The sequence below is a fragment of the Pseudomonas sp. SWRI18 genome (assembly GCF_014268345.1).
GTDB lineage: Bacteria > Pseudomonadota > Gammaproteobacteria > Pseudomonadales > Pseudomonadaceae > Aquipseudomonas > Aquipseudomonas cedrina.
The window spans coordinates 1-57,671 of record NZ_JACCQQ010000024.1 but is presented as its reverse complement, the minus strand read 5'-3'; the positions used below and the strand labels follow the sequence as shown (position 1 = coordinate 57,671).

Genomic DNA, 57,671 nt, shown 5'->3' with positions numbered 1-57,671 from the left:
GGTCTGGTGAATTTCCGCAGGCAGGCGCGCATCGTAGAAGGCATACAAGGTTTCTTCGTCCGCCAGGATGTCGCGGCGGCGCGCCTTGGCTTCCAGCTCGTCGAGCTGTTCCAGCAGTTGCTGGTTGGCCGTGAGGCACTTGGCGCGGGACTGGATCTCGCCACGCACCAGGCCTTCGCGAATAAACAGCTCGCGCGACACCACCGGGTCAATCGGCCCGTAATGCACCGGCCGCCGCCCGACCACGATCAGGCCGAACAGGGTGATCTGCTCAAACGCCACGACCTGGCCGCGCTTCTTCTCCCAGTGCGGCTCGAAGTGGTTTTTCTTGATCAGGTGCCCGGCCAGAGGCTCGATCCAGTCGGCGTCGATCTTGGCCACCATGCGCGCATACAGCTTGGTGGTTTCCACCAGTTCGGCGGTCATCAGCCATTGCGGGCGTTTCTTGCCGATGCCCGACGAGGGGTGAATCCAGAAGCGGCGCTGGCGCGCGCCCAGGTAGTCGCCGTCCTCGGTCTTCTGGCCGATCTGGCTGAGCAAGCCGGACAACACCGCCTTGTGCAATTTCGGGAAGTCCGCAGGCTCCTTGTTGATCGTCAACTGCATGTCGCGGCAGATCAGGCTCAACTGGCGATGGGAGTCGCGCCACTCACGCAGGCGCAGGTAATTGAGGAAGTTCTTGCGGCACCAGTTGCGCAGCGGGCTGGCGGTGAGTGCCTGGCGCTGTTCTTCAAAGCCGCGCCATAGGTTGACCAGCCCGGCGAAGTCCGAATCCGCATCCTTCCACTGCGCGTGGGCCTGGTCAGCGGCCTGCTGACGCTCCGGCGGGCGCTCGCGCGGGTCCTGGATCGACATGGCGCTGGCGACGATCAGCACTTCCTGCAAACTGCCAAGCTTGGCGGCTTCCAGCAGCATGCGGCCCATGCGCGGGTCGACCGGCAGGCGCGCCAGCTGACGGCCCAGCGGGGTGAGCTGACTGTTGCGGTCCACCGCCGAGAGTTCTTGCAACAGATTGAAACCGTCGCTGATGGCCTTGCCATCCGGCGGTTCGATAAACGGGAAATCGGTGATTTCGCCGAGGCGCAGGTGCAGCATCTGCAGGATCACGGCGGCGAGGTTGGTGCGCAGGATCTCCGGGTCGGTAAATTCCGGACGGCCGATAAAGTCTTCTTCGCTGTACAAGCGAATGCAAATACCCGGCTCGACGCGGCCGCAACGGCCTTTACGCTGGTTGGCGCTGGCCTGGGAAATCGCCTCGATCGGCAGGCGCTGCACCTTGGCGCGGTAGCTGTAGCGGCTGATGCGCGCGGTGCCGCTGTCGATCACGTAGCGAATGCCCGGCACGGTCAGCGAGGTTTCCGCGACGTTGGTCGCCAGCACCACACGCCGGCCCGGGTGGGACTGGAAGATGCGCTGCTGTTCGGCCGGCGACAGGCGTGCATACAGCGGCAGGATTTCGGTGTGCTTGAGCTGGGCCTTGCGCAGCATCTCAGCGGCGTCACGAATCTCGCGCTCGCCCGGCAAAAACACCAGCACATCGCCAGGGCTGCGCCGCTCGCTGCGCTCATAGGCGGCGATTTCATCCAGAGTTGCCAGGATCGCCTGGTCGACCGTCAAGTCATCCTCGACGCGGTTGCCCTCCTCGTCCTGCTCCAGGGTCAGCGGGCGGTACCAGGTGTCCACCGGGAAGGTGCGGCCCGAGACTTCGACGATCGGCGCATCGTCGAAGTGCTTGGAGAAGCGCTCCAGGTCGATGGTCGCCGAGGTGATGATGACTTTAAGGTCCGGACGGCGCGGCAGCAGGGTTTTCAGGTAGCCCAGCAGGAAGTCGATGTTCAGGCTGCGTTCGTGGGCCTCGTCGACGATGATCGTGTCGTAGCGTTCCAGGTAGCGATCGTTCTGGGTTTCGGCCAGGAGGATGCCGTCGGTCATCAGCTTGATCAGCGTGTTGGAATCGCTCTGGTCTTCGAAGCGCACTTGATAGCCGACCAGCGCACCCAGCGGCGTGGCCAACTCTTCGGCAACCCGACTGGCGACGCTGCGCGCGGCGATCCGGCGCGGCTGGGTGTGACCGATCAGGCCGTACTGGCCACGGCCGATTTCCAGGCAGATCTTCGGCAACTGAGTGGTTTTACCCGAGCCGGTTTCGCCGGCAATGATCAGCACCTGATGCTTGTTCAGCGCCGCTTTGATCTCATCGCGCTTGGCGGCAATCGGCAGGCTGTCGTCGTAGCGGATCACCGGCAGGCTGGCCCGCCGCGCCACGACCTGCGCGCACGATGCCTGCATGCGCGCCACCCACTGCGCCAATTTGCCCTCGTCGGGCTTCTTGCGCAGCTCGAGCAACTGCCGGCGCAAGCGCTGGCGGTCGGCGAGCATGGCGTGATCGAGGGTTTTGAGCAGTTGGTCGATGGTGGGCGCTTGTTCAGTCATCAGGGCGGCAAAGGTCTTCTGGGTAAGGCAGGTGAGGCCTGCGTTGCGTTAATCGATTGAATGGAAGGGATTGTCGCAGATTTCGCCCCGTCGGGAGACGTTCTGTCACGTGGCGATTGTCTTTATGCCCGTCCCGGCAGCGACTTTTACTACAAGACTATGAGGTCGCTTCGCACTACTAAAAAGTGAAAGTCCGATTTGATGAATGAAATACGCAGGCTTCAATCAGTCTCCAGATATGTCTGGCAGATCAGAACGTACCTTATTGAAAACGGAGCTCCATATGCCAATCGATTCCGTCACGTCGCGCTTGCCGAACTACGAAGAGTCCATGCGGGCCCAACCGCGTTCGGCGGATACGCAGCCACCGCCACGCTATGAGTTTCCTCCGGCCTACACGGAAAGACCGTCGTCAACACCCGCCAACAGCCAAGTCTCGTCGGAGCCGCCAACAAACCTGAGGTTGAATCGAATTTCGAATTATCACCTTACAAGCCAGGCAATAAGAGGAATGAACTTCACGAGCGGTCTTTAGCATCGCGGTCTTTGCGTCGGTACGAAAGCGCATCGATGACCTTACCGGCGCGAATCGCGCCCTGCAGCCCGCCCCCCTGAGCAACCAACTGAGTGGACAGGGCCTGGAACAGGCGGTGAAACATATCAACGTCCTTGAGAAAGAGATTGCCCTGTTGGATAGCCACATCAAGCAACAGCCGCAACCCATCGCTCACGCCGTGGAAGACGCCTTTCTCAGGCAACGCAACGCCATGACCGAGTGTCGCAATGCCTGGGCAATGGGTCGCTTGAAAGGCAGCAGCCAATTCAAATCCACCCTTGGCCTGGTCCCGGAGTGTAAACGCCTGGAGCAGAATCTTGAGCGGCACAACCAATCAGCACCGGTGTAACTGGCACTCCATCGACTGGAACGCACTGTCGAAGCCGGACAGCGCAATGGCCTTGAGGAAAAACTCTCGCCCCAGGCGGTCGATGCCGCGCGGGACGCCCTGGTGAATTTGCGCGATGCCTGGCACAGCGGCAAGCTTGATGGCAGCTCGATAGAGGGCATGAATCCTGTCCTGGTGCTGACCCCGCCGAACAACCGCCGAATCAAACTGGAATTGGAGGTTATCGAGAAGGGTTTTGTACAACTGGACGCAGTGCCCCGAGCGGAACAGGCCGGCAGTGCCGAGGATCGCGCGCAGTTCAAGGCACTGATTCATTCCGCTAACAGCGCGCACGTCAAGCAGGCGGCTATCGGCCAACTTAAAGACAGTAATAAACAACGGGCGCTGGTCGCCGAGCTGAATACCGATTTGCGCACTATCTACACCGACCTGAGAAACAACCTGGCTGTTCATCGCATGACCGCTTCGCATCCATAAGGCGGTCGAGAAGGATTTTTGCTACACAAATCCAGTAACGCGCCTTACACGTTAAAAGCTGAAGTCCGATAGGCCGTATGCGCTGGCAGCGCGTTCAATGAGTCGTCCAGATACCCCTGGCCAACCTAAACACTCCAGCCTGTTACGGAGGCTTTATGCCCATTGATTCCAACCGCTATTCCAACAACAACTCCGGCAATTACTCGGATCGATATGCCAGCAAACATCAGGATGTCGCGCCCTCAAATCCCGCGCCACAAGGCTCCTGGAAACAAAGTTCAAGCAGCACGGGCTCATCCGCGACACTGCTCGATAAACAACCTTACTCCAGCTTTAGCCCTGCCCGGCAAAAAGAGCTCGACCAACTGAAAAAAACCAAGGATGCGCTGGAAAGACTACCCGTCGACTTCCCGACGCCCGCGCTTCCTAAAACCACCTATCAAGCGCCTATCAATCTATTGGAACAGCGCATCAAAAAGCTCGAGGTCAACCCTGAAAGCAAAAACCCGATCACTAAATTCAGCAATTATCGAGAGCATAAAAAAACCGATAAGGCGTTGAACCGGGAGATGGGGGCACTTTATAAACAAGCGCGGGACGTACAGACCAATGGCTCGAACACCACCGACAGGAACCGCGCATCAAACGTCACCGACACGCTGACGATACTGGGCAAGGATCAACCCTGGCTTAAGGAGGTTCGCAAGGAAAATCGCAAGGAAGGTGCCTAAGGCTCTTCGATAACAGGCGCCCACTTCGACTGACTGCGCCCTGCAGTCAGTCACTCTTTCAAGTCCCTAGGCCTTCTTCATCGCGCGGCTCCTTGCGCCGATACGGAAACACGTCAATTACTTTCCCCGCGCGAATGGCCTCTTGCAGCCCTTTCCAGTAATCCGCGTTGTACAGCTCGCCGTGCAGTTCATCGAACAGCTTACGCTGGCCGGCGTCGGCGAACAGGAACGGCGGGAATTCCTCGGGGAATACATCCAGCGGGCCGATCGAGTACCAGGGCTCGGAGGCCATTTCGTCTTCAGGGGTACGCGGTGCCGGGATGTGGCGGAAGTTGGCTTCGGTGAGGTAGCAGATTTCGTCGTAGTCGTAGAACACCACACGGCCGTGACGGGTAACGCCGAAGTTTTTCAGCAGCATGTCGCCGGGGAAGATATTCGCCGCCGCCAGTTGTTTGATCGCCAGGCCATAGTCGTCCAAGGCCTCACGCACCTGGGCCGGGTTGGCGTTCTCGAGGTAGAGGTTGAGCGGGGTCATGCGCCGCTCGGTCCAGCAGTGACGGATCAGCACCGTGTCGCCTTCGACTTCAACGGTGCCGGCGGCGACGTCCAGCAGCTCGGCCAGGCACTCGGGTTCGAACTTGCTCAGGGGAAAACGGAAGTCGGCGAACTCCTGGGTATCGGCCATGCGCCCGACCCGGTCGACGCTTTTGACCAGGCGATACTTCTCGATCACCGTGGCACGGTTGACGTTCTTGGAGGGTGAAAACCGGTCCTTGATGATCTTGAACACGGTATTGAAGCCCGGCAGGGTAAACACACTCATGACCATGCCGCGCACACCGGGCGCCATGATGAATTGATCATCAGTACTGGCCAGGTGGTTGATCAGCGCGCGATAGAACTCCGACTTGCCATGCTTGTAGAAACCAATCGAGGTGTACAACTCGGCGATGTGCTTGCCAGGCAGGATGCGCTTGAGAAAGCCGATGAATTCCGCCGGCACCGGCACATCCACCATGAAGTAGGACCGGGTGAATGAAAAGATGATCGACACGTCGGCTTCGTCCGTGATCAGCGCGTCGATCTGGATGCCCTGCCCCTCGCGGTGCAGCAGCGGGATCGCCAGCGGCCATTGTTCGTCGTGGGTGTAGAGGCGCCCTACCAGGTAGGCCCCTTTATTGCGGTAGAGCACCGAGGAAAACAACTCAACCTCAAGGTCCGGGTCCTTGCACACCCAGTCCGGCAGGTTTTCCCGCAGCTGGGCTTCGAGGCGGTGCAGGTCGGCTGGCAGGTCGGCGTAGGGTTCGTCGAAGCTGTAATCGGCAAAGACCTGCGCCAGCATCTGCGAGAGGTTCCCGGCGGGCGTGTAGGTGCGGGTCTGCGCCGCGCGTGCCCGGCGCAGGCTGGGCCGGGTGGTGTGGATGAACATGCAGCCGTCGCTGATCAGGTCATGACTGAACAGGCCGCAGAAGATCGAGTTGTACCAGGTCTCGGACAGTTCATCGTCCAAGCGCTGGTCGATCAGGGTGATGTAGGCGCTTTTCACCAAGGGCCACGCAGCAATATCGAGTAGTACGACATCATCGAAATGTTCACGCAGACGCACGGTCACCTCACCGACCTTTTCCTCATAGAGGTTGATCCGCGCCGCCGACGCCGCCTGCCCTTGTTGCCACCGGGCCTTTTCGAAACGCTCGCGAGCGCCATCGGTGATCTGGCGGAAGTGCTCACGGTAATCGTCGAAGCCATCGAGGATCATCCGGGCAATAGCGAGGGCGGACTGCGTCATGCGGGAAACCTCGAACGGGCAACGGGAAGCCTTGAGCTTAGCCAGTGCAGGGGGGGAAGGAGAAGGGTCATTTTTTGTGCGGCCCTGTACACTCGCCGCCTTACTGACCTGGGAGTGTTCCGTGAGACCTGTCGACACCCTGTACTTGTTGGGGCTGGCCGCCATCTGGGGCGCGAGCTTTCTGTTCATGCGCATCATCGCGCCGGAGATCGGCGCGCTGCCTACGGCGTTTTTCCGCGTGTCGATTGCCGCCGCCGGGTTGCTGGTGATCCTGGCGATGATGCGGGTAAGCTGGGATTTCCAAGGCAAGTTCAAGACGGTATTGCTGTTGGGAGTGATCAACTCCGGGATTCCGGCGACTATGTATTCGGTGGCCGCCCAAGTGCTGCCGGCCGGCTACTCGGCGATCTTCAACGCGACCACGCCGCTGATGGGCGTACTGATCGGCGGGCTGTTCTTCAGCGAACGCCTCACCCCCTCGAAAATCGCGGGGGTGTGTCTGGGTTTGTTCGGCGTGGTCATACTGACCCGCGCCGGGCCGGTGGCGTTTGACCTGGAATTGTTGATGGGCGCATTGGCCTGCCTGCTGGCCACCACCTGTTATGGCTTTGCCGGCTTTCTCGCGCGGCGCTGGCTGGATCAGCGGGGCGGGCTGGACAGCCGCCTTTCGGCGTTGGGCAGCATGCTCGGTGCTACGTTGTTCCTGCTGCCATTGTTTGCTTACAGCGCCATCAGCCATCCCCCCGCCAGTTGGGGTGGATGGCAGGTGTGGACGTCGCTGCTTGGGTTGGGGTTGGTGTGTACGGCGTTTGCGTATGTTTTGTACTTCCGACTGCTCACCGCGATTGGCCCCGTGAGATCGATGACCACCACCTTTCTGATACCGCCGTTTGGGGTGTTGTGGGGTGCGTTGCTGCTGGATGAGCCGTTGTCGATGGCGCATGTGTATGGAGGGGTATTGATTGCCGGAGCGCTGTGGCTGGTGTTGCGGCCTAAAAAACGCTGAGGCCGCCATCACATCGGTGAATGCTGGCGGGCCGATTGTTGCAAAAATAAGTTAAATAAACCCCCGTTCCGGCCGACAACCCTTGAAAGCCTTGCGGATTGAACAATCATGCGTAATAACCAGCCCGTTACCCAGCGCGAACGTACCTTCCCCGCTCAGCAACGGTTGATCTCCACCACAGATGCCAAGGGCGTGATCACCTACTGCAACGACGCGTTTGTCGAGATCAGCGGGTACACCCGCGACGAACTGGTCCGTGCCCCGCATAACCTGGTGCGTCACCCGGATGTTCCGGCCGCGGTGTTCGCGCATATGTGGTCCACGCTCAAACAAGGCTTGCCATGGATGGGCATTGTCAAGAATCGCTGCAAGACCGGTGATCACTATTGGGTTAACGCCTATGTGACGCCGGTCTTCGAAGGCAACCAGGTGGTCGGCTACGAATCGGTGCGCATCAAGCCCTCCGCCGAGCAGATCCGCCGCGCCGAAGCGCTCTACCAGCGCATCAACCAGGGCAAGTCGGCGATCCCCCAGCGGGACAAGTGGCTGCCGGTGTTGCAGGACTGGCTGCCGTTTATCCTGATCAGCCAGTTGAGTTTCATGATCGGCGCCACGCTGACTTCGCAATGGGGCTTTGCCCTGGCGGCGGGGCTGTCGGTGCCGCTCGGCCTGCTGGGCCTGAGCTGGCAACAGCGCGGCCTCAAGCGCCTGTTGCGTCTGGCCGAGCAGACCACCTCCGACCCGCTGATCGCGCAGATGTACACCGACAGCCGTGGTGCCCAGGCGCGGCTGGAGATGTCGATCCTCAGCCAGGAAGCCCGCCTGAAGACTTGCCTGACGCGCCTGCAGGACACCGCCGAACACCTCAACGACCAGGCTGCGCAATCCAACACCCTGGCGCATAACAGCTCCAGCGGCCTGGAACGCCAGCGCGTGGAAACCGAACAGGTGGCCACCGCGGTCAACCAGATGGCGGCCACCACCCAGGAAGTCGCCAGCCACGTGCAGCGTACCGCCGATGCGACCCAGGAGGCCAACCGCCTGACGGGCCGCGGCCGCGATATCGCCGGGGAAACCCGCGAGGCGATCCAGCGTCTGTCCGTTGCGGTGGGTGAGACCGGCGTGACCGTGACTCAACTGGCCAAGGACAGCGATGAAATCGGCGGTGTGGTCGACGTAATCAAAGGCATTGCCGACCAGACCAACCTGCTGGCGCTCAACGCTGCGATTGAAGCGGCGCGTGCCGGCGAGATGGGCCGCGGCTTTGCCGTGGTCGCTGACGAAGTGCGTCAACTGGCGCAACGCACCGCCGAATCGACCGGGCAGATCCATGCCCTGATCGCCAAGCTGCAGCAGACGGCCGCCGCTGCCGTGCAAACCATGGACGCCGGGCATCGCCAGGCCGAAGAAGGCGTGGCGCGGGTGATGGAAGCGGACCAGGCGCTGGTGGGGATCAGCGAAGCGGTGGCGCACATCACCGACATGACCACCCAGATCGCGGCGGCAACCGAAGAGCAAAGCTCGGTGGCCGAGGAGATCAGCCGCAACATCAGCACCATTGCGCTGTTGGCGGACCAGACGTCGGAACAGGCGATGAACTCGGCGCAGTTGAGTGAAGAGCTCACGCATACCGCCAATACCCAGTATTCGCTGGTGGAGCGGTTTAACCGGTAGACCGCTTTCGCGAGCAAGTCGAATCGTCGCACCGCCGCCCCCACATTTTGACGTGTGAACCCACTCGAATGTGGGAGCTGGCTTGCCTGCGATGGGCATAGGTATCTACACATTTTTGTAGTGAGCGGGCTTGTCGAATCGTCGCACCGCCCGCGCTGGGTGGCGAAGCCGCCCCAATAAAGACACCGCGCAGTTTCAGACAAACTCAATCCGCCTGGTTTGGGGCCGCTTCGCAGCCCAGCGCGGGACAAGCCCGCTCACTACACGGAGATTTGTCAGCCTTTGAAAGTTGTGTAGATACCTATACTGCGATGGCGCCCTAAAGGCTTGCAATAAACCCAGCCACTTTCACCGCCGCCGCTTCAAGATGCTGCTCATGACTGAACCCCGAGGCCTTCAACGGCTTCAAGTCATGATCCCCCGCCACCAGCCACATCACCTCGATGCTCGGCGACAACGCATACGCCTGCACCGTCGCGCGGTTGCCCAGCGCATCACGCTCGCCTTGCACAATCAACGTCGGCGTCTTCAACCCGGCCAGGTGCTCGACCCGTGGTTTTTCCGGTTTGCCCACGGCATAGAACGGATACCCCAGGCACACCAGCGCGTCGGCGTGTAATTCATCGGCCAGCAGACTGGCCATGCGCCCGCCCATGGACTTGCCGCCAATGGCCAATTTTCCCGCGACATGAGGTCGCACCTCGGCATACACCTCGCGCCACGCCTCCAACAGTTTCGGCGCCGGGTTGGGCGGGCGTTTCCCCCCGTCTGCACGGCGTTGGGCCATGTAGGGAAACTCGAAGCGCAACACGTTCACGCCATGCCCGGCAAGGCGTGCAGCCATGTCATTCATGAACCCGGAGTCCATCGGTGCGCCGGCGCCGTGGGCCAGGATCAGCGTGACCGCTTCGCCCGCGCGCTTGCCCAACGCGACATCCCACAGCCACCCATGTTCCCGCACACGCTGCGCCCATTGATCCTCGTCAATACTGGCCTTGTGCTCTTTGCCCATGCTTGCCTCGCTTTTTAGTCTGCCTATAACTCCAGCCCAAGTGCCGCATCTGCTTGGGTTGAACCGTGGATGGGGAACCATGAACACTACTTTAAGTACCGCCTATAACTACAAGGTGGTCCGCCAATTCGCCATTATGACGGTGGTGTGGGGCATCGTCGGCATGGGGCTCGGGGTTTTTCTCGCCGCCCAATTGGTCTGGCCTGCACTCAATTTCGATTTGCCCTGGACCAGCTTCGGGCGCCTGCGCCCGCTGCACACCAACGCGGTGATCTTCGCCTTCGGTGGCTGCGCGCTGTTCGCCAGCTCCTTCTACTCGGTGCAACGCACCTGCCAGACCCAGCTGTTCGCGCCCAAACTGGCGGCGTTCTGCTTCTGGGGCTGGCAGCTGGTGATCCTGCTGGCGGCGATCAGCCTGCCGCTGGGCTACACCAGTTCCAAGGAATACGCGGAACTGGAATGGCCGATCGACATCCTGATCACCATCGTCTGGGTGGCCTATGCCATCGTGTTCTTCGGCACCGTGGCCAAGCGCAACACCAAGCACATCTATGTCGGCAACTGGTTCTTCGGCGGGTTCATCCTTACCGTGGCCATCCTGCATATCGTCAACAACCTGGAAATCCCGGTCAGCCTGACCAAGTCCTACTCCCTCTACGGCGGTGCGACGGATGCCATGGTGCAGTGGTGGTACGGGCACAACGCAGTGGGCTTTTTCCTCACCGCCGGTTTCCTCGGCATGATGTATTACTTCGTGCCGAAACAGGCCGAGCGTCCGGTGTATTCCTATCGCTTGTCCATCGTGCATTTCTGGGCGCTGATCACCCTGTACATCTGGGCAGGCCCGCATCACCTGCATTACACCGCGCTGCCGGACTGGGCGCAGTCCTTGGGCATGGTGATGTCGCTGGTGCTGCTGGCACCGAGCTGGGGCGGCATGATCAACGGCATGATGACGCTGTCGGGCGCCTGGCATAAATTGCGCAGCGACCCGATCCTGCGCTTTCTGGTGGTCTCGCTGGCGTTCTACGGCATGTCGACCTTCGAAGGTCCGATGATGGCGATCAAGACCGTCAACTCGCTGTCCCACTACACCGACTGGACCATCGGCCACGTACACGCCGGCGCCCTCGGTTGGGTGGCGATGATCTCCATCGGCGCGCTGTATCACATGATCCCCAAAGTCTTCGGCCGCGAGCAGATGCACAGCGTCGGCCTGATCAACGCGCACTTCTGGCTGGCCACCATCGGCACCGTGCTCTACATCGCCTCGATGTGGGTCAACGGCATCGCCCAGGGCCTGATGTGGCGTGCGATCAACGAAGACGGCACCCTCACCTACTCGTTCGTCGAAACCCTGGTGGCCAGCCACCCTGGCTTCATCGTGCGGCTGGTGGGCGGTGCGATCTTCCTCAGCGGCATGTTCCTGATGGCTTACAACACCTGGCGTACCGTGCGTTCGGCGCAGCCTGTCGAAGCCGTCCCTGTCGCGCAGCTGGCCTGAGGAGTCTGTGATGAAACACGAAACGATTGAAAAAAACGTCGGCCTGCTGATGCTGCTCATGGTGCTCGCCGTGAGCATCGGCGGCCTGACCCAGATCGTCCCGCTGTTCTTCCAGGACGTGACCAACAAACCGGTCGAAGGCATGAAGCCCTACACCGCGCTGCAACTGGAAGGCCGTGACATTTACATCCGCGAAGGCTGCGTGCAGTGCCACTCGCAGATGATCCGTCCGTTCCGCGCCGAAACCGAGCGCTATGGCCATTACTCGGTCGCCGGTGAAAGCGTGTGGGACCACCCCTTCCTGTGGGGCTCCAAGCGTACCGGGCCGGACCTGGCACGCGTCGGCGCGCGTTACTCGGACGACTGGCACCGCGCGCACTTGTACAACCCGCGCAACGTGGTGCCCGAGTCGAAGATGCCGGCCTACCCCTGGCTGGTCACCGCCGCCGTCGACAGCAGCCACACCGAGACCAAGTTGAAAGTGATGCGCACCCTCGGCGTGCCCTACACCGACGACGACATCACTGCCGCCGTCGCCAGCCTCAAGGGCAAGACCGAGATGGACGCGCTGGTTGCGTACCTGCAAGTACTCGGCACTGCCATCAAGAGCAAGAGGTGAGCCATGGGATTTGAATTCGATGCGGGCACCATCCGCGGCCTCGGCACGCTGGTGGTCGCCATCGCCTTTATCGGCCTGTCGCTGTGGGTATTCAACAACCGGCGCAATGCGGAATTCGAGGAAGCGCGCCTGCTGCCCTTCGCCGACGAACCTGCGCCATCCGACGCTCACCAAGAGCCTGCAACAAGGAGCAATCGGCCATGACCACTTTCTGGAGTACATGGATCTGCGTACTGACCCTCGGCAGCCTCATCGGCCTGACCTGGCTCTTGATCGGCACCCGCAAGGGCGAGACCAAGGGCAGCGTCGACCAGACCATGGGCCACGCCTTCGACGGAATCGAGGAATACGACAACCCGCTGCCCCAGTGGTGGTTCATGCTGTTCGCCGGCACCCTGGTGTTTGCGGTCGGCTACCTGATCCTCTACCCGGGCCTGGGCAACTGGAAGGGCGTGCTGCCGGGCTATGAAGACGGCTGGACCTCGGCCAAGGAGTGGGAGAAGGAGATGGCCAAGGCCGACACCAGGTTCGGGCCGATCTTCGCCAAGTTCTCGGCCATGCCCGTGGAAGAAGTCGCCAAGGACCCACAAGCGTTGAAGATGGGCGGCCGCCTGTTTGCCTCCAACTGCTCGGTGTGCCACGGCTCGGACGCCAAGGGCGCGTTTGGCTTCCCGAACCTGGCGGACAACATCTGGCGCTGGGGCGGTTCGGCCGAAGCGATCAAGACCACCATCCTCAACGGCCGTCACGCGGCAATGCCGGCCTGGGGTGACATGCTCGGCGACGAGGGTGTGAAAAACGTTGCCGCCTATGTGCGTCACGACCTGGCCAAGCTGCCATTGCCGGCCGACAGCAGCGCCGACCTCGCGGCAGGCCAAGCGGCGTTCAACACCACCTGCGTCGCGTGCCATGGCCCCGAAGGCCACGGGATGGAAGCCATGGGTGCGCCCGACTTGACCAAACCGGGCGGTTACATCTACGGCACCAGCCTGGCGCAGTTGCAGCAGACCATCCGGCACGGCCGCCAAGGCCAGATGCCCGCGCAGGAAGTGTTGCAAGGCAATGACAAGGTGCACCTGCTGGCGGCCTACGTTTACAGCCTCTCCCACAACGCTGATGGCGCAACGCCGGAAAGCCAAGCCCAATAACCTCTGACTGCCGCCCCACCCGGGGCGGCAGCTTCCCGCCCCCTTCATGGTTAACGCTCGATTGAGCCGTACCTGCCTGCGCGACCAAGTGTCGCACCCTTCCAAAGCACACCTTTCCCCCCGCGCCATTCGGGTCTACGCTTTCGTGCAAGCGCAGCGGTTGCGGCGTGCGCAACGAGCGCCGTTGCGGCCCGAAAAAATTCCTGTCCACTCGATCAGCTTTCGATTTGGCAATTTGTCCTTACATCAAACATGGAAAGGGCGCAGAATCTGGCTTGGAACGCCTTGACGCAGGTCAGCGTTGCGTTGCATTGGCCTCTCGCTTTCTACATACTTGCGGCCGATTTTTACCTATAAAAAAACTAAACCGTGGAACCTTAGAATGAGCACAGCAATCAGTCCGACTGCTTATAACTATAAGGTAGTCCGCCAGTTCGCCATCATGACGGTGGTCTGGGGGATCCTTGGCATGGGGCTCGGGGTGTTCATCGCCTCGCAGCTGGTTTGGCCGGAATTGAATTTCGGCTTGCCATGGACGACCTTTGGCCGCCTGCGCCCGCTGCACACCAACCTGGTGATCTTTGCCTTCGGCGGATGTGCATTGTTTGCCACCTCCTACTATGTCGTGCAGCGAACCTGCCAGACGCGACTGATCTCCGACGGCCTTGCGGCCTTCACCTTCTGGGGCTGGCAAGCCGTCATCCTCGGCGCCATCGTCACCCTGCCGCTGGGTTACACCACCACCAAGGAATACGCCGAGCTCGAATGGCCCATCGCCATTTTGCTCGCCATTGTCTGGGTGACCTACGCCGTGGTGTTCTTCGGCACCATCGTCAAGCGCAAGACCAAGCACATCTATGTGGGCAACTGGTTCTACGGCGCGTTTATCCTGGTCACGGCGATGCTGCACATCGTCAACCACGCCTCGTTGCCGGTCAGCCTGTTCAAGTCCTACTCGGCCTACGCCGGGGCGACGGACGCGATGATCCAGTGGTGGTACGGGCATAACGCCGTAGGGTTTTTCCTGACCACCGGTTTCCTGGGGATGATGTACTACTTCGTGCCCAAACAGGCCGAACGTCCTATTTACTCGTATCGCCTGTCCATCGTGCACTTCTGGGCGCTGATCACCCTGTACATCTGGGCAGGCCCGCACCACTTGCACTACACCGCGCTGCCGGATTGGGCACAGTCCCTGGGCATGGCGATGTCGATCATCCTGCTGGCGCCAAGCTGGGGCGGCATGATCAACGGCATGATGACGCTGTCGGGCGCCTGGCATAAGCTGCGCACCGACCCGATCCTGCGCTTCCTCGTGGTCTCGCTGGCGTTCTACGGCATGTCGACCTTCGAAGGCCCGATGATGGCGATCAAGACCGTCAACTCCCTGTCCCACTACACCGACTGGACCATCGGCCACGTACACGCCGGCGCGCTCGGCTGGGTCGCCATGATCTCCATCGGCGCGCTGTACCACATGATCCCCAAGCTGTTCGGCCGCGCGCAGATGCACAGCGTCGGGCTGATCAACACGCACTTCTGGCTGGCCACCATCGGCACCGTGCTCTACATCGCCTCGATGTGGGTCAACGGCATCACCCAAGGCCTGATGTGGCGTGCGATCAACGATGACGGCACCCTCACCTACTCCTTCGTCGAAGCACTGCAAGCCAGCCACCCGGGCTTTATCGTCCGCGCCCTGGGCGGTGCGTTCTTTGCCACCGGCATGCTGTTCATGGCCTACAACGTCTGGCGCACCGTGCGTGCGTCCGACCCTGCGCAAGCTGAAGCCGCCGCCAAGATCGCCGTTGTGGGAGCCCACTGATGAAGCATGAAGTCGTCGAGAAGAATATCGGCCTGCTGGCCTTCTTCATGGTCATTGCCGTGAGTATCGGTGGCTTGACCCAGATCGTGCCGCTGTTTTTCCAGGACGTGACCAACAAGCCGGTCGAAGGCATGAAGCCGCGCAGCGCCCTGGAATTGGAAGGGCGCGACGTTTACATCGCCAACGGTTGCGTCGGCTGCCACTCGCAGATGATCCGCCCGTTCCGTGCCGAAACCGAACGCTACGGCCACTATTCGGTCGCCGGTGAAAGCGTCTGGGACCATCCGTTCCTGTGGGGCTCCAAACGCACCGGCCCGGACCTGGCCCGTGTCGGCGGGCGTTACTCCGATGACTGGCAGCGCGCGCATTTGTATAACCCGCGCAACGTGGTGCCTGAATCGAAAATGCCGGCGTACCCGTTCCTCGTGGAAAACAAGCTCGACGGCAAGGACACCGCCAAGAAGATGGAAGTGCTGCGCACCCTGGGCGTGCCCTACACCGACGAAGACATCGCCGGCGCGGCCGCCGCCGTTGAGGGCAAGACCGAAATGGACGCATTGGTGGCCTACCTGCAAGGCCTGGGCACCATCATCAAAAGCAAACGGTGATTCTTCATGGATATCGGGATGATTCGTGGGCTGGGCACCGTTGTGGTGATGGTGGCCTTTATCGGCCTGGCGCTGTGGGTGTTCAGCCCCAAGCGCAAGTCGGAGTTTGAAGACGCGACCTTGCTGCCCTTTGCGGATGATCCCGAAGCCATCAAGCACGTCGAGCAAGCTTCTAGGAGTAACAAAGAATGACTACGTTCTGGAGTCTGTACGTCACAGTCCTCAGCCTGGGCACCATCTTCGCCCTGACCTGGCTGCTGCTGTCGACCCGCAAGGGCCAGCGCGCCGAGCAAACCGACGAGACTGTCGGCCACTCGTTCGACGGCATCGAGGAGTACGACAACCCACTGCCCAAGTGGTGGTTCATGCTGTTTGTCGGCACCATCATTTTCGCCCTCGGCTACCTCGTGCTGTACCCGGGCCTGGGCAACTGGAAGGGCCTGCTGCCAGGCTACAACTACCTCGACAACGATAAGCAAACCCCTTTCGCCAACGGCCAGACCGGCTGGACCGGCGTGCACGAATGGGAGAAGGAAATGGCCAGGTCGGAGGCCAAGTTCGGGCCGATCTTCGCCAAGTTCGCCTCGATGCCGATTGAAGAAGTTGCCAAGGACCCGCAAGCCCTGAAGATGGGTGGCCGCCTGTTCGCCTCCAACTGCTCGGTGTGCCATGGTTCCGACGCCAAGGGCGCCTATGGCTTCCCCAACCTGACCGACGCCGACTGGCGCTGGGGTGGCGAGCCGGCCACTATCAAGGAAACTATCATGAAGGGCCGCCACGCGGTGATGCCGGGCTGGCTGGATATCCTGAAGGAACAGGGCGTCAGCGACGTCGCCGCCTTCGTGCTGACCAACCTCGACGGCCGCAAACTACCGGAAGGCGCAAAGGCTGACGTCGCCAACGGCGAAAAACTCTTCGCCGCCAACTGCGTGGCCTGCCACGGCCCCGCCGGCAAAGGCACCCCGGCCATGGGCGCGCCCGACCTGACTCACCCGGCGGCCTTCATCTACGGTTCGAGCTTCGCGCAACTGCAACAGACCATCCGCTGGGGCCGCCAGGGCCAGATGCCGGCCCAGGAACAGCTGCAGGGCAATGACAAGGTGCACTTGCTCGCGGCGTATGTGTACAGCTTGTCCCATGGGGATAAAAAGGCTGAGGAATAACAAGGCCGTTAAAACAACAAGCCCCGGGCAGCGAAAGCTGGCGGGGCTTTTGTTGTTTATTGCTCCGAAAACCGATAGACATTAAGTTTGAAAGCTCACTTTTTAAGCGGGACTGATGCATGAACGAAGGCAGCGCCATACCCCAGCAAAATAATCAGGAAGAAGTAATCGAAGCGGTCGCTGTAAATATTGTCGACATGCTGCAAATCCCTGATGACAGCATCGAATTCACCCCAGAGCGTGCAACTATCATAACCAGACAGCAGTTCGATCAGTGACTCACTTAGGCGGCTAAGATTCTTAAACACAAAAATCAAATGTGGGAGCGATGGCGCGACGATCCGACTTGCTCGTAAATGCGATGAATCAGTAGCGAATAAGGCGACTGACACTGCGCATTCGCGAGCAAGCCCGCTCCCACATTCGACGTGGTTTTTTCTGAAGACCGAGTTCTCCAGTGCAAGGCTTTAGGGCTTGCCCGCCACAGCGATCACAAAAACCGTCCATACTTGCAAAGTCAATTGATCCAGATCACTTACACCATCAATTGATTTCACCCAACGCGACCAAAGGTCGCACCCCTTGCGTACCTTCGGGGGCGTATCATTGGGCCACTGCAACACCCTTAATTTGACCCCGGTTGGCACGTACTGGCCGAGGCAAATCTCCACCGCCGTGGGATGCAATGATGAGCGACCAGATACCGGTACATAACGTTACCCCGCCTGCCAAAACCGTCGACCTCTACGCTTCGCGAGAGAAAATCTACACCCGCGCCTTCACCGGCCTGTTCCGCAATTTGCGCATGCTCGGTGGCGCCGCACTGTTCCTGCTCTACTTCGGCACCGTGTGGCTGAACTGGGGTGGCCACCAGGCCGTGTGGTGGAACCTGCCGGAGCGTAAGTTCTTCATTTTCGGCGCAACCTTCTGGCCTCAGGACTTCATCCTGCTCTCGGGCATTCTTATCGTTGCGGCCTTTGGCCTATTCTTTATCACCGTGTACGCCGGGCGCGTGTGGTGCGGTTATACCTGCCCGCAAAGCGTGTGGACGTGGATCTTCATGTGGTGCGAAAAAGTCACCGAGGGTGACCGCAACCAACGCATCAAGCTCGACAAGGCGCCGATGAGCGCCAACAAATTCCTGCGCAAATTTGGCAAGCACACGCTGTGGCTGTTGATCGGGTTTGTCACCGGGCTGACCTTTGTCGGCTACTTCTCGCCGATCCGCGAACTGGTGTTCGATTTCTTCACCGGCCAGGCCGACGGCTGGTCGTATTTCTGGGTCGGGTTCTTTACCCTCGCCACCTATGGCAACGCCGGCTGGCTGCGCGAGCAGGTGTGCATCTACATGTGCCCGTACGCGCGTTTCCAGAGCGTGATGTTCGACAAAGACACCCTGATCGTCTCCTACGACCCTCGCCGTGGCGAAGTGCGTGGCCCACGTAAAAAAGGCGTCGACTACAAGGCCCAGGGCCTGGGCGATTGCATCGATTGCACGATGTGCGTGCAGGTGTGCCCGACCGGTATCGACATCCGCGACGGCCTGCAAATCGAGTGCATCGGCTGCGCCGCGTGTATCGATGCCTGCGACACCATCATGGACAAGATGGACTACCCGCGCGGCCTGATCAGCTACACCACTGAACATAACCTCTCGGGGCAGAAAACCCATAAACTGCGCCCGCGCCTGATCGGCTACGCCTTGGTGCTGCTGGCAATGATCGGCCTGTTGGTGGCGGCATTTTTCATGCGCTCGCTGGTGGGTTTCGACGTGAGCAAGGACCGTGTGCTGTACCGCGAAAACGCCGAAGGCCGTATCGAAAACGTCTACAGCCTGAAGATCATGAACAAGGACCAGCGCGACCACACCTACGTGCTCGATGCCGCGGGCCTGCCGGACCTCAAGCTGCAGGGCCGGCGCGAAATCAAAGTGGCCGCCGGCGACATCGTCAGCCTGCCGGTGGAACTCTCGAGTGCGCCGGAGCAATTGCCGTCGAGCACCAACGAGGTGACATTCATCCTCAAGGATGCCGATGACACCAGCGTCCAGATTGAAGCCAAGAGCCGATTCATCGGCCCACACGTTCGTTGAACAGGAACCCGAGCATGTCCGCACCCACCGCCGCAAGCCCTTGGTACAAGCACCTCTGGCCCTGGATCATCATCGGCATCCTGGCCTGCTCGGTGACCTTGACCTTGTCCATGGTGACCATCGCGGTGAATAACCCGGACAACCTGGTCAACGACAACTACTACGAGGCCGGCAAAGGCATCAACCGCGCCCTGGACCGCGAGCGCCTGGCCCAGACCCTGCAACTGCGCGCCAGGCTGCACCTGGATGAGCTGACCGGCGAAGTCGAGCTGAACCTCACCGGCTACAGCAACCCGAATACCCTGGAATTGAACCTGATCTCCCCGACCCAGCCGGAGAAGGACCGCAAGATCAACCTGGCGCGCAGCGACAGTGAACCGGGCCGCTACATCGGCCAGGTCACCGACAAGGTCGAGGGCCGCCGCTTCGTGGAACTGCTGGGCGTGGAAGGCGACAAGACCTGGCGCCTGTTCGAGGAGGAAGAGGTCAGCCACGACAAGGACCTGCTGCTGGGTGATGAGCCGTTGCAGGGCGCCGAAGATCTGAAGAAGTAAAACATTGCGCTTCGCGATGAGGCCCTTCCAGCTGACTATATCCATGACCAGCCCAACCCCCTGCTACCACTGCGCCCTGCCCGTCCCGCCGGGCAGCCGCTTCACCGCGGTGATCCTCGACGAACGCCGGGAACTCTGCTGCCCAGGTTGCCAGGCGGTGGCCGAAGCAATTGTGGCCGGCGGCCTGGAGAGCTACTACCAGCACCGCAGCGAAGCCTCGGCCAACCCTGAAGCGCTGCCGGTGCAACTGGTGGATGAGCTGGCGCTGTACGACCGCGCCGATGTGCAGAAACCCTTTGTGCGCCACGACGGCGAACTCGCCGAAGCCACCTTGCTGATGGAAGGCATCAGTTGCGCCGCCTGTGGCTGGCTGATCGAGAAACACCTGCGCAGCCTGCCCGCCGTGGCCGAGGCGCGGCTCAACCTGTCCAACCATCGTTTGCACGTGCGTTGGGCTGACGGGCAACTGCCGTTGAGCCAAGTGCTGAGTGAGCTGCGCCATATCGGTTACGCCGCCCACCCTTACCAGGCCGACCGTGCCGCCGAGCAACTGACCAGCGAAAATCGCCTGGCCCTGCGTCAATTGGGCGTGGCCGGGCTGCTGTGGTTCCAGGCCATGATGGCAACCATGGCGACCTGGCCGGAATTCAATGTCGACCTGAGCCCGGAACTGCATGTGATCCTACGCTGGGTGGCGATGTTTCTGACAACACCCATCGTGTTCTACAGCTGCGCACCGTTTTTCAAGGGTGCCCTGCGCGACCTGCGCACGCGCCACCTGACCATGGATGTATCGGTTTCACTGGCCATCGGCGGTGCCTATCTGGCGGGGATCTGGACCGCGATCACCGGCACCGGTGAGTTGTACTTCGACGCGGTGGGCATGTTTGCGCTGTTCCTGCTGACCGGGCGTTACCTCGAGCGCCGTGCCCGCGAGCGTACGGTTGCGGCGACCGCGCAACTGGTCAACCTGCTGCCCGCCTCGTGCCTGCGGCTCAAGGCGGATGGCCAGAGCGAACGCATCCTGCTCCCGGAGCTGGCCTTGGGCGATCGCGTGCTGGTGCACCCCGGTGCCGTGCTGCCGGCGGATGGCCTGATCCTCGACGGCCAGTCCAGTATCGATGAGTCGCTGCTCACGGGTGAGTACCTGCCGCAACCCCGACAAGCCGGGGATGCGGTCACGGCGGGCACGCTCAATGTCGAAGGGGCATTGATTGTGGAAGTACGCGCCTTGGGCCATGACACCCGCCTGTCCGCCATCGTGCGCCTGCTGGAAAGGGCCCAGGCCGAGAAACCGCGCCTGGCCCGGATCGCCGATCGCGCCGCGCAGTGGTTCCTGCTGTGCTCGCTGATCGCAGCCGTCCTGATCGGGTTGTTATGGTGGCAGCTGGATTCGTCGCGGGCATTCTGGATTGTGCTGGCGATGTTGGTGGCAACCTGCCCGTGCGCGTTGTCCCTGGCCACGCCCACCGCCCTCACCGCCGCCACCGGCACCTTGCACACACTCGGCCTGCTGCTGACCCGCGGCCATGTGCTGGAAGGGTTGAACCAGATCGATACGGTGATTTTCGACAAGACCGGCACCCTGACCGAAGGACGCCTGGTATTGAGCGCCATCCGGCCACTGGGCAACTTGAGCACGGACCTGTGCCTGAGCCTCGCCGCCGCCCTGGAAAACCGCTCCGAACACCCGATCGCCCGCGCCTTCGGACGCGCGACGCTGGCCGCCGACGAAGTCGTCAGTTCGCCCGGGCTTGGCCTTGAAGGCCGCGTGGGCGCGCGCCAACTGCGCATCGGCCAACCGGGCTTTGTCTGTGAACTCAGTGGTTGCCCGATCCCGGCCGCGCCGCAGGATGGCGGCCAATGGCTGCTGCTGGGCGACCGCGAAGGCGCACTGGCCTGGTTCGTGCTCGACGACCGCCTGCGCAGTGACGCGCCTGCGCTGTTGGCGGCCTGCAAGGCGCGTGGCTGGCGCACGCTGCTGTTGTCCGGGGACAGTTCGCCGATGGTCGCCAGCGTCGCGGCTGAGCTGGGTATCGACGAAGCCCACGGCGGCCTGCGCCCCGATGACAAGCTGCACGTGCTGCAACGGCTGCACCAGGAAGGCCGCAAGGTGTTGATGCTCGGCGACGGCGTCAACGATGTGCCGGTGCTCGCCGCTGCGGATATCAGCGTGGCCATGGGCACTGCCACCGACCTGGCCAAGACCAGCGCCGATGCCGTGTTGCTGTCCAACCGCCTGGACGCTCTTGTACACGCCTTTACCCTGGCACGGCGCACCCGTCGGGTGATTGTTGAAAACCTGCTGTGGGCAGGCCTATACAATGGCCTCATGCTACCGTTTGCCGCCCTGGGTTGGATCACGCCCATCTGGGCCGCGGTCGGCATGTCCCTCAGTTCGTTGACCGTGGTGCTCAACGCCCTGCGCCTGACTCGCCTGCCGAGCGCGCCGGTGGCACGAGCCCCCTCAGTAACCCGTCCGCTGCCGGCTTGAGCCGCGCGGGCATGGAGTGCAGATGCCAGCTTTATACGTAATGATTCCGGCGGCGCTGCTGTTAGTGGGCGTGGCCATCTATATCTTTTTCTGGGCGGTGGACAGCGGCCAGTACGACGACCTCGACGGCCCGGCCCACAGCGTCTTGTTCGACGACCAGGACCCGAACCACCTCGCCGCCGTCGACGAAGCCAACGGCCCCGAGCAACCGCCCACGCCCAAAGACCCGCCCCATGCTTGAATTGGCGCCGCTGCTGGTTTCCGCGCTGATCCTCGGCCTGCTGGGCGGCGGCCATTGCCTGGGCATGTGCGGCGGGCTGATGGGCGCGCTGACCCTGGCGATCCCCAGGGAGCAGCGCGGCCGCAGGTTTCGACTGCTGCTGGCATACAACCTGGGCAGGGTGCTCAGCTATGCCGTCGCCGGCGTATTGATTGGCCTGGCCGGTTGGGCCGTGGCGAACAGCCCGGCGGCGATGTTCATGCGTGTGCTTGCCGGGCTGCTGTTGATCAGCATGGGCCTGTACCTGGCCGGTTGGTGGAGCGGCCTCACCCGCATCGAAAGCCTCGGCCGCGGCCTGTGGCGCTTTATCCAGCCCGTCGCCAGCCGCCTGCTGCCGGTGTCGAGCCTGCCGCGCGCGTTGCTGCTGGGCGCGCTGTGGGGCTGGTTGCCGTGCGGGTTGGTCTATAGCACCCTGCTATGGGCCGCGAGCCAGGGGAATGCGCTGGACAGCGGCTTGCTGATGCTGGCGTTCGGCCTGGGTACCTGGCCGGTGCTGTTGGCCACCGGGCTTGCGGCCGAGCGGGTCACCGCGCTGCTGCGCAAACGCAGCGTGCGCAGGGCGGGTGGCACGCTGGTGATCCTGTTTGGCCTATGGACATTGCCTGGGCCCCACCAGCACTGGCTGATGGGACACTGATTGACGATGTGGCATAGCGCCGCTCCCTGTTGATGCAAATCAAGGTGGCCGCGCCAGCCAGCCCCTAGACTCGGCCCACCAGCCAATCCGGGGGACCGCCCGCATGCTCGACGCCATTCGTTGGGACGCCAATCTGATTCACCGCTACGACCTGGCGGGACCGCGCTACACGTCCTACCCCACCGCCGTACAATTCGACAGCCAGGTCGGGACATTCGACCTGCTCCACGCCCTGCGCGATAGCCGCAAGGCCGCGCGACCGTTGTCGCTGTACCTGCATGTGCCGTTCTGCGCGAACATCTGCTACTACTGCGCCTGCAACAAAGTCATCACCAAGGACCGTGGCCGCGCCCAGGCCTACCTGCAACGCCTGGAGCAGGAAATCCAGCTGGTGGCCTGCCACCTCGACCCGAAACAACCGGTGGAGCAACTGCATTTCGGCGGCGGCACCCCGACGTTTCTCAGTCACGATGAACTGCGCCAGGTCATGACGTGCCTGCGCCGGCACTTCAACCTGCTGGACGATGATTCCGGCGACTACGGCATCGAGATCGACCCTCGCGAAGCCGACTGGGCCACCATGGGCCTGCTGCGCGAACTGGGCTTCAACCGCGTCAGCATCGGCCTGCAGGACCTCGACCCCGAGGTACAACGCGCGGTCAATCGCCTGCAAAGCCTGGAAGAAACCCAGGCTGTGATCGAGGCGGCGCGCACCCTGCAATTTCGCTCGATCAATATCGACCTGATCTACGGCTTGCCCAAGCAAACGCCGATCAATTTCGCGCGCACCGTGGAAGAAGTGATCAAGCTGCAACCCGACCGCCTGTCGGTGTTCAACTACGCCCACCTCCCGGAACGTTTCATGCCGCAGCGGCGCATCAACACCGATGACCTGCCCTCCCCGGCGGCAAAGCTGCTGATGCTGCAAACCACCATCGAGCAACTGACCCAGGCCGGCTACCGCTACATCGGCATGGACCACTTCGCCCTGCCCGACGACGAGCTGGCCATCGCCCAGGAAGAAGGCACCTTGCAACGCAACTTCCAGGGCTACACCACCCACGGCCATTGCGACTTGATCGGGCTCGGGGTGTCGGCGATCAGCCAGATCGGCGACCTCTACTGCCAGAACAGCAGTGACCTCAACGGCTACCAGAACACCCTGGCCGGCGCGCAACTGGCGACCAGTCGTGGTTTGATCTGCACCACGGATGACCGCTTGCGACGGGATGTGATCCAGCAGTTGATCTGCAACTTCAGTCTGGGATTCGAGGGGATCGAACAGGCGTACAACATCGACTTTCGCGGCTATTTTGCCGAGCTGTGGCCACAACTGGAAACGATGGCCACCGACGGTTTGATCGAGTTAGACGCCCGAGGCATCCGCGTACTGCCGGCCGGGCGCCTGCTGGTGCGTTCGGTGTGCATGGTGTTCGATGCCTATCTGGAACATCAGAACAGGCAGCGTTTTTCACGGGTGATCTGATCAGTTCGACAGCGCCATGACTTTTCCGACGTCTTCGGAGCTCATGCCCTTCATCGCCTTGGCCAGAGATATTTGAGCGGTCATCAAGCCTGCCTGCAGGGAACTGATGGCCGTCTGCAAGATGGACGTCTTGGCCTGGAGTTCTTCCGGGGTCAGGTTCTGCTGGGTCGCCAACGCTTGCAGTTCGGCCATTTTCTCGGCGATCTGCTGCTTCAACTGACGGATCATTTTCAGGATCTCCTTGACGTTATCGTCCAGGCCGCTCTCGTCGATATCGGAGTTAGTGCTCGCAGCCTTGCCGGCTGCGTTGAACGCATCGGCGGAAATCGTCACCTTCACGCCTTCAACCGGCGTGGTTTCCGTGACAGGCGCTGGTTTTTCCTCGGTCTCCACCGTTGGCTTCAGGTCCGGCACCGTGGGTACGCGAACGGCGGGATTGTAGGCAGCAATGACAGACATGATCTGAGCTCCGGCTCGTGGAAATACACAGGGGGTATCGGCGTCGATACAAAAACCTTTATACCGTTGCGGTTTTTTTGTACACGCTGGCCTCACCGCCCTCCAGTGCGTTACCCTTACGTCTTATGTGTGTTTTCCCACAAGGATTTAAGAAATGTCCGAGCCAGTCAAACTGCGCGCTCATGGCCAGGCCCACTGCAAGGATTGCAGCCTGGCTCCCCTCTGCTTGCCACTTTCGTTGAATTTGGAAGACATGGATGCGTTGGACGAGATCGTTAAACGCGGTCGCCCGCTAAAAAAAGGCGAGTTTCTGTTTCGCCAGGGCGACAAGTTCGACTCCGTCTATGCAGTGCGTTCGGGCGCATTGAAGACCTTCAGCCTGAGCGACGGCGGCGAAGAGCAGATCACCGGTTTCCACCTGCCCAGCGAGCTGGTGGGGTTGTCGGGCATGGACACCGAGATGCACCCCGTTTCAGCCCAGGCCCTGGAGACGACGTCGGTGTGCGAAATCCCCTTCGAGCGCCTGGACGAACTGGCCCTGCAGTTGCCGCAACTGCGCCGTCAATTGATGCGCGTGATGAGCCGCGAGATTCGTGACGACCAGCAAATGATGCTGCTGCTGTCGAAGAAAACCGCCGACGAGCGCATTGCCACCTTCCTGGTCAACCTGTCGGCACGCTTCCGTGCCCGTGGCTTCTCGGCCAACCAGTTCCGCCTGAGCATGTCGCGCAATGAAATCGGCAACTACCTGGGCCTGGCGGTGGAGACCGTGTCCCGTGTATTCACCCGTTTCCAGCAGAACGAACTGCTTGCCGCCGAGGGCAAGGAAGTGCATATCCTCGACCCGATCCAACTGTGCGCACTGGCGGGTGGCTCGCTGGAGGGCTGACGCAGACACGCGCGGCCGCGCCAATCGGCGAGGCCGCAGGTATACTCGGCGTCCGTTTCCAGCCCAGGACTCTTCGACGATGACCTTTGATTCGTTCGACATCAAATCCCTGATCCGCCCCGTCATCGACTTCCCCAAGCCAGGGGTGATCTTCCGTGACATTACCCCCCTGTTCCAATCGCCCCGCGCCCTGCGCCTGGTGGCGGACAGCTTTGCCCACCGTTATGTCGAAGCCGAATTCACCCATATCGGCGCGATGGATGCGCGCGGTTTCCTGATCGGTTCGATTATTGCCTATCAACTGAACAAGCCTCTGGTGCTGTTCCGCAAGCAAGGCAAGCTGCCAGCGGACGTGCTGGCCGAGGGTTACCAAACCGAGTACGGCGAGGCCTTTTTGGAGGTGCACGCGGACAGCCTGTGCGAGGGCGACTCGGTGTTGATATTCGATGACTTGATCGCCACGGGCGGTACATTGATTGCGGCGGCGAACCTGGTACGGCGCATGGGCGCGAAGATTTTCGAAGCGGCGGCGATTATCGATTTGCCGGAGCTGGGTGGGTCGCAGCGCTTGGAAGATATGGGGATTCCCACGTTTTGCCTGACGCAGTTTGCGTTGACCGAGCGTTAACGGTTAACCGAGCCGACTTCATCGCGGGCAAGCCCGGCTCCCACAGGGGAATGCATTCCACTGTGGGATTGTTCAGGTCTTTAGAGCGCGATCGGCTTGCGGCCGGCAAACGAATGCGCCAACGTCCCGCCATCCACCAACTCCAGCTCGCCGCCCAACGGCACGCCATGGGCGATGCGCGAGGTGATCAGGCCTTTGTTGGTCAGCAATTGGGCGATGTAGTGCGCGGTCGCCTCACCTTCCACCGTCGGGTTGGTGGCCAGGATCACTTCGGTAAAGGTGCCCTGCGCTTCGATGCGCGCCACCAGTTGCGGGATACCGATGGCTTCCGGGCCCAGGCCGTCCAACGGCGACAGATGGCCCTTGAGCACGAAGTAGCGCCCGCGATAGCCGGTCTGTTCCACCGCGTACACATCCATCGGCCCTTCCACGACGCACAGCAGCGTATCGTCGCGACGCGGGTCGGCGCATTGCGGGCAGAGTTCTTCTTCGGTAAGCGTGCGGCACTGGCGGCAGTGGCCTACTCCGGTCATGGCCTGGCTCAGGGCCTGGGCCAACCGGGTGCCGCCGCTGCGATCGCGCTCAAGCAGTTGCAGCGCCATGCGCTGGGCGGTTTTCTGGCCCACGCCCGGCAAAGTGCGCAGGGCGTCGATCAGTTGGCGAATCAGGGGGCTGAAGCTCATGGGCGAAGGGTCCGACAAAACAACGAGACGCGGTTTATACCCGCGCCTCGGATTAGCGTCAAATGCTCAATCCTGTGCGACCCGCACCACCAACTTGCCGAAGTTGCGTCCTTCCAGCAAACCGATAAAGGCTTCGGGCGCCTGCTCCAGGCCGTCAACCACATCCTCGCGGAATTTGATCTTGCCGTCGCGCACCCACGGCGCCATGGCGCTGAGGAACTCAGGCTGGCGATCACCGTAGTCATCGAACACGATAAAGCCCTGGATACGCACGCGCTTGGTCAGCAAGGTGCGCTGCAGCGCGGGCAACCGGTCAGGCCCCTCGGGCGCTTCATGAGCGTTATAGCCGGCGATCAGCCCGCACAGTGGAATGCGCGCCTTGGGGTTGAGCAAGGGCACCACGGCGTCGAACACTTTGCCGCCGACGTTTTCGAAATAGATGTCTATGCCCTCGGAGCACGCCTGGGTCAACTGATCGGCAAACTCGGCGCTCTTGTGGTCAATACAAGCATCAAAGCCCAATTCGTCCACCACGTAGCGGCACTTGTCGGCGCCACCCGCGATACCGACCACCCGCAGGCCCTTGAGCTTGGCCACTTGCCCCACCACCGAGCCCACTGCACCCGACGCAGCCGCCACCACCAGGGTTTCGCCGGCCTTGGGCTGGCCGATGTCCATCAGGCCCATGTAGGCGGTCATGCCCGGCATGCCCAGCACGCCCAAGGCCATCGACGGACTGGCCAAGCCCTTGGGCACCGGCATCAAGTTGCGCCCGTCGGAAATGCTGTGGCTCTGCCACCCTGTGGAGCCGACCACCAGGTCGCCCACTTCGAATTTCGGATTACGCGACTGCTCGATACGGCTGACAGCGCCACCGGTCATCACTTCATCGATTTCCACCGGAGCTGCGTAGGACGGTGCGTCGCTCATGCGTCCACGCATATAGGGATCGAGGGACAGGTAGAGCGTCTTGAGCAGGACCTGGCCGTCAGCCAGCTCCGGCAGATTCACACGCTCCAGGCGGAAGTTTTCCGGGGTCGGTGCGCCTTGAGGGCGTGAGACCAGGACGATGCGCTGGTTCAGTGTGGGTTCTTGAGACATGAGGAACTCCTTTAGCGAATGCAGCGGTATAGGGTGCAGACCCTCTGCATGCGGTTGGGGTTCAGATCGATAGCGTGGGAACGATCAACACCGAGTTGTCCGCATCGCAGGCAAGCCAGCTCCCACAGTTGCTCTGCCACGCTCAAAAAAATGCCAGGCATCGAGCCTGGCATTTGAGTTCAGCTAGCCGATCAGAACGGCAGCTTCATGCCTGGCGGCAGTTGCATGCCGGCGGTCACGCCGCCCATTTTTTCCTGGCTGCTGGCTTCGATCTTGCGCACGGCGTCGTTGACCGCGGCGGCGAACAAGTCTTCCAGCACTTCGCGGTCGTCATCGCTGACGCCTTCGAGCAGGCTTGGATCGATGCTCACACGCTTGATGTCGTGACGACCAGTCATCACCACACTGACCATATCGCCACCGGCTTTACCGGTGACTTCGGCGTTGGCCAGTTCTTCCTGCATCTTGGCCATTTTTTCCTGCATCTGCTGCGCCTGCTTCATCAGGCCGGCCATGCCACCTTTCATCATGGGAATCACCTCAAAAGTACGTGGATCAGTTTAGTAGCCCGGTTTCATGATGCCTGGGGCACCGGGACGTCGACAGGTTCAATAGTATCGTGACGGACGACCGCACCGAACTGTTGCATCATTTGCTGGATGAGCGGATCACCCTGGATCGAATCCTCGGCCTCGCGCTGGCGATTGATACGCCGGCGCGTCGCGGCCTGGGCCGGGGTTTCCTGTTCGGGCTTGGTCAGCTCGATGGTGATGGTGAGCGTGCGCCCATGGTACTGGTTCAGCGCATCGTTCAGGCGGCGTTGCTGGGTGGCGTTGAACAGCGCACTGTGGGCCGGGTCCAGGTGCAGCAGCCAGTGATCGCCCTCGATGGAGATCAAGGTACAGTTGGCGGCGATGCTGCCGGTCATGCCGGAAATCGGCAGTTTCGGGAACAATTCCAGCCATTGCAGGGCCAGCCCGGTGGCCGGGGCCGCCGCGGGTTCCGCCTCGGGCTCGGGGGCTGGCTCGGCGGTGTGTTCGCTGGCCAGTTCGTCCAGGTAACTGTAGGCCGAGTCCATGTCCGGCTCGATGTAGTCTTCGTCCAGCGGCGGTTCGTCGTCGAGGTCGATGCCCGGGGTGGCGGCCTCTACCTGGGCCACGGTGGGCTCCGGGATAGGCGCAGAGGTCCACTCGGGGGCATCGGGCACCACGCTGTCCGGAGTCGGCGTGGGCATCGGCGTCAGCTCGGGCTGCTCGCCGCTGGTTTCCAGCACCGGCTCCACGGCAGGCACCTGCTCGACGTCGGCCTGGGTGTCTTGCGGAGCATTCCATGGCAGGTCAACGACCGGCTCAGGTTCCTTGACCGGTTCGGGCTCGACCACGGGCGCTGCGACCACGGGCTCCGGCACCGGTGCGGGCGGCTCAGGCTCACGAGACGGCGCAGCGACCACTGGCGCAGTCACCGCCGCGCCAGCCACTGGTTTGGCGGAATCAACTGTGGCCTGGCTGATCCCCACTGGCTTTAGCGGCTGTCTCGGCGCGTCGGCCGAATCGGCGGGCCGGAAGGCCAGCATCCGCAGCAGCACCATTTCAAAGCCGCCGCGCGGGTCCGGGGCCAAGGGCAGGTCGCGGCGGCCGATCAGGCCCATCTGGTAGTAGAACTGCACATCTTCGGCCGGCAACGCCTGGGCCAGTGCCAGCACACGGTCACGGTCGCCATGGCCGTTGTCGACACCCTCGGGCAAGGCCTGGGCGATGGCGACGCGGTGCAGCACATTGAGGATTTCCGAGAGCACGCCGTTCCAGTCCGGGCCCTGCTCCGACAGGTGGCGCACCGCTTCGAGCAACGCCTTGGCGTCACCTTCGATCAGCGCGTGCAACACGTCGAACACCTGGCCATGGTCCAGGGTACCGAGCATGGCGCGCACATCGGCAGCCATGACCTTGCCTTCACCAAAGGAGATGGCCTGGTCGGTAAGGCTCATGGCGTCACGCATCGAACCATCGGCGGCGCGGCCGAGCAGCCAGAGCGCGTCGTCTTCGAACGGTACGTTCTCGACGCCCAACACGTGGGTCAAATGCTCGACCACCCGCTCGGGGGTCATGTTTTTCAGGGAGAACTGCAGGCACCGCGACAGAATCGTTGCAGGGAGTTTCTGCGGGTCGGTGGTGGCCAGGATGAATTTGACGTAGGGCGGCGGCTCTTCCAAGGTTTTCAACAGTGCGTTGAAGGAATGGCTGGACAGCATGTGCACTTCGTCGATCAGGTAGACCTTGAAGCGACCACGGCTGGGCGCGTACTGCACGTTGTCGAGCAGCTCGCGGGTGTCTTCGACCTTGGTGCGGCTCGCGGCGTCGATCTCGATGAGGTCGACGAAACGCCCTTCGTCAATTTCCTTGCACACCGAGCAGGTACCGCACGGCGTTGACGTGATGCCGGTTTCACAGTTCAGGCATTTGGCGATGATGCGTGCAATGGTGGTCTTGCCCACCCCCCGCGTACCGGTAAACAGGTAGGCGTGGTGCAGCCGTTGGCTGTCCAAGGCATTGATCAGAGCCTTGAGCACATGGGTCTGGCCGACCATTTCGCGGAACGAGCGCGGGCGCCATTTACGTGCAAGAACCTGATAACTCATCGAAAACCGTCGCAACTGGGAAGCGGAAGCCGGTAATGCTAGCGGAGCAAGGGGGAAATTGCATCCGGCACGCTCGCCTAATCTGATCAAGCGCTGCTGATTGGCGCTGAAAAGCCGGGCAAGATCAGCCAGATCAACGCCTCTGCAGGCTGATCGCCGCCACGCTGGCCAGCACAATCCCACCGCCCAGCATCACCTGCAGAGCGATGTGCTCACCCAGCAGCGTCGCCGCCAGGGCCATGGCCACCGGCGGGATCAGGTACATCGCCACCGACGCACGGCTGACCTCGACATGCTTCAACACATAGCCCCAGGCCAGGTACGCCAAGGCACTGGGGAAAATGCCGAGCACCAGCATCGCCAGGTTGTCCGCCCACGGCGCCTGCGCCACCGCAGCGGGCAAGCCTGGCAGGTTCACGCAGAGCATCAAGGTGCCCGCCCACACCATGTAGCAGGCCATCGTCAGCGGGCTATAACGATGGGCATAATGTTTCTGGATGGCGAAGTAGAGGCTCCACGACACCGCCGCCAGCAGGATAAGCAAGCCACGCGGGTCGATATCGCCCACGCCCTGGTCGCCCCAGATCACCACCATCACGCCAAGCAAACCGAGCAGCACGCAGCTCCAGCGCCAGAAGCTGACCCGCTCCTTCAAGCAGAAAAACGCGATCAACACACTGAACAACGGCGCCGATTGTGCCAGTACGCTGGACGCCGCCGCCGTCACGAACTGTTGCCCGTAGTTAAGGCTGGTGTGGTGCAGGAACACCCCGAAAAAACTCAACACCATTAGCCACGGCATATCCCCAAGGCGCGGCCGGCCAATGCCCGTTACCAGCGCCACAGCGGCCATGAACAGCGAGGCAATCAGGAACCGCAGCAGCGCGAGGTGGCCAGGGCTGTAGCTGCGCAGCCCCATGTGCACGCCAATCGGCGAATAGGCCCAGCAGAGGATGACGCTGGCGATGACTAGCGTAAGCTTCAGGGGTGACGGAGTATTCATCGAAGGCATCCGAATACTGAGAAAGGATGCCGTCAGTCTTGGCCGGCCCGAGGCGTAGGACAATTAAGCGTTTCTGACTTCTGAAATCATTGGAACTGAGCAATGGAACTGGCCCAACTGAACATGGTGCGAGCCGTGGCGCAAACCGGCAGCGTGGCCCAGGCCGCCCTGCGGTTGCACTGTGTGCCGTCCAACATCACCACGCGGATCAAGCAACTGGAAGCCGAGTTGGGCACGCCCTTGTTTATCCGCGCCGGGCGTGGGCTGGCGATCAGCGCGGCGGGCGAGATCTTCCTGGAGTATTGCGAACGCATCCTGGCCCTGGTGGAGGAGTCCAAACGCGCCGTCGACGCTGACGCCATTCCCCGGGGCACCCTGCGCATCGGAGCGGTGGAGTCCAGCGCCAGCGGCCGTCTGCCGCCACTGTTGGCGGAATATCACCGGCGCTACCCGGATGTCAGCCTGGAACTGGTGACCGGCGCCTGGAGCGAGCTGCTCGACGACCTGCAACACCACCGTCTGGATGTGGCGCTGGTGGCTGCCGGCAACAAACGCGCGAAGCTCGAACACAGCGTGGTCTACAGCGAACGCCTGGTGCTGATCGCAAGTGCAAGCAGCGAACCAATCCGCAGCGCCGCCGACCTCGCAGGCCGCACGCTGCTGGTATGGCCGCCCGGCTGTCCTTACCGTGCCGCGCTGGAGAACTGGCTCAAGCCCCATGCTTTCCAGCCGGCCGTGGCCAGCTATGCCAGTTGGGGCACGATCATCGGTTGCGTCAGCGCGGGCATTGGCGTGGCGCTGGCGCCGGAAGGCATCCTGGGCCGCTATGAACAGGCCGACCAACTGGCGTCGTACCGGTTTGACGAACTGCAGGCGGTGGACAACCTACTGTTCTGGCACAAAGACACCCAGCGGCATCTGGCGCGGGATGCGTTTGCCGGGTTGTTGCGCGAGACCTTCGGCTGAACACTGATCAAAAAGTGGGAGCTGGCTTGCGTCGTTATCGAAAATCAGCTTTTGGGTGCCGACAAACGGCTGTACTGATCCTGGCTGATCCAGCCGGTAAACGAACGGTCCTCGGCATTGATGAACTCGACCTGGGCCCAGCCGTCCTTGAAGGCCAGCACACCGACGACGTCATCCTTGACGATATAAGGGCGCTTGGTGGCCTTGGCGCTGGGGTTCTTCAGCAGGTAAGCCTTGTCGGCGGACACCTTCACCAAGCCGATCCACGGCTTGTTGGCTGTCTGGGTCAGGTCCAGGCCGGTGGCGATCTCCGGCATCAGCACATTGAGGCAACCGGGATGCTGGCGACCCTGTTCCACCGTCAGGGTTACGCCGTCCGACGAAGGTGCCACGCTGCCGGGGTAGGTTTCGTCTTGCCAGGTGGTCAGCGCGTCGGGTTTGCCTTGCAGGTAGAACGTGCAACCGCGCGTCACGCCCTCGCCCATGGCTTCGGCGTAGTAGCCTTCGACCTGATGCTGCGGTGTCACCGCCAGCTTCAGCCCTTCGTATTGGCCTGAGTGCAGCTCGGGCGAACCGGCAAAGGCGGGCGCCACGGCGCTTAACGACAACACACCCATCGCTAGAAAACGCATCATCTTATTTTTTCCCTTCAAGTTTCTCGTAGGCTTTTTGCATAAGGACGTCATAGTTGCCGTAGTCTTTGCCGTTGTAATTGAATGCCATGGAAGTGAAGTCCTTGGCTTTCATGGCCGTCATCAACGCCGGGCTCTTGCTGCAAAAGCCTAGGAATGCCTTTAGTTGACTGCCGGCATTCACTTTCAAGGCCGCGACCAACTCGAACACCGTCTTGTAACCGCATGACCCGTAGTTGAACCCCATGACCTGGAACATGCCCCAGGACGCCGACATCAGCGCAGCTTCCTGGTCCAAGGCAAAGGCAGTAGCCATGGTTTCCCAGGCCTTGATCTGGTCCTTGTTATTGATCTGCCACTGCGGCCCGGCCTTTTTCTTGTAGGGGTAAGACAGCAGCGGGTGCGCCTGGTCGTAGATGTTCTTGGTGTACTTGCGAAACACGTGCCCTTCAAACGCAATCACCGGCAGCCTGGCCGGTCCGAAGCCCGAACGGCCGCCGGATTCCACGGTGGCGAAGGCCTTGATGATATTCACCGAAATACCGCCTCCCAACTGAGTGGCAGCATTTTGAAAGTCCGTCTCGCTGAGGGTCATGCCCCCATCGCACGTGGCCTGGAGTATCAGTTGGCGATTGCGGCGCTCGGCCTCGATCATTGCGCGCATGCGGTCCAGGTACACATTGACCGTGGCCTGCACCGCATCCCCAGAATTGTTGCCGAACGCATTCAGAAAGCTCGGGATACGCATGCTCGGGAAAGCCTTGACCGGCACCTTCACCGCCTCTTCAATCAGGCTGTTGAAGGTGCGGCCCGTGGGGTCAATCACCCCATCGGGATGGGCGTATTTGAGATGACGGAACTGGTACTGGCTGATGCACTGCACCAACTGGCCGTCGCATTTACCGTTTTCGGCCAGCGGAAAACCCAGCTTGGGGATGATCAGATTGAATAAATACTGGATGCACTGCACATCGGCGGGCAAGTTGCGGGCTTTACCAGGCGCGCCTACCGAAGCACTGATAAGACGCGGCAACCCTTGCAGGCTTTTCATCACAGACATCCTTGTTAGTTAATAAAGTGATAGCACTTAGATATCAACTTGCTGCCCTTGTTACACTCTGAAACAAGCGGCTGGCGGAAACTATCAAGGTGGATTCAGGTTGTCCATGGCGACCTGTGAAAGATGTGAAACAGGCAGGTCATTTGATCAGTAACCGTGAAATTCCCGGGTCTTCTGGTACTTGTGGAAATCGATCCACTCCACCACGTCGTAAGGCAGGTAAAGCTGTACCCTGGCGCGGGAAATGGCGATGTACACCGCGCAAAGCCGCTGATCGAACGCGTAGGCATCCTTGAACTTCACGTTGGTCAGCAGCTCAGGTGTGAGGAGCACCCGATCGAATTCCATGCCGCCCGCCTCTTGCGCCTGCATCAGCAGACAGCGTTTGCCGGGGACACCGCTCAGCCGGTTCAAACGGGTGATGTCCGCGACGTTGAAGCCTTTTTCGAGCTCACTTTCAACCCATAGGAACGACTCGTCGAACTGGTTGGCATCGCGTACCTGTTGCCAGTCGTCCATGTCGCTGAAATACGGATGTGGCCCGTTTTCGTTGTGCTCGTTGCTGTAGAACTGCGGCTTGAACAAGGCGATGACGCTAGTCATGAAGCGCTGCAGATCCTGCTGCGCCGTGCTGTCGGGAAAACCGAACGGGCAGTTGGCCTGCTGCAACTGGATGGCCCATTTCATGGTGTCCCAATGCGACGCGGTCAACACCACGCAGCCTTCCGGCGGCACGAAGCCCCGGGGGTAATGTTCGATGCCGACGTCGGCATCCCGGGCGCCTTCGAACGGCGTCTTGCACTTTTGCGAGTGCACGCTGATCAGCGGGTTGACCAGGCGCTCGACGTTGCGCCCTGAGCGCACGGAATAACTGATATCGGTGTGCCGGACTTCGCGCTTTCTCCTGACCATCACCCCACTGGCCAACTGGTACTCGTCACCAAGGGTGACCAACACCTGGCGGCCGCGCTCGATGATCTGCAACAAAGACGGCGGGATGTCCTGGCTTTCATCGATCAATACGTGGGTGTAACGGGGCGGCACCACGCAGCCTTCGAGGCTCGCGCGCTTGATCAGCAGCAGCGCCGCGAAGGCAGTCTGGCCAGCCCATTGCGGATTGGCCTCCAGGTAAGTCCACACGCGGCTGGAGTACTCCAGCAACACTTGGGCCTCCACGTTCGATAGCGGTTGCTTGAAATGCGGCAAATGCCTGGCCGACAAGCTGTGATGGTTGGAGTGGCAATAACGCTCGAGCACTTTCAGGCAGATAGCCAGCGTCGCCGGGCCATCGTGAGTTCGCCAGCCGTGGATATCCAGGGCCTGCGCCACCTCATTCTTGCCCGGCATTCGGGCCGGCGCGTGTGGCGCGGGTTGGCGTGGCCCTTGCAGCAGCGCCTTGGCGAAGGCCGCAAAGGTTGAGCCGGCCTTGCTGTCTTGCGCCAAGCCCATGCGTTCACGCAGCGTCGCCAGCTTGGCTCCGGTGCGGGCCAGCACCAGGGTCTGGGCGGGCCGCAGGCACTCCATCAAGGCGCCCAGCAGATGGCTCTTGCCGATGCCGGCATAGCCTTGCACATGCAGGTCTTCGTTGAGGTTGGCGCGAAAGGTGCGCACCAACTTGTCCTGGGCCGGGCTGAGCCAGCGTTCGCGGTGCCGTGGGGTGACCATCTGCTGACTGAACGGGTCATTGCTGCGCAGGTGGCGAACCTTGTAGCCGATATCCCATTTGCCTGTAGGCAGCAGGTAATCGCGCGCCGCGACTTCTTCGGCCGACAGCAGGCGCAGGTTCACATTTTTGAGTGCATTGAAACCGAAGTACAACTTGCGCGGATCAAACAGCCGCTGGGCTTCGGACAGCAACGTCGCGGCACCTGATGGCGCGGTGTCCACCGCCCAGCCGATCAGCTTGGCCAGAACGCGCTCGGCGCCAGCGCAGGTCAGGTCCTTTTCCTCAGCCTGGGCCAGGTTCTGAATGACCAGTACCGCGGCCAGTTCCGGATCCGTCAGACCGACAAGGGCCTTGGCGCCATCCTCGCCGAGCAGCGCCGTGCAGGTTTCATCCGTGACGGGCAGGAAGACGGGGCTGGCTAAATCAAAATGTTCCGGTTGCATAGTTCCTCGCAGCCAGGGGCCGACGTATGTTGCGGGAGTCAGGCATTATCGCGGCTGTTCAGCTCGAATCGATATTCGCCCAACGAGCCCGACATACCGCCGCGACTCGCTTGAGCCCCAGGCGCCATCGCATTGATCTGTTGCTGGAGTTCGAAGACGGCCATGTCAAGCAGCCTGCGCAAGTCTTCGACACTCTGCGCCGCCACATTCAGTTGCAGCGTGCAGGCGCCCGTGAGCGGTGGCGCAGCCTGCTCGGCGCCTGGCGGGGGGTCATCGTTCACCTCCGCCGCGCGGATCATCTCAGCCTGGCTGAGGATCTCGGCGTGCTCGTCGTCCATGAGGTCCAGCACCCTCGACAACTCCAGGGTCTGTTCGGGGTGCGATTGGATACGGTCCTTGATCTCCAGGCGCCGCATCTGCCACTCGCGCAGTTTTTCACGGGTGAGGTCGTCCACTTTTTCCACGGTACTGTCTCCGAATGCCGGGCACTGGAGTATGCCGCTATGGACCGCCCGATGGCAGATGGCGTGAATGCATTTTGTGAATTGAATTTGAAGGAGGTGTTGCAAGGAAGAGCGCTATGGAGGCAACCCCACCAGCCACACCCCGGCACACAATGTTCCCGCTGTGGCTGCTGCCTTCCGGCTCTGACCAGGTTCACGGGTAATCGTTGCGGGGGGACCGATGGGGTCACCATAACGACGCCTGCCTCTCGGCAAGCGGGGCCATTGTACCGATCTCATCGGAAGTTACAACCGTTGGCGCTGGATTAAAAATATGAGGGGGCTCAAGCACTTGTTAAGGCTCTGTAGTGAGCGGGCTTGCCCCGCGCCGGGGGAGCGAAGCCGCCCCAATAAAGACACCTGGGTGCTCCAGTTAAAACCGAGTCGCCCCCCAGCGCGGGGCAAGCCCGCTCACTACAGTCGATCACCGGGTACTGGTCACTGCGCCTGTATCACCTCATCCGCGCGGCCGCCCTCCTCCTGAATCACCAAGTGAATGAAGTGCAGCTTGGCGACGACCGCCGGTGGCAGCACGAAGGGGTAAAAGTCCGGTTGGCCCATGCTGCGCGACAGTTCGTTGAGCATGCCGGCCAGTTCGATCCAGGCGTTGACGAACGACAGGAACGCGACACCGCCGGGGTGTTCGGGGTCGTAGAGCGTGCCGAGCGGGAATGGCGGGTAGTCCAGGTCCATCGAGCGGGCGCTCATGCCGAAGCCCAGGGCCGTGTCGACGGCGTCCATCATGTGCAGGTAATGGGCCCAGGTTTCGGCCCAGTCTTCCCAGGGGTGCATGGTGGCGTAGGCGCTGACGCAGGTTTGCTGCCAGTCGGGGCGCGGGCCGTTCTGATAGTGCTGGTCGAGGGCGTCGGCGTAGCTGGCGCGTTCGTCGCCGAACAGGCTGCGAAACGGTTCGAGCCAGTGGGTATTGGCGATCAGGCGGTCCCAATAGTAGTGGCCGACTTCATGACGGAAATGCCCGAGCAGGGTGCGATAGGGTTCGCGCATCTGTACGCGGACCTTCTCGCGGTGGGCATCGTCGGCTTCCTTGATATCAAGGGTGATCAGGCCATTGGCGTGGCCGGTCATGGGGGCGTTGCCTTCCAGATCGATACCGACGAAGTCGAAGGCCAGGCCGTTGTTCTCGTCGACGCTCTTGGGCACCACGTTCAGGCCCAGGGCGACCAGCTGCGCGACCAGGCGGCGCTTGGCGGTCTCGACCTTGCGCCAGCGCTCGTGGTTTTCCGCGATCGACAGATCGGGAATGGTGCGGTTCAGGCTGCACGCGACGCACAGCGGTGCCGTGCTGTGGGCCGGGATCAGCCAGTTGCAGGCGGCCGGGGTGTCAAGATTGGCGCAGCGGCGGAAGGTGCCGGCGTCGAGGTTGTCGTCCTGCAGCCAAGTACCTTCGACCGGGCCGGGCTGCAGGGAGGACAAGCGGCTTTGTTGCGGCAGGTAGCCCAGCAACGCCTGGCAGGCCAGGCACTGGCTGTTGCGAAAGAACAGGGACTGCCCGCAACGGCATTGCCACACCTTGCTGTCGCGAGACGTGCCGGCGACGAAAGGTGCAGCGATGCGCGAACTGAGTTGCTCGAAGTAGCGGAACATGGCGATCTCTCCCTGGGTGACTGAGACTAGATCATTTCCCTCTCAAGATCGTTCCCACGCTCCGCGCATAGGGACCGAGCACGTGTAGTGAGCGGGCTTGCCCCGCGCTGGGTGGCGAAGCCACCCCAACCGGAACGCCGCAGTGTGCCAGGTAAAACCAGGCGGCCTGGTTTTGGGGCGGCTTCGCCACCCAGCGCGGGGCAAGCCCGCTCACTACATGTGGATAATCAGATGGGGATATTGTGCTTGGCCAAGAACGCCACGAAGGCCTCTTCGTCCAACACCTTCACGCCCAACTCGCTGGCCTTGGCCAGTTTCGAACCCGCCCCCGGCCCGGCCACCACGCAGTGGGTTTTTGCCGACACGGAGCCGGCCACCTTGGCCCCCAGGCTTTCGAGCTTGTCCTTGGCCACGTCGCGGCTCATCAGTTCCAGGGAGCCGGTGAGTACCCAGGTGTGCCCCGCCTCGGGCAAGCCTTCGACCACCTTTTTCTCGCTCAGCCAATGCATGCCGAAGTCCTTGAGCTGCTGCTCGATGGCCAGGGCACGGTTGGCGTTGTCCTCATTATCGAAGAACTCGCGCACGGCCTTGGCCTGTTTTTCGGGCAACGCCTGGCGCATATCCAGCCAGTCGGCCGCTATCACGCCTTCGAGGGTGACGAATTTGTCCGCCAGCTTCTGCGCAGCGCCCGGGCCGACGCTCGGCACATGCAATTTATCGAGCAGACCGCCCAAGGTGGTGCTGGCGGCGAATTCCGCGCTCAGGTCGCCCTGCTCCTGCAATTGCAGGCCACATTCCTGCGGCGACAGCAACGCGCCGATCACATCCTGGTTATGGCTGTCTTCAAAAAAACTGTGGATCTCGTGCGCCACTTCCAGGCCCACGTCAGGCAAGTAGGTCAGCACCTCCGGCAAAGCCTTCTGCACCCGCTCCAGGGAAGCCAGGGAGCGCGCCAGCACCTTGGCGGTCTCCTCGCCCACGTCGGGGATGCCCAGCGCGTAGATAAAGCGCGCCAGGGTCGGCGTCTTGCTGTTGTCGATGGAGGCGATCAATTTTTTGCTGGAGATATCGGCAAAGCCTTCCAGGTCGATGATCTGCTCATACTTGAGTTTGTAGAGATCGGCCGGCGAGCCGATGAGTTTTTCATCCACCAGTTGCTCGATGGTCTTGTCGCCCAGGCCGTCGATGTCCATGGCGCGGCGCGAGACAAAATGGATGATCGCCTGCTTGAGCTGGGCACCACAGGCCAGGCGGCCGACGCAGCGGTACACCGCGCCTTCGCTGACGGTTTCCTTGCCCTTGCTGCGTTTGACCAGCTGCGTGCGTTCCACTTGGGAACCGCACACCGGGCAACGCTCGGGGACCTGCACCGCACGGGCGTTTTCCGGGCGGCGCTCGGGCACCACGGCGACCACTTGCGGGATCACATCACCGGCACGGCGAATGATCACGGTGTCGCCGATCATCAAGCCCAGGCGCGCCACTTCGTCCATATTGTGCAAGGTGGCGTTGGCAACCGTCACACCCGCGACCTTGACCGGCTTGAGGCGCGCCACCGGAGTGACGGCGCCGGTGCGGCCGACCTGGAATTCCACGTCGAGCAGCTCGGTCAGCTCTTCCATCGCCGGGAATTTATGCGCAATGGCCCAGCGCGGTTCGCGCGCACGAAAGCCCAGTTCACGCTGCGAGGCAATGCTGTTGACCTTGAACACCACGCCGTCGATTTCATAGCCCAGGCTGTTACGCCGCTCGCCGATATCGCGGTAGTAATCCAGGCATTCCTGAATGCCCTTGGCCAGCCTCAGTTCATGGCTGATGGGCATGCCCCACTGCTGCAACTGCTTCAGGTTGCCGATGTGGGTGTCGCTGATATCCGCCGTCACCTGGCCGATGCCATAGCAGCAGAATTCCAGCGGGCGGCTGGCGGTAATCTTCGAGTCCAACTGGCGCAGGCTGCCGGCGGCGGCGTTGCGCGGGTTGGCGAAGGTCTTGCCGCCGACTTCCAGTTGCGAGGCGTTGAGCCGTTCAAAACCAGCCTTGGACATGAACACTTCGCCGCGCACTTCGAGCGTCGCCGGCCAGCCGCTGCCGTGCAGCTTCAGCGGAATATTGCGCACGGTGCGCACGTTGACGCTGATGTCTTCGCCGGTGGTACCGTCGCCACGGGTGGCGCCGCGTACCAGCTCGCCGTCCTGATACAGCAGGCTGACCGCCAGGCCGTCCAGCTTCGGTTCGCAGCTGTACTCCACCGCCGCGCCACCCCCAAACAGGTCGCCCACCGGCAGGTCGAGGCCTTCGGTGACCCGGCGGTCAAACTCAAGCATGGTGGTCTCATCAAACGCGTTGCCCAGGCTGAGCATGGGGATTTCGTGCCTGACTTGGGTGAACGCAGACAACGCCGCGCTGCCGACCCGCTGCGTCGGCGAATCGCGCGTGACCAGTTCCGGGTGCTCGGCCTCCAGGGCCTTGAGCTCGTGGAACAGCCGGTCGTACTCGGCGTCCGGAATGCTCGGCTCGTCGAGGACGTGGTAACGGTAGTTGTGCTGATCCAGTTCAGCGCGCAGTTCGAGGATGCGGGTGTGGGCGGCGGTCATGGTGTTCTCTCAAAAAGCAAAAGAGCAGCCGAAGCTGCTCAAATGGTAGTGCGCTTATTCTATCCGACAACGCCGAGGTGCAATCCTCAGCGTTTTTGTGTCAGGGCGCGACGCTCGAACTCGACGATGCGCTGACGGTAATGTTCGATGGTCTGGGCAGTGAGGACGCTGCGCTGATCGTCCTTGAGCTCGCCATTGAGTTCTTGGGACAGCTTGCGCGCCGCGGCCACCATCACGTCGAATGCCTGCTTGGGGTGACGCGGGCCGGGCAGACCCAGGAAGAAACTCACTGCCGGCGTGCTGAACAGGTCGATATCGTCCAGGTCGAAGGTGCCCGGCTTGACCGCGTTGGCCATGGAAAACAGCACTTCGCCATTACCGGCCATGCTTTCGTGACGGTGGAAGATGTCCATCTCGCCAAAACGCAGGCCGCTTTCCAGAATGTTCTGCAACAGGGCCGGGCCCTTGAACCCGGCGGCGTCGCGGCAGATCACGCTGATCACCAACACTTCCTCGGCGGCAGGCTGATCGTTGACCGATTGGCGCGGCGCGTTCTTGCCGGCGTTTTCATCCGGGAAATCATCGTCGCGGCTGCTGAAGCTCGGGCCTTCATCGACGTCGAGGTTCAGGTCGCCCTGATGCGGCTCGGCGCCAGCGGTGCTGCCACGCTTGCCACGCTTGGACGACGGCTCGCGGGCTTCACGCAACGGCGCGCTCATGGACGGCAAGTCATGCTCGTCCAACTGCGGCTCCTTATGGGTGTCCAGCACACGGGGCGGCCCCAGCAGCTCGGCGCTGCCGTCGTCGTCGGGCAAGTTGGACAGGTTGCGGTCCAGACGGAATTTGAGCTTGCCCTTGCCACCGCGCATGCGGCGCCAGCCATCAAAAAGAATACCGGCAATGACAATAATGCCGATGACGATCAGCCACTCGCGCAGACCGATTTCCATGTAATCCCGTGCCTCTAATAAAAAATGCTGAAAAATAAGGGGTTTAGCTCTGTGCAAACCGCTTTAAAACGTGGCGCCAACTCTATGTTCTGACTGACGTTTTGCCCACGCATACGAAAATTTGACATTAAACTAGCACGACCAAAGATAACTTTACACCGTCTGTCAAAATGCCTTGAACAAATATGTCCATTTGCCACTTTCACTGGGGTGGTAAAGCGTCTTACCGCACGCTATGAAAATTCGCTGCGGGCAGGGTTCAAGACTCCACCATCGCCATCGCTTCTTCCACATCCACCGCCACCAAACGCGAACAGCCCGGTTCATGCATCGTGACCCCCATCAACTGATCAGCCATTTCCATGGCGATCTTGTTGTGGGTGATATAGATGAACTGCACGGTCTGGGACATCTCCTTGACCAGGCGCGCATAGCGTCCAACGTTAGCGTCATCCAGCGGGGCGTCCACTTCATCGAGCATGCAGAACGGCGCCGGGTTCAGCTTGAAGATGGCAAATACCAGGGCCAATGCGGTCAGGGCTTTTTCGCCGCCGGACAACAAATGGATGGTGCTGTTCTTCTTGCCCGGCGGCCGCGCCATGATCGTCACCCCTGTATCGAGTAGATCTTCGCCCGTCAGTTCCAAGTAAGCGCTGCCACCGCCGAAAACTTTTGGGAATAAGGCCTGTAAACCGCCATTAATCTGATCAAAGGTATCTTTGAAGCGGTTGCGGGTTTCCTTGTCGATCTTGCGGATCACGTTTTCCAGGGTGTCCAGGGCTTCCACCAGGTCGGCGTTCTGGGCATCCAGGTAACGTTTGCGTTCCGATTGCTGCTGGTACTCGTCGATGGCCGCCAAGTTGATCGCGCCAAGCCGCTGGATACGTGCGGCAATGCGTTCGAGCTCTTCTTCGGCGTCTTTTTCATTGGCCTCGGCGGTCAAGGTATTGAGCACGCCGTGCAGGTCGTAGCCATCTTCCAGCAACTGGTCCTGCAGGGTTTTGCGGCGCACGGTCAGGGCTTGCCATTCCATGCGTTGTTGCTCGAGCTGGCCGCGAATCAATTGGGATTGCTGCTCGGCCTGGGTCCGGCGTTTTTCGGCGTCACGCAATTCGCGGTCGGCGTCTTCCAGGGCGACCTGCGCGGTCTTGAGTTCTTCGTCGACGGTCATGCGTTTGTCGAGCAACTCTTCGAGCTTGAGGCGCAACTCTTCCAGCGGCGCTTCGCCCTCTTCCAGGTTGAGGCTCAGTTGCTCGCGTTTTTCGGTGAGGCGTTCGGACTGCATCTCCAGGCGCTCGAGGGCCTGGGCCGTGGAGCTGTGCTGGGCACGCAGGGAGCCGAGGCGCACCGCCAACTGGTGCGCATGGTCCTTGTGCTGGCGGGCTTCCTGGCGCACGCGGTCGAGGCGCTCGCGCAGGCTGTCGCGCTGGGCCAACAGCAGTTCGCGCTGCTCGGTGTCCAGCGCCATGCTGTCGAGGGCCTCCTGCAACTGCAGGCGCGCTTCGCCGATCTGTTCGTGTTCCAGCGCGCGCTGCTCGCCCATTTCAGCGACTTCTTCGTCGAGACGGGTGCGGCGCAAGGTCAATTGCTCGGCCTTGGCTTTGCTCGCCGAGAGCTGAGCCTTCAATTCGCCTTGCTGGCGCGCTTCGTCCTGCAACAGGCGGCGCAGGTGTTCGCGGCCGGTCTCTTGCTGGCGCTGGGTGGCGCGCAAGGTTTGCAGTTCGGTTTCCAGGCTTTCGAGGGTCGCCTCGCGCTCTTCACGTTCGGCGCTGAGGTTGACGATTTCCTGGCCACGGGCCAATACGCCGCTTTCGGCTTCACTGGCGCGGCGAACGCGCAGGAAGTGGCGGCCGACCCAGAAGCCGTCGCGGCTGATCAGGCTCTCACCGGCGCCCAGTTGACCGCGCTGGGCCAAGGCCTGCTCAAGTGATTCGACCGGCTTGACCTGGCCCAGCCACGGCGCCAGGTCAATCGCCGCCTCGACCTTGTCCAGCAGGCTGCCCGGCACACGCGCGCCATCGGCGGCGGGGCTGAGTAAACGCAAGTCGCCCTGGGCAAAACCCGCCAGGTCGAAGCCGCCAAAATCGTCCACCAGCACCGCTTGCAGATCGGCGCCGAGGACGGTTTCGACCGCCAGTTCCCAACCTGCTTCCACCTTCAAGCCTTCGGCCAAACGCGGGCGCTCGGCCAGGTGCTGATCGCGCAGCCATTCGGCCGTACCAGTGCCGGGATCGAGCGCGGCTTGCTGCAAGGCTTCAAGGGAGGCCAGGCGACCATTGAGCCGCTGCAAATCGCCCTGGGCCTGCTGCTGCGCCTGGGTCGCCTGTTGCAGTTGCTGACGCAATTGCTCCAGGCGCTCCACTTGTTGCTCTTCGCTGGCTTCCAACTCTTCGAGCGTCATTTCGCTCTCGGCCAGTTGCTCGCTCAGCTCCAGGATCGCCGCGTCTTCCGGGTCGGCGGCGAGCAACACGCGCTCTTCCTGCAGACGGCGCTGGCGCTCGGCCAGGCGCTCCATGCTGGTTTCCAGCTGCTGGATACGCGACTGCTGCACCTCCGCCTGGCGACGTGGCTCGGCGGATTGCAGGTTGAAGGCATCCCACTGCTCCTGCCACGCGTGCATGGTGGTTTCGGCTTCTTCCAGGGCGGCGGCGGCCTCTTCGGCGGCGGCGCTGGTGATTTCCTGTTCGGGGGTGAGCATGTCCAGCTCTTCGCCGAGGGTCAGCAGCAAGGTGCGGTCATGGCCCAGGTGCGATTCGGTCTCCAGGCGTGCGCGTTCGGCTTCCTTCAAGTCATCCTGCAACTGGCGCAGGCGCTGCTGGCCATGCTGGATGCTCTGTTCCACGCGGGCGATATCGCCGCCCACCGAATAGAACCGGCCTTGCACCAGATTAAAGCGTTCCGACAAATCGTGGTGCCCGTCACGCAGGCGCTCGATGCTGGCGTCGGCGTTGCGCTGTTCGGCCACCAATGCTTCAAAGCTGATTTCCTGGGTGCCGATGATCGCTTCGCGCTGGCCGACCTGGTCATTCAGCGCCTGCCAGCGCAGGGCCGACAGTTGCGCCTTGAGCTGGCGCTCTTCGCCCTTGTATTCCTGATATTTCTCGGCGGCCTGGGCCTGGCGGTGCAGGCGCTCCAACTGGCGCTCCAGCTCTTCGCGCAGGTCGGTGAGGCGGGCGAGGTTCTCGTGGGTGCGGCGGATGCGGTTTTCGGTCTCGCGGCGGCGCTCCTTGTATTTGGAAATGCCGGCGGCTTCTTCGATAAAGTTGCGCAGGTCTTCGGGCTTGGCTTCGATCAGCTTGGAGATCATGCCCTGCTCGATGATCGAATAGCTGCGCGGGCCTAAGCCTGTGCCGAGGAAAATATCGGTGATGTCGCGACGCCGGCACTTGGTGCCGTTGAGGAAGTAACTGTTCTGGCTGTCGCGCGTGACTTTGCGGCGGATGGAGATTTCCGCGTAGGCGGCGTATTCGCCGACCAGGGTGCCGTCAGAGTTGTCGAACACCAGTTCGATGCTGGCCTGGCTGACCGGCTTGCGGCTGGTGGAGCCGTTGAAGATGACATCGGTCATCGACTCGCCGCGCAGGTTTTTTGCCGAGCTCTCGCCCATCACCCAACGGACGGCGTCGATGATATTCGACTTGCCGCAGCCATTGGGCCCGACCACCGCCGCCATGTTACTGGGGAAGTTCACCGTGGTCGGATCGACGAAGGATTTGAACCCCGCCAGTTTGATGCACTTGAGCCGCACGTTTAGGCGTCCGCCAGCGCGGCGATGACCAGCGAGCTGCTGCGCTGGCAGTAGGCCGACAGCACCTGGCGAATCTGTACCAGGTCACGGGCCAATACGGCGGCGAGCAGTTGTTCGAACAGCGCCAGGTATTCGCTCATCGACGCCTTGCGTTGATCCAGGGCCAGGTAATAGGCGCGGTTCATCGCCGGCTGCAGGTTCTCGACGGTCTCCTGCAGATACGGGTTGTTGGCGAAGGGGTAAGCGGCGCGCATCACGTTGAAGCTTTCTTCAACGAAGGCGCGGATGTCTTCGCGCTCATAGCTGACCTGCAGGCGCTGCTGGATCTGCAGGAACGGCGCCATGTCCGCCTGGCTCTGCCAGCCTTCGGCGACCGCATTGCCGAGCAGGATGTACATTTCGCCCATCAAGGTGCACAGGCTCTGCACTTTGTGCGCCGTCAGCTCGGTAACGTGGGCGCCACGGCGCGGCAGGATCGCGATCAAGTGACGACGTTCGAGGATCAACAGGGCTTCGCGCACGGAACCACGGCTGACATTGAGTGCCAGCGTGACCTTTTGCTCCTGGATCCGCTCCCCAGGCTTGAGATCGCCGCGAATGATGCGTTCGGCGAGGTGGTGAGCGATTTGCTCGGCGAGACTGTCCGGCGCCTTGAACGTCATGTTTTCCCTTCAAAATCTTCTATCGGTACAAGCGCGGCAGTGTAGCGCATTGGCCCGCTGATGGCGCTACGCCCACGGTGGCGAATTTGGCACGGAATAAGCAACGCTTGCCGTGTGTCAGCCTGCAAAAACACCGGTTTCAGAAGACTGGACCATAATTGAAAGTGTTGTAACTGCAATTTCTTGACCTTCTGGTCAGAAAATCGTTGACCGAAAAGTCAGACATGACTAGATTCGGCGCAAAGCGGTTAACAACAATAATGAGTCTGCGAGGCCTTCCGTGATCCAGTTTTTACTCAACCAGGAACTCCGTAGCGAGCACGCCCTGGACCCCAACCTGACCGTGCTCAATTATCTGCGCGAACACCTGGGCAAACCCGGTACCAAAGAAGGCTGCGCCAGCGGCGACTGCGGCGCGTGCACCGTGGTAGTCGGCGAGCTGCACACCAATGCCCAGGGCGCCGAGCAGATCCGTTATCGCAGCCTCAATTCGTGCCTGACCTTTGTTTCGTCGTTGCACGGCAAGCAACTGATCAGCGTCGAAGACCTCAAGCACCAGGGCCAACTGCACAGCGTGCAACAGGCCATGGTCGAATGCCACGGCTCGCAATGCGGTTTTTGCACCCCAGGTTTTGTGATGTCGCTGTTCGCCCTGCAAAAGAACAGCGACGCACCCGATAGCCAGAAAGCCCATGAAGCCCTGGCCGGCAACCTGTGCCGTTGCACCGGTTATCGTCCGATCCTCGCCGCCGCCGAGCAGGCCTGCTGCAACAAGCCGCAAGACCAGTTCGACAGCCGCCAGGCCGACACCATCGCCCGCCTCAAAGCCATCGCGCCGACGCAAACCGGCGAACTCAACAGCGGCGACAAACGCTGCTTGGTGCCCCTGACCGTCGCCGACCTGGCCGACCTCTACGACGCCTACCCCCAAGCCCGGCTGCTGGCGGGCGGCACCGACCTGGCGCTGGAAGTCACCCAGTTCCACCGCACGCTGCCGGTGATGATCTACGTCGGCAACATTGCGGACATGAAGCGCATCGACGATTTCGATGACCGCCTGGAAATCGGCGCCGCCACCGCCCTCTCCGACTGCTACACCGCGCTGCACCAAGCCTACCCGGACTTCGGCGAGCTGCTGCAGCGCTTCGCCTCCCTGCAGATCCGCAACCAGGGCACGCTCGGCGGCAATATCGGCAACGCCTCGCCGATCGGCGATTCGCCGCCGCTGCTGATCGCCCTCGGTGCGCAGATCGTGCTGTGCAAGGGCGAAACCCGGCGCACCCTGGCCCTGGAGGACTACTTCATCGACTACCGCGTCACCGCGCGCCAGGACAGCGAGTTCATCGAGAAGATCATCGTGCCGAAGGGCCACGCGTTGTTTCGCGCCTACAAGGTTTCCAAGCGCCTGGACGACGATATTTCCGCCGTTTGCGCCGCTTTCAACTTGAAGCTCGACAACGGTGTGATCCGTGAGGCGCGCGTCGCCTTCGGCGGCATGGCCGCCACGCCAAAACGCGCCAGACACTGCGAAACGGTATTGATTGGCGCCACCTGGAATGCCGCCACCGTCGAGCAAGCCTGCGCCGCGCTGGCCGAGGATTTCACCCCGCTTTCGGACTTCCGCGCCAGCAAGGAGTACCGCCTGCTCAGCGCGCAGAACCTGCTGCGCAAATACTTCATCGAACTGCAAACGCCGCATATCGAGACTCGGGTGACCGCTTATGTCTAACCATCACGCCGTGGTAAAAACCCAGGCCGAGCTGGCCGAGCTGTTCGCCCAGGACCTGACCTCCGGGGTCGGCCGCAGCGTCAAGCATGACAGCGCCGCCAAGCACGTCAGCGGTGAGGCGCAGTACATCGACGACCGCCTCGAATTCCCCAACCAGCTGCACCTGTATGCGCGCCTGTCCGACCGCGCCCACGCGAAAATCCTCAGCATCGACACCGCGCCCTGCTACGCTTTCGACGGCGTGCGCATCGTGATTACCCACGCAGACGTACCGGGTTTGAAAGACATCGGCCCGCTGCTGCCCGGCGATCCGTTGCTGGCCATCGATACCGTGCAGTTCGTCGGCCAGGTGGTGCTGGCGGTGGCTGCCCGCGACCTGGAAACCGCGCGCAAGGCAGCGATGGCGGCGGTGATCGAATATGAAGACCTGGAACCGGTGCTCGATGTGGTCCAGGCCTACCGCAACAAGCATTTCGTGCTCGACAGCCACACCCACCAGCGCGGTGATTCGGCCGGCGCGTTGGCAACGGCAAAAAATCGCATCCAGGGCACGCTGCACATCGGCGGCCAGGAACACTTCTACCTGGAAACCCAGATCTCCTCGGTGATGCCCACCGAAGACGGCGGCATGATCGTCTACTGCTCCACGCAGAACCCCACCGAAATACAAAAACTGGTGGCCGAAGTGCTCGACGTGTCGATGAACAAGATCGTCGTGGACATGCGCCGCATGGGCGGCGGTTTCGGCGGCAAGGAAACCCAGGCCGCCAGCCCGGCGTGCCTGTGCGCCGTAGTCGCGCGCCTCACCGGCCAGCCGACCAAGATGCGCCTCCCGCGTGTGGAAGACATGCTGATGACCGGCAAGCGCCACCCCTTCTATATCGAATACGACGTGGGTTTCGACGACAGCGGGCGCCTGCACGGGATCAATCTGGAACTGGCGGGTAACTGCGGCTGTTCGCCGGACCTGTCCAACTCGATTGTCGACCGTGCGATGTTCCACGCCGACAATTCGTATTACCTGGGCGATGCGACGGTGAACGGCCATCGCTGCAAGACCAACACCGCGTCCAACACGGCCTATCGCGGCTTCGGCGGCCCGCAAGGCATGGTCGCCATCGAGGAAGTGATGGATGCCATCGCCCGCCACCTGGCGCTGGACCCGCTGGCCGTGCGCAAAGCCAATTACTATGGCAAAACCGAGCGCAACGTCACCCATTACTACCAGACCGTCGAGCACAACCTGCTCGAAGAGATGACCGCCGAACTGGAAGCCAGCAGCCAATATGCCGAGCGCCGCGAAGCGATTCGCCTGTACAACGCCCACAGCCCGATCCTGAAAAAAGGCCTGGCGCTGACGCCGGTCAAATTCGGCATTTCGTTTACCGCCAGCTTTCTCAACCAGGCCGGTGCGCTGATCCACATCTACACCGACGGCAGCATCCACCTCAACCACGGCGGCACCGAGATGGGCCAGGGTTTGAACACCAAGGTGGCGCAAGTGGTGGCCGAAGTGTTTCAGGTGGACATCGACCGCGTACAGATCACGGCGACCAACACCGATAAAGTCCCGAACACCTCGCCGACCGCCGCCTCCAGCGGCGCCGACCTGAACGGCAAGGCCGCGCAGAACGCCGCCGAAACCATCAAGCAGCGCCTGGTGGAATTCGCCGCGCGCAAGTACGAAGTGAGTGAAGCCGATGTGCAGTTCCGCAACGGCCATGTGCGCGTGCGTGAGCAGATCCTGACCTTTGAGGCGCTGATCCAGCAGGCGTATTTCGCCCAGGTCTCGTTGTCGAGCACCGGGTTCTACAAGACCCCGAAGATCTTCTACGACCGCAGCCAGTCGCGCGGAAGGCCGTTCTACTACTTCGCGTTCGGCGCGGCCTGCTGCGAAGTGATCGTCGACACCCTGACCGGCGAATACAAGATGCTGCGCACCGACATCCTCCACGACGTGGGCGCCTCGCTGAACCCGGCCATCGACATCGGCCAGGTGGAAGGCGGGTTTATCCAGGGCATGGGCTGGCTGACCATGGAAGAGCTGGTGTGGAATGACAAAGGCAAGCTGATGACCAACGGCCCTGCCAGTTACAAGATCCCGGCCGTGGCCGACATGCCGCTGGACCTGCGGGTGAAGCTGGTGGAGAACCGCAAGAACCCGGAAGACACGGTGTTCCATTCCAAGGCTGTGGGCGAGCCGCCGTTCATGCTCGGGATTGCGTCGTGGTGCGCGATCAAGGATGCGGTGGCGAGTTTGGGTGACTATCGTCATCAGCCCAGGATCGATGCGCCGGCGACGCCGGAGCGGGTGTTGTGGGGGTGTGAGCAGATGCGCAAGTTGCAAACGGTGAAGGCGGCTGAAACCGAGATGGCTTCGCTCTAGACCGAGGCGCTGCCTTCGCAGGCAAGCCAGCTCCCACAGGGGAACGCATTCCGAGTGTGGGAGCTGGCTTGCCTGGATAGCGGCCGAACTGACAACAGAGATGTTGAGGTAGACATGAACAACTGGATCAGTGCCCTAGCCCAGCTGCAAGACAGCGGCGAACCCTGCGTACTCGTCACCATCATCGAAGAACTCGGCTCCACGCCGCGCAACGCCGGTTCCAAGATGGTGATCAGCGCCGCGCAGGCCTTCGACACCATCGGCGGCGGCCACTTGGAATACAAGGCGATGCAGATCGCCCGCGAGATGCTCGCCCGTGGCCAGCGCAACACCCATCTGGAGCGCTTCAGCCTCGGCGCCAGCCTGGGCCAGTGCTGCGGTGGCGTGACCGTATTGCTGTTCGAACCCATGGGCCAGATGCAGGCGCAGATCGCGGTGTTTGGCGCCGGCCATGTCGGCCGCGCGCTGGTGCCGTTGCTGGCGAGCCTGCCATGCCGGGTGCGCTGGATCGATTCGCGCGAACAGGAGTTTCCGGAACATATCCCACAGGGCGTGCGTAAAATCGTCAGCGAAGAGCCGGTCGACGAAATTGCCGACCTGCCGGCGGGCAGTTACTGCATCGTAATGACCCACAATCACGCGCTGGACCTGGAACTCAGCGCTGCCCTGCTCAAGCGCAATGACTTCGCCTACTTCGGCCTGATCGGCTCGAAAACCAAACGGGTCAAGTTCGAACATCGCCTGCGGGATCGCGGCTTCGATGCCGCGCAATTGCAACGCATGCGCTGCCCCATGGGCCTGGGCGAGGTGAAGGGCAAATTGCCAGTGGAAATCGCCATCTCCATCGCCGGCGAAATCATCGCCACCTATAACGCCCATTTCGGCCAGCACACCGCGGGCGCCGAGCCTATTGCCAAACTGCTGCCGGCTTCGCGTCGCAGCCAAGCCATCTGAATTGAGAAGACCATGCCTTTGACTCGCAAAGCCTACCGTGCCGCCATTCTGCACAGCATCGCCGACCCCGCTGAAGAGGGTATCGAAGCGTCCTATGAGTATTTCGCAGATGGTTTGCTGGTGATCGAGAACGGCCAGATCAGCGCTGTCGGCCATGCCGGGGATTTGCTGCCGACCCTGCCTGCCGATATCGACATCACCCATTACCAGGACGCGCTGATCACGCCCGGCCTGATCGATACCCACATTCACCTGCCGCAGACCGGCATGGTCGGCGCCTATGGCGAGCAGTTGCTGGACTGGCTCAACACCTACACCTTCCCCTGCGAGAGCCAGTTCGCCGACAAGGCCCACGCCGAGGAAGTCGCGGATATTTTCATCAAGGAACTGCTGCGCAACGGCACCACCACCGCACTGGTGTTCGGCAGTGTGCATCCGCAGTCGGTCAACGCGTTTTTTGAAGCGGCCGAGAAGCTCGACCTGCGCATGATCGCCGGCAAAGTGATGATGGACCGCAACGCGCCGGACTACCTGACCGACACCGCCGAATCCGGCTACCAGCAGAGCAAGGCGCTGATCGAGCGCTGGCACGGCAAGGGCCGCCTGCACTACGCGGTCACGCCACGCTTTGCGCCGACCAGCACGCCGGAGCAATTGGCGCTGGCCGGGCAACTGCTGGGCGAATATCCAGATTTGTACCTGCAGACCCACATCAGCGAGAACAAGCAGGAAATCGAGTGGGTAAAAGCGCTGTTTCCGGAGCGCAACGGTTACCTGGATGTATACGACCATTACAAGTTGCTGGGCGAGCGCTCGGTGTTTGCCCACGGCGTGCACCTGTGTGATGAAGAGTGCGCGCGGCTGGCAGAGACGGGTTCGGCGGTCGCGTTCTGCCCCACCTCAAACCTGTTCCTGGGCAGCGGTTTGTTCAACCTGCCGATGGCCGAGAAGCACAAACTGAATGTGGGCCTGGGCACCGACGTCGGCGGCGGCACCAGTTTCTCGCTGCTGCAAACCCTGAACGAAGCCTACAAGGTCATGCAGTTACAGGGCGCGCGGTTGAGCCCATTCAAGTCGCTGTATCTGGCGACACTGGGCGGCGCGCGGGCGCTGCGGCTGGAGGACAAGATCGGCACGTTGCAGCCGGGGACGGAGGCGGACTTTTTGGTGCTGGACTACAATGCCACGCCGCTGCTGAGCTATCGCTTGAAGCAGGCCAAGGATATTGCCGAGACGTTGTTTGTATTGATGACGCTGGGGGATGATCGAACGGTGATGCAGACGTATGCGGCGGGGCAATTGGTGCACCAGCGCTAATATTAGTCACCACACAAAACCAAATGTGGGAGCGGGCTTGCTCGCGAATGCGGTGGATCAGTCAATGAATCTGGTGACTGATGCACCGCATTCGCGAGCAAGCCCGCTCCCACATTTTTAATTCCGGGTGAGCCTGGGAAATTACAGTTTGACCGAAGAGCGCCCCGGCTTCTTGGTCTGCAACAAATGCGAAAACACCGCGTGCAAATCATCCGACGCGCTTTCCTCATCGAGGTTGAGCTTGCTGTCGATATGATCCATGTGATGCATCATCAAATTCACCGCCAGAGTCGCGTCCCGCGCTTCGATCGCATCGATCAACTGGGTGTGTTCATCGTAGGAACAGTGCGAGCGGTTGCCGCTTTCGTACTGGGCGATGATCAATGAGGTCTGGGACACCAGGCTGCGCTGGAAACTGATCAGCGGCGCGTTTTTCGCCGCTTCGGCCAGCTTGAGGTGGAACTCGCCGGAGAGACGGATGCCGGCACCGCGATCGCCACGGGAAAAACTGTCGCGTTCGTCGTTGACCATCTGGCGCAGTTCGGCCAGTTGCTCGGCAGTGGCATGTTGCACCGCCAGCTCGGTAATCGCCCGTTCCACCAGGCGCCGCGCAAGGAACACTTGGCGTGCTTCCTCGACACTCGGGCTGGCCACCACCGCGCCGCGATTGGGCCGTAGCAGCACCACGCCTTCATGGGCCAGGCGCGACAGCGCGCGGCGAATGATGGTGCGGCTGACGCCGAAAATTTCACCCAGCGCCTCTTCACTCAATTTGGTACCGGGCGCCAGGCGTTGTTCGAGAATCGCCTCGAAGATATGCGCGTAGACGATATCGTCCTGGGTTCCGCTGCGAGCGGCCTTGCCGGCTCGCGGTTGTTTCTTGAGAGGTTGCAACTGTTCGTTCATGGGCACTCGGGTTTGGAGAACGGCGGCGAATTAACGGTAATACAGTGACTTTACGGTAATACGGCAACAGCGGGTCGCTGGCAAGTATCACCTGAAAACACGGCACATTGTACACAACCGCATGCGCCAACACACTGTACGGCTGTTTGCGCCGGCGGCTGTATTGCAATGAGTCGTCAGGTTTGAGTTTAGGCTTGAATCCGCGCCGTCACCGGCTAACACCCAGGTAAAAGGAACACCTCTGCATGACCGATTCCCCCCAAACGCCTTTGCGTCCGCTGGCCGATACTTCGTTTGCGGCCGTCGTCGCCGGTTTTATCGCCATGATGACCGGCTACACCAGCTCCCTGGTGCTGATGTTCCAGGCAGGCCAGGCGGCGGGTTTGACCACGGCGCAGATTTCTTCGTGGATCTGGGCCCTGTCCATCGGCATGGCGGTGTGCAGCATTGGCTTGTCCCTGCGCTATCGCACGCCGATTACCATTGCCTGGTCGACGCCGGGCGCAGCGCTGCTGATCACCAGCCTTGGCGGTGTGAGTTATGGCGAGGCCATCGGGGCCTACATCACCTGTGCGGCGCTGGTGACGATTTGCGGGTTGACCGGCAGCTTTGAAAAACTCGTCAAGCGCATTCCCGCATCACTGGCCGCCGCCTTGCTCGCCGGGATCCTGTTCAAGATCGGCAGCGAGATCTTCGTCGCCGCGCAACACCGTACCGCCCTGGTGCTGGGCATGTTCTTCACCTACCTGATCATCAAACGGTTGTCGCCGCGTTATGCGGTGCTGGCCGCGCTGGTGATCGGCACCGCACTGTCCGGGTTGATGGGGCTGCTGGACTTCAGCGGTTTTCACCTGGAAGTGGCGACGCCGGTCTGGACCACGCCGCATTTCTCGTTGGCGGCAACCATCAGCATCGGCATTCCGTTGTTTGTCGTGGCGATGACCTCGCAGAACATGCCCGGCGTCGCGGTCCTGCGGGCCGACGGTTACAGCGTGCCCGCCTCGCCCCTGATCACCGCCACCGGCCTGGCGTCGCTGGTGCTGTCGCCGTTTGGCTCCCACGGGATCAACCTGGCCGCAATCAGCGCGGCGATCTGCACCGGGCCCCATGCCCATGAGGACCGCAACAAGCGCTACACCGCCGCCGTGTGGTGCGGGGTGTTCTACGGGATTGCCGGGGTATTCGGCGCGACATTGGCGGCCTTGTTCGCAGCCTTGCCCAAGGAACTGGTGCTGTCGATTGCAGCCCTGGCGCTGTTTGGCTCGATCATCAATGGCCTGAGCATCGCCATGAATGAACCGAAGGAACGGGAAGCGGCGCTGATCACCTTCATGGTCACCGCGTCTGGCTTGACGCTGTTTTCCATCGGATCGGCGTTCTGGGGGATTGTGGCGGGGGTGTTGACGCTGCTGATTCTGAATGGACGCAAGGCATAAAAAAACGGCGACCCTGTTCAGGTCGCCGTTTTTTTCAGTATCACTTGGCCGCGTTGATCGGCTTTTCCGGATACCACACGTCCAGCAACGGGCTGACTTCAGCCTTGGTCAGCTCGGAACGGGTTTTCAGCCAGGCTTCAACAGCCGCGCGCTGCTCTTCGGAGACCGAGCCACGCTTCTGCAGGCAAACCAGACCGTAGTCATCGCCGCCGACGTAGCCCAGGCCATTGGCTTCCATGGCTTCTTTGATGAATGCTTCGAGGAAAGCGTCGATAGCTTCTTCACTCAGGCCTTCTTTGAAGTCCAGGTTCAGTTCGAAACCCAGCTCTTGAAATTCATCAACGCACAGTTTTTTGCGCAGACGCTGGGAACGGTTAGTCGCCATTGGAACAATCCTCATAAGTAATAACGGGCGGCACTTTAGCAGTTTAAGACGGCGATTGCCCGACTCTCTGGGACAGGCGGCACCATGCCGGCAAAAAAAACGCCGATTACCCGCTATGGTTCAGCTACAAGTGGCGCCACCTTGGGGCATAATGCCGACACTTTCATGACCATTGAGGGATTTTCTTCTTTACCCCTCACTTTTTTCACCCTCCTCTGCAGTAGGGTTTTACCTCTTATGATCAAATCTTTGCGTTCCGTATTTTTCGCCGGTCTTATCCTGCCCTTGGCCTTTTCCGCCACCGCTGCCCCCGTCAACACCACCTTGCCGCCGAATGTGCAGCAGGCACTCACTAAAGCCAAACTGCAAAACACTGCGCTGTCCCTGGTGATGATCCCGTTGAATGGCCCGGGCACGCCCACCGTATTCAATGCCGACGTCTCGGTGAACCCGGCGTCCACCATGAAGCTGGTCACCACCTACGCGGCCCTGGAAATGCTCGGCCCCAACCACCAGTGGAAAACCGAGTTCTACACCGATGGCACCCTCAGCGGTGGCGTGTTGCATGGCAACCTGTACCTCAAGGGTGGCGGCGATCCCAAGCTGAACATGGAAAAACTCTGGCTGCTGATGCGCGACCTGCGGGCCAATGGTGTGCAGCAAGTCACCGGCGACCTGGTGCTCGACCGTGGCTTCTTCATGCAACCGCAACTGCCCGAATTCAACGACGATGGCAACGACGAGAACAAGCCGTTCCTGGTCAAGCCGGACGCGCTGCTGGTCAACCTCAAGGCCTTGCGTTTCGTGACGCGCAATGACTCGGGCCGGGTGCTGGTGTCGGTTGAGCCGCCGATTGCCAGCATCCGCATCGACAACCAGGTCAAGGTCTCCAACGCCAAGCAGTGCACCGGTGACGTGCGCTACAACCCGGTCACTGCCGCCGATGGCAGCGTGACCGTAACCGTCAGCGGCCAATTGGCCGAAGGCTGCAGTTCGCAGACCTATCTGTCGTTGCTGGACCATGCCACCTATACCGCCGGTGCGGTCCGGGCGATCTGGCAGGAGCTGGGCGGTACCATCCAGGGCCGTAACCTGCAGGCGCCTGTGCCAAAAGACGCCAAAGTGCTGGCCCGGGCGTTCTCGCCGGACCTGGCGGAGATCATCCGCGACATCAACAAATACAGTAACAACACCATGGCCCAACAGCTGTTCCTGAGCCTGGGTGCGCAGTTTCGCAACGATGCCGATGGCGACGATGCCAAGGCAGCGCAACGCGTGGTGCGCCAGTGGCTGGCGAAGAAAGGGATCACCGCGCCGCATTTGGTGATGGAGAACGGCTCGGGCTTGTCACGCGCCGAACGGGTCAGCGCCCGCGAGATGGCCGCGATGCTGCAAGCCGCCTGGCATAGTCCCTACGCCGCCGAATATATCAGCTCGATGCCCATCGCCGGCACCGACGGCACCATGCGCAAACGCCTGAAAACCACCGCCATGCGCGGCGAAGCCCACGTCAAGACCGGCACCTTGAACACCGTGCGCGCCATCGCCGGGTTCAGTCGCGACAACAACGGCAACACCTGGGCGGTGGTGGCGATCCTCAACGATCCGAAGCCATGGGGCGCTTCGTCGGTGCTGGATCAGGTGCTGCTGGACCTGTATCGCCAGCCGAAGTTGGCGGCGGTTGCGCCGGTGCTCTGAAAGGGCTTCACCCCTGCACGAGTGGGCTTGTGTGGGAGCGGGCTTGCCCGCGATGGCCATGGGTATCTACACAACTTTCAACGGTGTGTGGCGAGGAGCTTGCTTGGCGGCCTTAGAGCCGACCGGTATTGATGTCGAACTCGGTTCAAAATGTGGGAGCTGTCGAGCCCCAGCGAGGCTGCGAAGGCGGCGGCAC

49 protein-coding genes and 1 other RNA gene (1 of these 50 running past the window's edge) are annotated in these 57,671 nt (G+C 61.6%); 28 read left to right on the top strand and 22 right to left on the bottom strand.

Going from position 1 to position 57,671, the window contains the following annotated elements; all coding sequences use genetic code 11:
* Together hrpA and H0Z09_RS22775 are read right to left on the bottom strand one after the other, a co-directional pair.
* Window positions 1–2,433: the 5' portion of an ATP-dependent RNA helicase HrpA gene (gene hrpA / locus H0Z09_RS22780; protein ID WP_186693681.1), read on the bottom strand. 1,479 nt of this gene lie to the left of the window's left edge; 2,433 of the gene's 3,912 nt are visible here — the first part of the coding sequence; its start codon is at window positions 2,431–2,433; the stop codon falls past the left edge of the window.
* A gap of 518 nt (window positions 2,434–2,951) precedes the next feature.
* Complete coding sequence (locus tag H0Z09_RS22775; RefSeq protein ID WP_186693672.1) at window positions 2,952–3,317, bottom strand: hypothetical protein; 366 nt, start codon at window positions 3,315–3,317, stop codon at window positions 2,952–2,954.
* Between the two features lie 123 nt (window positions 3,318–3,440).
* Here H0Z09_RS22775 and H0Z09_RS22770 point away from each other — a divergent pair, with 123 nt between their 5' ends.
* The gene (locus H0Z09_RS22770; protein WP_186693670.1) at window positions 3,441–3,815 is read left to right on the top strand and encodes a hypothetical protein; all 375 of its coding nucleotides are present in this window, start codon (window positions 3,441–3,443) and stop codon (window positions 3,813–3,815) included.
* A 155-nt stretch (window positions 3,816–3,970) separates the two neighbouring features.
* Entirely contained in the window at window positions 3,971–4,546 is a 576-nt protein-coding gene (locus tag H0Z09_RS22765; RefSeq protein ID WP_186693669.1) for a hypothetical protein, read from the top strand.
* A gap of 58 nt (window positions 4,547–4,604) precedes the next feature.
* Here the strand turns inward: H0Z09_RS22765 and aceK are convergent, their stop codons facing one another.
* Entirely contained in the window at window positions 4,605–6,335 is a 1,731-nt protein-coding gene (gene aceK / locus H0Z09_RS22760) for a bifunctional isocitrate dehydrogenase kinase/phosphatase (protein WP_186693668.1), read from the bottom strand.
* 121 nt (window positions 6,336–6,456) lie between these two features.
* On the opposite strand from aceK, the gene H0Z09_RS22755 reads away from it, so the two are divergent.
* Both H0Z09_RS22755 and H0Z09_RS22750 read left to right on the top strand, forming a co-directional pair.
* Window positions 6,457–7,341 (top strand): EamA family transporter, encoded by an 885-nt coding sequence (locus H0Z09_RS22755; protein ID WP_186693667.1) that lies wholly within the window; start codon window positions 6,457–6,459, stop codon window positions 7,339–7,341.
* A 108-nt stretch (window positions 7,342–7,449) separates the two neighbouring features.
* A complete protein-coding gene (locus H0Z09_RS22750; RefSeq protein ID WP_186693666.1) occupies window positions 7,450–9,015 on the top strand; it encodes a PAS domain-containing methyl-accepting chemotaxis protein in 1,566 nt (521 codons plus the stop codon).
* Window positions 9,016–9,334: 319 nt separating this feature from the next.
* Here the strand turns inward: H0Z09_RS22750 and H0Z09_RS22745 are convergent, their stop codons facing one another.
* Window positions 9,335–10,027 (bottom strand): alpha/beta family hydrolase, encoded by a 693-nt coding sequence (locus tag H0Z09_RS22745; RefSeq protein WP_186693665.1) that lies wholly within the window; start codon window positions 10,025–10,027, stop codon window positions 9,335–9,337.
* Window positions 10,028–10,106: 79 nt separating this feature from the next.
* Here H0Z09_RS22745 and ccoN (H0Z09_RS22740) point away from each other — a divergent pair, with 79 nt between their 5' ends.
* From ccoN (H0Z09_RS22740) to hemN, 15 genes are all read left to right on the top strand, one after another.
* On the top strand, window positions 10,107–11,531 hold the full coding sequence (gene ccoN, locus H0Z09_RS22740) for a cytochrome-c oxidase, cbb3-type subunit I (protein ID WP_186693664.1): 1,425 nt from the start codon (window positions 10,107–10,109) through the stop codon (window positions 11,529–11,531).
* A 10-nt stretch (window positions 11,532–11,541) separates the two neighbouring features.
* Window positions 11,542–12,150, top strand: coding sequence for a cytochrome-c oxidase, cbb3-type subunit II (gene ccoO, locus H0Z09_RS22735; RefSeq protein ID WP_186693663.1), 609 nt, complete (start codon window positions 11,542–11,544; stop codon window positions 12,148–12,150).
* A gap of 3 nt (window positions 12,151–12,153) precedes the next feature.
* Window positions 12,154–12,354: a cbb3-type cytochrome c oxidase subunit 3 gene (locus H0Z09_RS22730; RefSeq protein ID WP_076949454.1), complete on the top strand. Its 201-nt coding sequence runs from the start codon at window positions 12,154–12,156 to the stop codon at window positions 12,352–12,354.
* A complete protein-coding gene (gene ccoP / locus H0Z09_RS22725) occupies window positions 12,351–13,298 on the top strand; it encodes a cytochrome-c oxidase, cbb3-type subunit III (protein WP_186693661.1) in 948 nt (315 codons plus the stop codon). The genes H0Z09_RS22730 and ccoP (H0Z09_RS22725) overlap by 4 nt, the downstream gene beginning before the upstream one ends.
* A gap of 382 nt (window positions 13,299–13,680) precedes the next feature.
* A complete protein-coding gene (gene ccoN / locus H0Z09_RS22720; RefSeq protein WP_076949456.1) occupies window positions 13,681–15,123 on the top strand; it encodes a cytochrome-c oxidase, cbb3-type subunit I in 1,443 nt (480 codons plus the stop codon).
* Window positions 15,123–15,731 (top strand): cytochrome-c oxidase, cbb3-type subunit II, encoded by a 609-nt coding sequence (gene ccoO / locus H0Z09_RS22715; protein WP_186693659.1) that lies wholly within the window; start codon window positions 15,123–15,125, stop codon window positions 15,729–15,731. Before ccoN (H0Z09_RS22720) ends, ccoO (H0Z09_RS22715) begins: the two co-directional genes overlap by 1 nt.
* Before the next feature lie 6 nt (window positions 15,732–15,737).
* On the top strand, window positions 15,738–15,923 hold the full coding sequence (locus H0Z09_RS22710; protein WP_003175465.1) for a CcoQ/FixQ family Cbb3-type cytochrome c oxidase assembly chaperone: 186 nt from the start codon (window positions 15,738–15,740) through the stop codon (window positions 15,921–15,923).
* Window positions 15,920–16,894 carry a cytochrome-c oxidase, cbb3-type subunit III gene (gene ccoP / locus H0Z09_RS22705; RefSeq protein WP_186693656.1) on the top strand — a complete coding sequence of 325 codons (975 nt, stop codon included), beginning with the start codon at window positions 15,920–15,922 and terminating at the stop codon, window positions 16,892–16,894. Before H0Z09_RS22710 ends, ccoP (H0Z09_RS22705) begins: the two co-directional genes overlap by 4 nt.
* Window positions 16,895–17,013: 119 nt before the next feature.
* Window positions 17,014–17,172, top strand: coding sequence for a hypothetical protein (locus H0Z09_RS22700; RefSeq protein ID WP_186693654.1), 159 nt, complete (start codon window positions 17,014–17,016; stop codon window positions 17,170–17,172).
* 410 nt (window positions 17,173–17,582) lie between these two features.
* Window positions 17,583–18,986, top strand: a complete 1,404-nt coding sequence (gene ccoG / locus H0Z09_RS22695; protein ID WP_186693652.1) for a cytochrome c oxidase accessory protein CcoG — start codon at window positions 17,583–17,585, stop codon at window positions 18,984–18,986.
* A 14-nt stretch (window positions 18,987–19,000) separates the two neighbouring features.
* Window positions 19,001–19,540 carry a FixH family protein gene (locus H0Z09_RS22690; RefSeq protein WP_076949461.1) on the top strand — a complete coding sequence of 180 codons (540 nt, stop codon included), beginning with the start codon at window positions 19,001–19,003 and terminating at the stop codon, window positions 19,538–19,540.
* Between the two features lie 43 nt (window positions 19,541–19,583).
* The gene (locus H0Z09_RS22685) at window positions 19,584–22,034 is read left to right on the top strand and encodes a heavy metal translocating P-type ATPase (protein WP_186693650.1); all 2,451 of its coding nucleotides are present in this window, start codon (window positions 19,584–19,586) and stop codon (window positions 22,032–22,034) included.
* Between the two features lie 22 nt (window positions 22,035–22,056).
* On the top strand, window positions 22,057–22,275 hold the full coding sequence (gene ccoS, locus H0Z09_RS22680) for a cbb3-type cytochrome oxidase assembly protein CcoS (protein WP_053132914.1): 219 nt from the start codon (window positions 22,057–22,059) through the stop codon (window positions 22,273–22,275).
* Window positions 22,268–22,951: a sulfite exporter TauE/SafE family protein gene (locus H0Z09_RS22675; protein ID WP_186693647.1), complete on the top strand. Its 684-nt coding sequence runs from the start codon at window positions 22,268–22,270 to the stop codon at window positions 22,949–22,951. The genes ccoS and H0Z09_RS22675 overlap by 8 nt, the downstream gene beginning before the upstream one ends.
* 103 nt (window positions 22,952–23,054) lie before the next feature.
* The gene (gene hemN, locus H0Z09_RS22670; RefSeq protein ID WP_186693645.1) at window positions 23,055–24,437 is read left to right on the top strand and encodes an oxygen-independent coproporphyrinogen III oxidase; all 1,383 of its coding nucleotides are present in this window, start codon (window positions 23,055–23,057) and stop codon (window positions 24,435–24,437) included.
* On the opposite strand, the gene H0Z09_RS22665 is transcribed toward hemN, so the two are convergent.
* Window positions 24,438–24,896, bottom strand: coding sequence for a FlxA-like family protein (locus H0Z09_RS22665; protein WP_186693643.1), 459 nt, complete (start codon window positions 24,894–24,896; stop codon window positions 24,438–24,440).
* Window positions 24,897–25,050: 154 nt separating this feature from the next.
* Between H0Z09_RS22665 and fnr the strand changes: the two genes are divergently transcribed.
* Both fnr and H0Z09_RS22655 read left to right on the top strand, forming a co-directional pair.
* Complete coding sequence (gene fnr / locus H0Z09_RS22660) at window positions 25,051–25,785, top strand: fumarate/nitrate reduction transcriptional regulator Fnr (RefSeq protein ID WP_076949467.1); 735 nt, start codon at window positions 25,051–25,053, stop codon at window positions 25,783–25,785.
* A 79-nt stretch (window positions 25,786–25,864) separates the two neighbouring features.
* A complete protein-coding gene (locus tag H0Z09_RS22655) occupies window positions 25,865–26,413 on the top strand; it encodes an adenine phosphoribosyltransferase (RefSeq protein WP_076949468.1) in 549 nt (182 codons plus the stop codon).
* 80 nt (window positions 26,414–26,493) lie between these two features.
* On the opposite strand, the gene recR is transcribed toward H0Z09_RS22655, so the two are convergent.
* From recR to H0Z09_RS22630, 5 genes are all read right to left on the bottom strand, one after another.
* A complete protein-coding gene (recR, locus tag H0Z09_RS22650; RefSeq protein ID WP_010208540.1) occupies window positions 26,494–27,096 on the bottom strand; it encodes a recombination mediator RecR in 603 nt (200 codons plus the stop codon).
* Between the two features lie 66 nt (window positions 27,097–27,162).
* The gene (locus H0Z09_RS22645; protein WP_186693641.1) at window positions 27,163–28,197 is read right to left on the bottom strand and encodes an NADP-dependent oxidoreductase; all 1,035 of its coding nucleotides are present in this window, start codon (window positions 28,195–28,197) and stop codon (window positions 27,163–27,165) included.
* A gap of 191 nt (window positions 28,198–28,388) precedes the next feature.
* On the bottom strand, window positions 28,389–28,727 hold the full coding sequence (locus tag H0Z09_RS22640; RefSeq protein WP_076949470.1) for a YbaB/EbfC family nucleoid-associated protein: 339 nt from the start codon (window positions 28,725–28,727) through the stop codon (window positions 28,389–28,391).
* 44 nt (window positions 28,728–28,771) lie between these two features.
* Window positions 28,772–30,832, bottom strand: coding sequence for a DNA polymerase III subunit gamma/tau (gene dnaX / locus H0Z09_RS22635; RefSeq protein WP_186693639.1), 2,061 nt, complete (start codon window positions 30,830–30,832; stop codon window positions 28,772–28,774).
* 133 nt (window positions 30,833–30,965) lie between these two features.
* Complete coding sequence (locus H0Z09_RS22630; RefSeq protein ID WP_186693637.1) at window positions 30,966–31,835, bottom strand: DMT family transporter; 870 nt, start codon at window positions 31,833–31,835, stop codon at window positions 30,966–30,968.
* A 102-nt stretch (window positions 31,836–31,937) separates the two neighbouring features.
* On the opposite strand from H0Z09_RS22630, the gene H0Z09_RS22625 reads away from it, so the two are divergent.
* The gene (locus H0Z09_RS22625; protein WP_076949473.1) at window positions 31,938–32,801 is read left to right on the top strand and encodes a LysR substrate-binding domain-containing protein; all 864 of its coding nucleotides are present in this window, start codon (window positions 31,938–31,940) and stop codon (window positions 32,799–32,801) included.
* 44 nt (window positions 32,802–32,845) lie between these two features.
* Here H0Z09_RS22625 and H0Z09_RS22620 read toward each other — a convergent pair whose 3' ends face one another.
* The 10 genes from H0Z09_RS22620 to H0Z09_RS22575 all read right to left on the bottom strand — a co-directional run bounded on the left by H0Z09_RS22620 (window position 32,846) and on the right by H0Z09_RS22575 (window position 46,664).
* The gene (locus H0Z09_RS22620; RefSeq protein ID WP_186693635.1) at window positions 32,846–33,436 is read right to left on the bottom strand and encodes a hypothetical protein; all 591 of its coding nucleotides are present in this window, start codon (window positions 33,434–33,436) and stop codon (window positions 32,846–32,848) included.
* 1 nt (window position 33,437) lies between these two features.
* Window positions 33,438–34,484: an N-acetylmuramidase family protein gene (locus tag H0Z09_RS22615; protein WP_186693633.1), complete on the bottom strand. Its 1,047-nt coding sequence runs from the start codon at window positions 34,482–34,484 to the stop codon at window positions 33,438–33,440.
* A gap of 156 nt (window positions 34,485–34,640) precedes the next feature.
* A complete protein-coding gene (locus tag H0Z09_RS22610; protein WP_186693631.1) occupies window positions 34,641–36,602 on the bottom strand; it encodes an AAA family ATPase in 1,962 nt (653 codons plus the stop codon).
* A gap of 38 nt (window positions 36,603–36,640) precedes the next feature.
* A complete protein-coding gene (locus tag H0Z09_RS22605; RefSeq protein ID WP_186693629.1) occupies window positions 36,641–37,066 on the bottom strand; it encodes a hypothetical protein in 426 nt (141 codons plus the stop codon).
* A gap of 126 nt (window positions 37,067–37,192) precedes the next feature.
* Window positions 37,193–37,289: signal recognition particle sRNA small type (gene ffs, locus H0Z09_RS22600), an RNA gene on the bottom strand.
* 254 nt (window positions 37,290–37,543) lie between these two features.
* Entirely contained in the window at window positions 37,544–38,710 is a 1,167-nt protein-coding gene (locus H0Z09_RS22595) for a putative zinc-binding peptidase (RefSeq protein ID WP_186693627.1), read from the bottom strand.
* Window positions 38,711–38,937: 227 nt separating this feature from the next.
* Window positions 38,938–41,304, bottom strand: coding sequence for an NAD-dependent DNA ligase LigA (gene ligA / locus H0Z09_RS22590; RefSeq protein WP_186693625.1), 2,367 nt, complete (start codon window positions 41,302–41,304; stop codon window positions 38,938–38,940).
* A gap of 86 nt (window positions 41,305–41,390) precedes the next feature.
* On the bottom strand, window positions 41,391–42,254 hold the full coding sequence (gene zipA, locus H0Z09_RS22585; protein ID WP_076949480.1) for a cell division protein ZipA: 864 nt from the start codon (window positions 42,252–42,254) through the stop codon (window positions 41,391–41,393).
* 259 nt (window positions 42,255–42,513) lie between these two features.
* The gene (gene smc, locus H0Z09_RS22580) at window positions 42,514–46,002 is read right to left on the bottom strand and encodes a chromosome segregation protein SMC (protein WP_186693623.1); all 3,489 of its coding nucleotides are present in this window, start codon (window positions 46,000–46,002) and stop codon (window positions 42,514–42,516) included.
* A 2-nt stretch (window positions 46,003–46,004) separates the two neighbouring features.
* Window positions 46,005–46,664 carry a GntR family transcriptional regulator gene (locus H0Z09_RS22575; RefSeq protein ID WP_076949482.1) on the bottom strand — a complete coding sequence of 220 codons (660 nt, stop codon included), beginning with the start codon at window positions 46,662–46,664 and terminating at the stop codon, window positions 46,005–46,007.
* Window positions 46,665–46,944: 280 nt separating this feature from the next.
* Here H0Z09_RS22575 and xdhA point away from each other — a divergent pair, with 280 nt between their 5' ends.
* From xdhA to guaD, 4 genes are all read left to right on the top strand, one after another.
* Window positions 46,945–48,393, top strand: a complete 1,449-nt coding sequence (gene xdhA, locus H0Z09_RS22570) for a xanthine dehydrogenase small subunit (RefSeq protein WP_186693621.1) — start codon at window positions 46,945–46,947, stop codon at window positions 48,391–48,393.
* Window positions 48,386–50,779 (top strand): xanthine dehydrogenase molybdopterin binding subunit, encoded by a 2,394-nt coding sequence (gene xdhB, locus H0Z09_RS22565; RefSeq protein WP_186693619.1) that lies wholly within the window; start codon window positions 48,386–48,388, stop codon window positions 50,777–50,779. Before xdhA ends, xdhB begins: the two co-directional genes overlap by 8 nt.
* A 114-nt stretch (window positions 50,780–50,893) precedes the next feature.
* Complete coding sequence (xdhC, locus tag H0Z09_RS22560; RefSeq protein WP_186693617.1) at window positions 50,894–51,733, top strand: xanthine dehydrogenase accessory protein XdhC; 840 nt, start codon at window positions 50,894–50,896, stop codon at window positions 51,731–51,733.
* Window positions 51,734–51,745: 12 nt separating this feature from the next.
* A complete protein-coding gene (gene guaD, locus H0Z09_RS22555) occupies window positions 51,746–53,050 on the top strand; it encodes a guanine deaminase (protein WP_186693616.1) in 1,305 nt (434 codons plus the stop codon).
* Window positions 53,051–53,191: 141 nt separating this feature from the next.
* Here guaD and H0Z09_RS22550 read toward each other — a convergent pair whose 3' ends face one another.
* Window positions 53,192–53,956, bottom strand: a complete 765-nt coding sequence (locus H0Z09_RS22550; protein WP_076949487.1) for a GntR family transcriptional regulator — start codon at window positions 53,954–53,956, stop codon at window positions 53,192–53,194.
* A 245-nt stretch (window positions 53,957–54,201) separates the two neighbouring features.
* Between H0Z09_RS22550 and H0Z09_RS22545 the strand changes: the two genes are divergently transcribed.
* Window positions 54,202–55,392, top strand: coding sequence for a benzoate/H(+) symporter BenE family transporter (locus H0Z09_RS22545; protein WP_186693615.1), 1,191 nt, complete (start codon window positions 54,202–54,204; stop codon window positions 55,390–55,392).
* Between the two features lie 40 nt (window positions 55,393–55,432).
* Here H0Z09_RS22545 and H0Z09_RS22540 read toward each other — a convergent pair whose 3' ends face one another.
* The gene (locus tag H0Z09_RS22540; RefSeq protein ID WP_010208515.1) at window positions 55,433–55,777 is read right to left on the bottom strand and encodes a YggL family protein; all 345 of its coding nucleotides are present in this window, start codon (window positions 55,775–55,777) and stop codon (window positions 55,433–55,435) included.
* 237 nt (window positions 55,778–56,014) lie between these two features.
* On the opposite strand from H0Z09_RS22540, the gene dacB reads away from it, so the two are divergent.
* Complete coding sequence (gene dacB / locus H0Z09_RS22535; protein WP_076949489.1) at window positions 56,015–57,475, top strand: D-alanyl-D-alanine carboxypeptidase/D-alanyl-D-alanine-endopeptidase; 1,461 nt, start codon at window positions 56,015–56,017, stop codon at window positions 57,473–57,475.
* Window positions 57,476–57,671 lie beyond the last annotated feature (196 nt).

What these genes read in the sequence shown, in the direction of transcription:
- H0Z09_RS22765 (WP_186693669.1), top strand. Translation starts at nt 3,971, where the DNA reads ATGCCCATTGATTCCAACCGCTATTCCAACAACAACTCCGGCAATTAC.
- aceK (WP_186693668.1), bottom strand. Translation starts at nt 6,335, where the DNA reads ATGACGCAGTCCGCCCTCGCTATTGCCCGGATGATCCTCGATGGCTTC.
- H0Z09_RS22750 (WP_186693666.1), top strand. Translation starts at nt 7,450, where the DNA reads ATGCGTAATAACCAGCCCGTTACCCAGCGCGAACGTACCTTCCCCGCT.
- H0Z09_RS22745 (WP_186693665.1), bottom strand. Translation starts at nt 10,027, where the DNA reads ATGGGCAAAGAGCACAAGGCCAGTATTGACGAGGATCAATGGGCGCAG.
- ccoN (WP_186693664.1), top strand. Translation starts at nt 10,107, where the DNA reads ATGAACACTACTTTAAGTACCGCCTATAACTACAAGGTGGTCCGCCAA.
- ccoO (WP_186693663.1), top strand. Translation starts at nt 11,542, where the DNA reads ATGAAACACGAAACGATTGAAAAAAACGTCGGCCTGCTGATGCTGCTC.
- H0Z09_RS22730 (WP_076949454.1), top strand. Translation starts at nt 12,154, where the DNA reads ATGGGATTTGAATTCGATGCGGGCACCATCCGCGGCCTCGGCACGCTG.
- ccoP (WP_186693661.1), top strand. Translation starts at nt 12,351, where the DNA reads ATGACCACTTTCTGGAGTACATGGATCTGCGTACTGACCCTCGGCAGC.
- ccoN (WP_076949456.1), top strand. Translation starts at nt 13,681, where the DNA reads ATGAGCACAGCAATCAGTCCGACTGCTTATAACTATAAGGTAGTCCGC.
- ccoO (WP_186693659.1), top strand. Translation starts at nt 15,123, where the DNA reads ATGAAGCATGAAGTCGTCGAGAAGAATATCGGCCTGCTGGCCTTCTTC.
- H0Z09_RS22710 (WP_003175465.1), top strand. Translation starts at nt 15,738, where the DNA reads ATGGATATCGGGATGATTCGTGGGCTGGGCACCGTTGTGGTGATGGTG.
- ccoP (WP_186693656.1), top strand. Translation starts at nt 15,920, where the DNA reads ATGACTACGTTCTGGAGTCTGTACGTCACAGTCCTCAGCCTGGGCACC.
- H0Z09_RS22700 (WP_186693654.1), top strand. Translation starts at nt 17,014, where the DNA reads ATGAACGAAGGCAGCGCCATACCCCAGCAAAATAATCAGGAAGAAGTA.
- ccoG (WP_186693652.1), top strand. Translation starts at nt 17,583, where the DNA reads ATGAGCGACCAGATACCGGTACATAACGTTACCCCGCCTGCCAAAACC.
- H0Z09_RS22690 (WP_076949461.1), top strand. Translation starts at nt 19,001, where the DNA reads ATGTCCGCACCCACCGCCGCAAGCCCTTGGTACAAGCACCTCTGGCCC.
- H0Z09_RS22685 (WP_186693650.1), top strand. Translation starts at nt 19,584, where the DNA reads ATGACCAGCCCAACCCCCTGCTACCACTGCGCCCTGCCCGTCCCGCCG.
- ccoS (WP_053132914.1), top strand. Translation starts at nt 22,057, where the DNA reads ATGCCAGCTTTATACGTAATGATTCCGGCGGCGCTGCTGTTAGTGGGC.
- H0Z09_RS22675 (WP_186693647.1), top strand. Translation starts at nt 22,268, where the DNA reads ATGCTTGAATTGGCGCCGCTGCTGGTTTCCGCGCTGATCCTCGGCCTG.
- hemN (WP_186693645.1), top strand. Translation starts at nt 23,055, where the DNA reads ATGCTCGACGCCATTCGTTGGGACGCCAATCTGATTCACCGCTACGAC.
- H0Z09_RS22665 (WP_186693643.1), bottom strand. Translation starts at nt 24,896, where the DNA reads ATGTCTGTCATTGCTGCCTACAATCCCGCCGTTCGCGTACCCACGGTG.
- fnr (WP_076949467.1), top strand. Translation starts at nt 25,051, where the DNA reads ATGTCCGAGCCAGTCAAACTGCGCGCTCATGGCCAGGCCCACTGCAAG.
- H0Z09_RS22655 (WP_076949468.1), top strand. Translation starts at nt 25,865, where the DNA reads ATGACCTTTGATTCGTTCGACATCAAATCCCTGATCCGCCCCGTCATC.
- recR (WP_010208540.1), bottom strand. Translation starts at nt 27,096, where the DNA reads ATGAGCTTCAGCCCCCTGATTCGCCAACTGATCGACGCCCTGCGCACT.
- H0Z09_RS22645 (WP_186693641.1), bottom strand. Translation starts at nt 28,197, where the DNA reads ATGTCTCAAGAACCCACACTGAACCAGCGCATCGTCCTGGTCTCACGC.
- H0Z09_RS22640 (WP_076949470.1), bottom strand. Translation starts at nt 28,727, where the DNA reads ATGATGAAAGGTGGCATGGCCGGCCTGATGAAGCAGGCGCAGCAGATG.
- dnaX (WP_186693639.1), bottom strand. Translation starts at nt 30,832, where the DNA reads ATGAGTTATCAGGTTCTTGCACGTAAATGGCGCCCGCGCTCGTTCCGC.
- H0Z09_RS22630 (WP_186693637.1), bottom strand. Translation starts at nt 31,835, where the DNA reads ATGAATACTCCGTCACCCCTGAAGCTTACGCTAGTCATCGCCAGCGTC.
- H0Z09_RS22625 (WP_076949473.1), top strand. Translation starts at nt 31,938, where the DNA reads ATGGAACTGGCCCAACTGAACATGGTGCGAGCCGTGGCGCAAACCGGC.
- H0Z09_RS22620 (WP_186693635.1), bottom strand. Translation starts at nt 33,436, where the DNA reads ATGATGCGTTTTCTAGCGATGGGTGTGTTGTCGTTAAGCGCCGTGGCG.
- H0Z09_RS22615 (WP_186693633.1), bottom strand. Translation starts at nt 34,484, where the DNA reads ATGAAAAGCCTGCAAGGGTTGCCGCGTCTTATCAGTGCTTCGGTAGGC.
- H0Z09_RS22610 (WP_186693631.1), bottom strand. Translation starts at nt 36,602, where the DNA reads ATGCAACCGGAACATTTTGATTTAGCCAGCCCCGTCTTCCTGCCCGTC.
- H0Z09_RS22595 (WP_186693627.1), bottom strand. Translation starts at nt 38,710, where the DNA reads ATGTTCCGCTACTTCGAGCAACTCAGTTCGCGCATCGCTGCACCTTTC.
- ligA (WP_186693625.1), bottom strand. Translation starts at nt 41,304, where the DNA reads ATGACCGCCGCCCACACCCGCATCCTCGAACTGCGCGCTGAACTGGAT.
- zipA (WP_076949480.1), bottom strand. Translation starts at nt 42,254, where the DNA reads ATGGAAATCGGTCTGCGCGAGTGGCTGATCGTCATCGGCATTATTGTC.
- H0Z09_RS22575 (WP_076949482.1), bottom strand. Translation starts at nt 46,664, where the DNA reads ATGACGTTCAAGGCGCCGGACAGTCTCGCCGAGCAAATCGCTCACCAC.
- xdhB (WP_186693619.1), top strand. Translation starts at nt 48,386, where the DNA reads ATGTCTAACCATCACGCCGTGGTAAAAACCCAGGCCGAGCTGGCCGAG.
- xdhC (WP_186693617.1), top strand. Translation starts at nt 50,894, where the DNA reads ATGAACAACTGGATCAGTGCCCTAGCCCAGCTGCAAGACAGCGGCGAA.
- guaD (WP_186693616.1), top strand. Translation starts at nt 51,746, where the DNA reads ATGCCTTTGACTCGCAAAGCCTACCGTGCCGCCATTCTGCACAGCATC.
- H0Z09_RS22550 (WP_076949487.1), bottom strand. Translation starts at nt 53,956, where the DNA reads ATGAACGAACAGTTGCAACCTCTCAAGAAACAACCGCGAGCCGGCAAG.
- H0Z09_RS22545 (WP_186693615.1), top strand. Translation starts at nt 54,202, where the DNA reads ATGACCGATTCCCCCCAAACGCCTTTGCGTCCGCTGGCCGATACTTCG.
- H0Z09_RS22540 (WP_010208515.1), bottom strand. Translation starts at nt 55,777, where the DNA reads ATGGCGACTAACCGTTCCCAGCGTCTGCGCAAAAAACTGTGCGTTGAT.
- dacB (WP_076949489.1), top strand. Translation starts at nt 56,015, where the DNA reads ATGATCAAATCTTTGCGTTCCGTATTTTTCGCCGGTCTTATCCTGCCC.